The following is a 57,671-nucleotide window of genomic DNA, read 5'->3' as shown; positions in this document are numbered from 1 at the left end:
CACCACCAAAAGGCTTTTGCCTGTTTTTAAAGCGACGCAGTGTGCGGTCTATTGCATCCAAAATATCGGCTCTCACCATACTCACCTCATCAATCACCAACAGGTCGAGGCTTCGCATAATATTTATCTTTTCTTTGGTAAAACGCTGCTCGCTGCTGTGTTTACTCTCTTGCCCCACCTGCGGCGCAAACGACAATTGGAAAAATGAGTGAATAGTAACTCCTGCCGCATTTATAGCCGCCACACCCGTTGGCGCAACAACTACCATGCGTTTGGGCGAGCGTTCTTTCAGGCTTTTCAAAAAAGTGGTTTTTCCTGTTCCGGCCTTCCCGGTGAGAAAGATATTTTGCCCGGTGTATTGTACAAAATCAAAAGCTAATTGGAGTTGTTTGTTGGTCTTCATATAATTTGTTCAAAAGCTGAAAATCCGATTGGTTACTATTTTTATCAATAAATATAATGAGAATTTATTTATTTGGCTGCAGAACAAGTCCGTCATATTCCTCGGGGCTAACGACAGCCTCAATTACAAGCGGTCCATCGGAAGCAAAAGCTTTTTCCAACGCGCTTTTGTACTCATCGTTGTTTGTTGCACGAACTACCGGAACTCCAAAATAATGATTGGTCGGTTCTCCGTCCAAAACAAATAAATCAGTACCATAACCACTATCGAAATTCTTTTTAGCTTGCTTAATACTTATCAGCGACAAACTATCGTCGTAAATCACTACAAAGACGATGTTGAGATTAAGTCGTTTTGCTATTGCCAGTTCTCCGACCATCATCAGAAAACCGCCGTCGCCCATTAAGGCAACTACTGGCAAATCAGGATTACAAAGTTTAGCCGCCAAAGCTGCCGGAATGGCAAAACCCATACTCGACCAGCCGTTGGTCATCAATAATTTATCGGGATGTGGAGTGCACCACTGTTGCCCAATCAAATGTAAATGGGCCCCCACATCAACGGTTAAAATTCCCTCCTCCGGTAAAATCTTCCGCAATTCATCAACCACAGCTAACGGCCCAAAGCTTCCGGCTTCCGGAGTCAGCTTTTTGAAGATCTGCTCCTTATTAGTTTCTATAAACTGAAGATCCCAGGCCTTAGGATTTATATCAAGCATTAGCAATTCGTTCATGGCAACGTCAAGAGCTCCAACCACATTAAAAACTTCAGGAATTTGCCCGGTTGCCACATCGGCCTCTTGCCTGTCGACATGAATCAGCGGAACTTCAGGCATCCAGTCTTCGTAGTTAAACTCCACCGGATCGTAACCAATTCCAATTACCAGATCAGCTTTTGAGTATACTTTCGACACTTCATTAGACAAGGCATGAAAAAGAACACCTGCATAAAGTGGATGCTCCTCAGGAAACATCCCTTTTGCCATAGGAGTAAGCACTACCGGCACCTGAAATTTCTCGGCCAGCGCAATTAATTGCTCACGACCCGCTGCATGCACAGCCGACAATCCAACAGCCAAAACAGGCTTTTTACTTGTTTGGATAAGCTTTGTAACTTTGGCAAGCTGATCGGCAACCAGGGGCGACCAACGTTTCTTTTCCAATCGCAGGTAATCAACTTCCGCTTTCACTTTCTGCACCTGATTTCTGCCAATTCCGGCCGGAATACCTATATGCACAGCACCCGGAGAATCGTCAGTTGCTATTCCTGCTCCTTTTAAAATAATTTCTTCAACGTTATTATGATTAAGGCGTGTTGTCCATTTTGTGATGGGAAAGAAAAGTTGCTGATGATCGATATTCATCTGCACAGTGCGCTTTAACAATTCATCGGGCATTTCGTCGGTAAAAGCCAACAAAGGAAAACGGTCGAGTTGCGCGCCGCCAACACCTGTGCTTAAATTAGTTGCTCCCGGCCCAAAAGTTGCGAAACAGGCTCCCGGCACACCGGTTAGCCGACCACAAACACCGGCCATAAAAGCTGCAGTTGCTTCGTGCCCGACTAAAATAAAATCGATGCCTTTCTCTTTTCGCAAGGCTTCAACATAATCAATCAAGTTGCCGCTGGGTACTCCAAAAACATAGCGGACACCAATTTCTTTTAAAGTATGGGCAAAAATTTCTGCAACTGTTGACATGCTTCTTCTATTTTTCAAGTCAAATGTTAAAAGTAAAAAGGCAAAAGGACCTTCAGGCAACTTAAATCTAAGGACTAATATTTTCCTATAAATTGATATTTGACCAATTATCAGGCTAATTTAAAGCCAATTTAGCGAGAATGCAAGGCACAAAATATTTCTAAAAAGCCATTACGTTTCGAGCTAATCAGACAAAAAGAATCGATAGCTCTCCATCTTGCTTCTGAAATTGTCTTTCCAGACAGGAAATCCTTTTTCCTTTAGCTGAAAAAGGATTCAAAAAAGCCACCGCTGACGATAAAAAGCTAAAAATAAATTCCTTTCACTAAAATCAAGAAACTCCTCCTTTTAGCCCTTCGTCCCTCAGGACTAACGATCGTCAAACAGACTTGATTTCTTTACGTTCTCTCCATTAATTTTCTCCACGCTTTTTCTCGAAGGCGGACCTTGGGGCAAATTTTGTGCGGGCTCGTCAAAAATCCGTCAATCGGGCCAATTAGTTCCATTGAAAAAACGCAAAGGTTATTTTTTGATCCCGATTAATCGGGAGTTCCTTTTGATCGAATGCAAAAGGAACTGCCCGTCTGGCATAAAGACAAAAGCAACAATACCAAGGTAAGCGTAGAATAGTAAAATCATAACCCCAATAAACCAGCCTTCATGCTCTAATAAATTCGATATAAGTAGATGAAGAAACTATGGGAACTTGAACTACGAAATCATTTCCTGAAGCCGGTCCAGACTGAAATCGGGTTCGGTAATTTCAAATTGTGCCTGCGAATAAAATTGCTTGCGTTTTTTTAATGTTTCATCGATGAAAGCAACCAGTTCTTCACGCGATTTTCCTTTAATCAATGGTCGTTCGGTTTTCGAATTCATAAGACGGTCGGCAAGAATGGCCGGATCAATATTCAGAAATACGGTCTTCCCGGTTTTATTCATCAGGTCGATATTATCAAAGAAACAAGGTGCTCCTCCACCGGTAGCAATTATAATGTCGGTAAACTCGGCCAGTTCTTCCAAAGCTTTTCGCTCTCTTTCCCTGAATCCGTCTTCGCCGTGATCGGCAAAAATCTGCGGCACTGTTTTGCAGTTTCTTTCTTCAATGTAATCGTCCATGTCGACAAACTGCACGCCCATGTGTTCCGACAAAAGGCGTCCCAATCGCGACTTCCCGCATCCCATGTATCCAATCAAATATACTCGCATCGTTTTCTTCTGTTATTCGCTAAAACAAAGAGCCCTGCCCGTCATCTTCCTTTTTCGGCCGGTTTACTTCAAACGGAACATCATCAATATCCTCCTTTTTCTCCGGCTTGCTTTCCGGTTCAACTTCCAGCTGTTCCTCTTCTTCCTCTTCATGATGATCATAATCATCTTTTATTACCGGCTCAATTTCTTTTATATTATCCACCTCGTAATTACTCAAACGCTTACCTTTTGCTTTCCACGATTTTACGCCGATAAACTCAGCCACCTCAATGATCTCGTTTTCGCGTTCAGCATTCTTTCCTCCAAACGTAAGCTCCAAACGCGGATAATGCACCCAGGTTAAACTAATCAGTTTATTGTCGTTGTTATCGCCAATAAAACGTATCAGCTTTCCTTCCGGTTCATCAATTTCAAAACGTTTCACGTAGTAATATTTCTGGTCGGCATCGTAATAAACCGCCGACAAAATCTTACGTTGATCAAATTTCTCGATAACCAGAATATCTTGCTGGAAGTGGTTGCTCAAATCGTAATTATACAACTGGAACTCGCCGCTTTTGTAGATAACCAGAATTTTGTCTTCGCCCGAAAATTCACCTAAGAAAGTTCCGCGGCTATCGGCATTCAGACGCAGCACATCCGAATCGAACCAGATTTTACGACCTCCAAGAGTTGACACGCCTCTTTCTTTGAGCGTAATTTTATGAATGTCGTTTTTGCTGAGAATATTTCCCATCGACTGGCGGCCTTTAATAGCCAGCTCACTGAGGTCTTCTTCAAAAACAAGCTTTTTAAGTCGCGGTTTCGGTTTCAGAACTACGCGTAAAATTTCAGCTTCGCCATTCGGGTTAGCCGAGAAATAAACGATGCGCGAGCCCCTGGTTTCCTTTGTAAGGTTGTACTCTTTGTCGCGGGTTACGCCCGTAACAAAAAAGCGTTTCATATAGAAATTGCCCGATTCGCCATCTTTATACACCACGTTATAAATGGTGCGTTTATCATTTTTCTTAAAAACGGCCAGGTGCAAAATGTTTTTGCCGATAAAAGCTTTATCCGAAACTTTGGTGATAAAATACGATCCATCGCGTCGGAAAACAATTATGTCGTCGATATCCGAACAATCGCAAACAAATTCTTCTTTCCGAAGCGAGGTTCCCATAAAGCCTTCCTTACGGTCGACATACAGTTTTTCGTTTTTCACCACCACTTTCGAGGCCACAATATTTTCGAAACTGCGGATCTCCGTTTTGCGCTCCTTGCCTTTTCCGTATTTCTTTTTCAGGTGTTTAAACCACTCGATGGTGAAATCAACAATGTTTTCGATATTATGCTCCACCTCGGCAATTTCATCTTCAATCGATTTCAATAAATCGTTGGCTTTATCCTTGTTAAATTTCAGGATGCGGGCCATACGAATTTCCATCAGTTTCAGAATATCTTCGCGTGTAATTTCGCGTTTCAGTTGTGGTTTCCACGGATCGAGTCGCTTGTCGATGTGTGCCACCGCCTGATCCATGTTTTCCGAATCCTCGAATTTTTTATCCTTGTAAATGCGCTCTTCGATAAATATTTTCTCCAGCGAAGAAAAATGCCACTGTTCTTCCAGTTCCGATTTGCGAATTTCAAGCTCGAGTTTCAGCAAGGCTTTTGTTGAGTCGGCCGAACGTCTCAGAATTTCGGAAACGCCAATAAAATGCGGCTTATCATTTTCGATGATACAGGCATTTGGCGACAACGAAACTTCGCAATCGGTAAATGCATAAAGCGCATCGATGGTTTTATCCGACGAAACACCCGCTGCCAGATGAACCAGTATTTCAACATGCTCGGCCGTGTTATCGTCAATCTTTTTTACTTTGATTTTTCCTTTGTCGTTGGCCTTAATAATCGATTCAATCAGCGTTGTGGTTGTTTTGCCATAAGGCACCTCGTTTATCACCAAGGTTTTATTGTCGCGCTTTTCGATTTTTGCACGCACTTTTACCGAACCACCACGCAGCCCATCGTTGTATTTGCTAAAATCGGCCGAACCGCCCGTTGGAAAGTCGGGATATATTTCAAAATCTTTTCCACGGAGGTAATTTATTGAAGCATCGAGCAGCTCGTTAAAGTTGTGTGGAAACATTTTCGATGCCAGACCAACCGCAATTCCGTCAACTCCCTGTGCCAACAATAGCGGGAATTTTACCGGAAGTGTTATCGGCTCTTTTTTACGACCGTCGTAAGACAGTTTCCATTCGGTAGTTTTCGGATTGAAAAGTACTTCCAAAGCAAACTTAGTCAGGCGGGCTTCAATGTAACGAGGTGCTGCCGCTCCGTCGCCGGTAAGAATATTACCCCAGTTTCCCTGCGAATCGATCAGTAATTCTTTCTGCCCGATCTGCACAATGGCATCACCGATCGATGCATCTCCGTGCGGGTGATATTGCATGGTTTGCCCTATAATGTTCGCCACCTTGTTGTAGCGTCCATCATCCATTTCGCGCATGGCATGCATAATACGCCGCTGCACAGGTTTTAGTCCGTCGTTAATGTACGGAACCGCCCGCTCGAGTATTACATACGAGGCATAATCCAAAAACCAGTCGCGGTACATGCCCGAGAGGTAGATTACTTCCTCTTTTACACTATCGTCCTGAATTTCTTCCTGATTTAAATTCTCTTTTGACATTCTTCTCTCTGAAATTTATCGTACTTTATTTGAGGCTCTTATTCCACTTCGTCTTTTTCAACATACAGGTTTTCGATAATGAATTCCTGCCTGTCGGGGGTGTTTTTTCCCATGTAATAGGATAACATTTCGGCCACCGATTCGTGCTTTTTCATTTGCACCGGATCGAGTCGGATATCTTTACCGATGAAATGTTTGAATTCATCGGGCGATATTTCACCAAGTCCTTTAAATCGGGTTATTTCGGGTTTGCCACGCAGTTTATTAATGGCTTTCACTCTTTCTTCTTCCGAATAGCAGTAGAATGTTTTTTGCTTGTTACGCACCCTGAACAGCGGCGTTTGCAAAATATAAACATGTCCCTTCTTAATCAACTCAGGGAAAAACTGCAAAAAGAAAGTGATGAGCAGCAAACGAATGTGCATTCCGTCAACGTCGGCATCGGTAGCAATAATTACGTTGTTGTAACGCAGGTCTTCCATGCCTTCTTCAATATTCAGCGCCGCCTGCAAGAGGTTGAATTCCTCGTTTTCGTAAACCACTTTTTTGGTGAGGCCAAAGGTGTTCAGCGGTTTTCCTTTCAAACTAAAAACGGCCTGTGTATTTACATCGCGCGATTTTGTGATCGATCCACTTGCCGAATCTCCCTCGGTTATAAAAATGCTCGATTCTTCTTTTCGCTCATGTTTCTCATTAAAATGCACACGACAGTCGCGCAATTTTTTGTTATGCAGGTTGGCCTTTTTAGCGCGTTGACGGGCCAGTTTTTTAACGCCCGAAATTGCTTTTCTTTCGCGCTCCGATTCTACGATGCGTCTCAGCAGAACTTCGGCAACTTCGTGGTTTTTGTGCAGAAAGTTATCCAACTCGGTTTGCAGGAAATTACCAACGTGTGCACGTACCGACGGCCCATCGGGACCAATATCTTTCGATCCTAGTTTTGTTTTGGTTTGCGACTCAAATACAGGCTCTTCTACTTTAATGCTAACGGCCGCCACGATCGATGCCCGTATATCCGACGGGTCGAAATCCTTCTTGTAGAAATCCCTGATCGTTTTCACTAAAACTTCGCGAAAAGCCTGTAAGTGAGTCCCTCCCTGGGTGGTGTGCTGACCGTTAACAAACGAATAATAATCCTCCCCGTATTGATTACCATGTGTTATGGCAACTTCAATATCTTCGCCTCTGAGATGTATAATTGGGTAAATTGGGTCGTGATCCATGTTCTCTTCCAGCAAGTCGCGTAAACCGTTGCGCGAATAAAACCTTTCGCCATTAAATTCAACAGTTAACCCGGCATTCAGGAAGGTATAGTTTTTCATCATATTCACGATATAATCGCTCATATAACGATACTTTTTGAACACCTCAACATCGGGGACAAAACTCACCTCGGTTCCGTTTTCCTCGTCCAGATCTTTAAAATCTTTCTCGCCGGTTTTAACCCCCTGGCTAAAATACACTTCTTTAGCCACGCCTTCGCGAATTGCTTTTATAGTGAAATCGGTTGAAAGGGCATTTACGGCTTTAATACCAACACCGTTCAATCCCACCGATTTTTTAAAAACCTTGTTATCGTATTTTGCGCCGGTATTCATTTTGCTCACTACATCAACCAGTTTTCCCAGGGGAATTCCACGACCAAAATCGCGGATAGTTACCCTATCCTGATCGACATTGACAATGATCTTTTTACCATGCCCCATCATAAACTCATCGATGGAGTTATCCATTACCTCTTTCAGCAAAACATAAATACCATCGTCGGCAGAAGTTCCGTCACCGAGTTTACCAATGTACATACCCGGACGTCGCCGGATGTGCTCCTGCCAGTCTAACGTTTTAATTGCACCTTCGTCGTAGTTTGCGCTCATACTTCAATCTCCAGAATCAACTTTCGAAATTTTAATAAACTCTGTGTTTTCAACGGTTTTGCGCTTGCGGGGTTTGGTTTTCTATCTAAAAAACACAGAATTTACCCAATTGTCACAAATATAATCAAATCCTACACTTACCAAGGGGTTTCGCGCGTGCAATAACTAACAATCAACCGTTGAAAAAGTGTGGATAAAATTAGGAGTATGAGCGGGCGAAGACGACATCCTACATGAAAACCTTTGCAAGAATTCGCAAGGCTAAAACCGGAAGCTATTACGACAAAATATTGGCTTACAGATTTCAGTAAACCACAGGCCAGCCCGCTTTAAACAATTAAATAATTCCCATTTTTTTCATCAGGAAAGTGGCATTCATGGTTTGGGTAACGCCATCCGAGAGTTTGTAGTCGAAAATCAGCTCGTTGTTTTCAATGCGGATTTCGAAACACTTATTGAAGACTTGCTTCGGAAGCTCCTTTTCCATATCGCTCAACTTAAGGTCATGTGTGGCAATCATTGCTGCACACTGATGCTGAGCAAGTTTTCGTACCAGTTCTTTCGAGCCATTCAGTTTATCAACCGAATTGGTTCCTTTCAGCATTTCGTCCAGAATAACGAAGATCTGCTCGCCCGCGGCCAATCGATCAAGCACAGCTTTAATCCTTTTTAATTCGGCAAAGAAATACGACTCGTCTTTTAGCAGCGAGTCTGTGGTTCGCATGTTAGTATACAAATCAACCGGCCTTATTTTCATCGAGGTAGCACAAACAGGCGCACCAATTTCGGCCAGCAAAATGTTCGTTCCCACGGTGCGCAAAAAGGTACTTTTCCCGGCCATATTTGCACCGGTAACGATCATTATTTTCGACCAGCCCTCAATTTCAATATCATTGTTTACCCGCTTGTCTTTTTTCAGCAGCGGATGCCCCAATTCGGTGGCACAGAATAAAAAATCCAGGTCCGTAATTTCCGGAAAAACAAATTCGCTGTGGTTATTGGCATAATTCGCCAGGCTGATAAAAGCATCCATCTGTGCGATAATTTCGAGCCACTCTGCCAACCTGCTGTGATTCGTTTTGTGCCAATTCCAAAGTTTGTATACACAACGAATATCCCAGGTTAAAAGTCCGTTCAGTACCACGCCAACCAAAATGTTTTGGCGGTATTCAAATTCTTTCACCAAACTTTTTAGCTCGCCAAAAATTTTCCCGGCTGAAGGCTCGGTTACTTTTTTCTTTAATTCGCGCAAATACGGAGATTGGAATTCCTTCTCCTCGATCATCCTCAACAGTTGCATATATTTGGCCAGCAAGTCAGACTTGCGGCCAAAAAAAGCGAAGTAATAATTCACCCGTTTTGTCCAGGCAAACAAAAGAAGGAACTGCACAAAAACCATCGCCACCAGATAAAAATTACTCAATCCCAGTATTGCAGGAATTGCAGCCAACATAGTTATTGCCGGAACGATACAAATCAACCATTTCAACAGGTTCGACCGATCCAAACCGAGCTCCATTTTCGACCAGTTTCGAATTTCATTATACTGCGCTTCCGATTCCTGAAACAGATTTCCTTCGGTTAAAAAATCGATTCGCCACAAAGGCATCTCTGCCAATTCCTTAATAGCTTCCTGACGCTGCTCGATTTCCACTTTTTCCTGTAGCGGCTTTTGCAACCAACCTGCCAAACACTGACGACCTTCAACAGTCGCCGTTCGGCTTAAATACTGAAACAACGATCCTTCACCAAACAAATCAAGATCGTAAGCAAACGGATGTTCTGCATTTAGAAACTGCTCACCATTTTCAAAATGCAGGAACGAATGATCCAAAGCTTTCAATTCATCCTCCAGCAACCTTGTTTTAACAACAAGCGTTTGCTTTATTTTATCGAGTTGAAGATTTCTTTTAATGAGGTAAAAGAACAGCACAATAAGCGGAAGCGTGGAATACAGGGTAGCGATTTGCCAACCAAGAATAATAAGCGGGAGAAATATTGCAACAAAAGCGACAAAACGATACCAGGCAAAACGTTTTACTTTTGCCGATACACGCTGCAATTCGTCGGTGTAAAACAAAAGTTTTTCGTAATAAAGCCGGGCCGGTTCGCTCATTTATAACTTATTGTAGTGACGGAGAATTAGAACAGCAACCAACACAGTACACAACAGTACCGAATAGATTAAAATCATGGTTCTGGCAGCTTTTGCCGAAAGTGCCGTTTTTTCAATTTTCGGGGAACGCCCAAAAAAGAAATGGTTTTCTACAAACATCATCAGCCGGTACAAACCCCAACCAATCAGCCAACCCACAAGTCCACCGCAAATAAGATCGAGCGGATAATGCACGCCTACATAAATGCGTGAATAACAAAACACAAGCACCCACGACAGCATTAAAAAATAAAACGTGCGGTTTTTGAATGTGCGGGATATAAGCACCAACATGGCCACCGAGTTGGCAGCATGCGCCGAGACAAAACCATAAGGGCCGCCTTTACCCATTACCTCATGCACCAAATGTGAAATAAACGGATCGTGTACCGGACGAAAACGCTCAAACGTATCTTTTATTAATCCTGAAAACTGATCGGTTACCGCTATGAGGACGCCCAAAGTAATAAGGATTAAAATGGTTTTGCTTCGATAATTTTTTACGATATAAAATAAAATGCTGGCAAAGAACGGGATCCAGATTTCCTGTCGTGTAATCATCACCATAACAGGATCCCAAAAACCATTATGTAAGCCATTCAGAAATAAAAACAGATCTTTATCCAGTTCCAGTATTCGTTGCAATAATTCCATTAACTATTTAAAATTTCCCAGATTCGGTCTTTTAATTGTTGAATATTAAACCCTGAAACGGCAGAAAAAAACAAGTGCGGAATATCACCCAATTCGCTGCTGATTTCCGTCATCAGCTCCTCGTCCAGCATGTCGGCTTTACTGATGGTTAAAAAGCGCTGTTTGTCTAGTAATTCAGGATTGTATTTTTCGAGCTCGTTGAGCAATATTTTGTATTCTTTTAGGTGGTCTTTACTATCGGCCGGAACCATAAACAAAAGCATCGAGTTTCGTTCGATGTGCCGTAAAAAGCGCAGTCCCAAACCACGTCCTTCGTGCGCTCCTTCAATAATTCCTGGAATATCGGCCATTACAAACGAACGTTGTTCGCGATGCCCCACAATTCCTAAATTTGGCACAAGCGTGGTAAACGGATAATCGGCAATTTTAGGTTTTGCCGCCGAAACCACCGACAACAGTGTTGATTTTCCGGCACTTGGAAAGCCAACCAAACCAACGTCGGCCAGTACTTTTAGCTCCAGTATTTTCCAGCCCTCTACACCTTCTTCGCCGGGTTGTGCAAAACGAGGTGTTTGGTGGGTAGACGTTTTAAAATGATCGTTTCCCAAACCTCCACGGCCACCTTTCATCAGAATTTGTTCTTCGCCGTGTTTTGTAATTTCAAACAGGAATTCACCGGTTTCCACATCGCGGGCCACAGTTCCCAGCGGCACTTCCAGGTAAATATCTTCACCATCGGCACCGGTACTACGCTGCTTCCCGCCCGGTTCGCCGTGTCCGGCCTTAATGTGTTTCCGGAATTTCAGATGCAGCAATGTCCACATCTGCTCATTACCTACAAGGATAATATGGCCACCACGACCACCATCGCCACCATCGGGGCCACCTTTGGCCACAAATTTTTCCCTGCGCAGGTGCGCCGAGCCGGAACCTCCGTTCCCCGACTGACAATGAATTCTTACGTAATCAACAAAATTGGTCTCTGCCATCTGATTTTTCCTGTTCGTTAACTTTACAAATATAAAAAAGGTGAGACACCTGTCCTACAACAAGCTTCTCACCCATGTAAATCGATGTTATAATTTTTCTACAACTTCCTGTAATCTACCAGCAATTTCCTCAATAGTACCCATTCCGTTTACATCGAAATGTTTACCCTGCGGTTTGTAGTATTCAATTAAAGGAAGTGTTTTTTCGGTGTAAACCGTAATGCGGTTTTCAATAATCGACTGGTTTTGATCATCAGAACGGCCCGAAACTTTTCCGCGGCTCAACAAACGATCGATCAACTCCTGTTTTTCAACCTGCAGACAAAGCATGCCTGAGATTGGTGTACCATTTTCGTTCAACAAAACATCCAATGCTTTTGCCTGATCAACGGTACGAGGAAATCCGTCGAAAATAAAACCTTTCGCGTCTTTGTTCGCGTCCAGTTTACTTTTAATCATTCCGATCACCACTTCATCAGGAACCAACTCTCCTTTATCCATGAAGTTTTTGGCTTCTTTTCCAAGTGCTGTTCCTTCGGCAATTTCGCTACGTAGCAAATCGCCGGTCGACAAGTGGATCAACCCAAATGATTTAATAAGAAATTCAGCCTGGGTTCCTTTTCCTGCCCCCGGTGGGCCAAACAATACGAGATTCAACATAATTTTTGGTTATTTTTTTTATTTTACTACCGTGTAAATATCGATCAGATTTCTACCGTAGCCGTCGTAGTCAAGTCCGTAACCTACGATAAAATCATTCGGGATCTCTATTCCCACATATTTAAGATCTACTTCTTTCTGAAGTGCATCAGGTTTTAACAACAAAGTTGCTACCTGCACTTCTTTTGGTTTCATTTGCTCCAGTTGCTCTAAAATATTGTTGATGGTGATACCTGTATCAACAATATCTTCCAGAATAACTACGGTTCGTCCTTCAATTTTTTCATTCAAACCTATCAGTTGTTTCACTTTTCCGGTTGTTGAATCGCCTTGATACGAAGCCAGTTTTACAAACGAAATCTCCGACTCAACAAAGTCAATTCGCTTATAAATTTCGGCGGCAAACATAAACGAACCGTTTAAGATGCACAGGAAAAGCGGGTCTTTGTCGGCCAACTCCTTATTCATTGTTTCAGCCATTTGTTCAACAACTGAACGAATCTTCTCATATGGAATAAATAACTCAAATTCCTTGTCCAGAATTTTAACCTTCTTCATATGTGGATTTGATTTTTATTAATTGCTAATTTGCTGTATTTTCGTGCTGAAAATAAAAAGATACAAAGTAACAAATAAATTATAAAACATGACTCCAAAAGTTAGCATTATTATGGGTAGCACATCGGATTTAACAGTGATGGAAAAAGCTGCCAAATTGTTTGATGAGTTTGAAATTCCTTTCGAGATCAATGCTTTGTCGGCACATCGCACTCCGGAAGAAGTAGAAAGCTTTGCCAAAGGAGCCAAAGACCGTGGTATTAAAGTTATTATTGCGGGTGCCGGAATGGCGGCTCACCTGCCGGGTGTAATCGCTGCAATGACTCCGATTCCTGTAATCGGTGTTCCGATTAACGCCAGCTTATCAGGGTTTGATTCTATTCTTGCCATTCTTCAAATGCCTCCGGGGATTCCGGTAGCAACAGTTGCTGTTAACGGTGCTATGAATGCTGCTATTTTAGCAACACAAATGATGGCCACCGGCGACGAAGAACTGATGAACAAACTGGTTGCGTACAAAGAGAACCTGAAAGAGAAAATTGTTAAAGCCAACAAGGAACTTTCAGAGGTAAAGTACAGATTTAAAACAAATTAATTGTAAGTAAAAATATTTTACTTAATTTTAAAGAGGTATTAATTAATACCTCTTTTTTTATGCAAAAACCCTTTTACATACTGCTGGTATGCCTTACCATAATTGCTTCTGAAGCCTCCCCGCAAAACTACACCGGAGGTGCACGTTCGGCTGCGCTCTCAAATGCTTTCGTCTCTATTTCCGACACCTGGAGCACTTTCCACAACCAGGCCACTTTAGCACAACTAAATACTTTTTCTGCCGGTGTTTATTACGAATCGAAATACGGAATTGATGACTTTGCGTTGGCAGCCTCAAGTGTTGTTTTACCCACAGGTGCTGGAACTTTTGGTTTGAGTTTTTACCAGTTTGGAAAGGAAACATTTAAAGAACACAAAATCGGTTTTGCCTACGCCAAACAACTATCGGAACGTTTTAACGCTGCCATCCAGTTCGATTACCTGTCGCAGCGAATGCCTGAAAATGCGGATGCTTTTTCATTCGTTACTTTTGAGGTAGGCGCAACTTATCAGCTGAATGAACAAATTACACTGGGTGCCCACTCGTACAATCCGGTAAAAAATGGCTTCAATTATCCCAAGGAAAAAATAAAACTCCCTGCAGTTTACCGTCTGGGTGCTCATTATGCATTCGATGAACATGTTTTGGTGAGCCTTGAAACGCAAAAAGAATCAGACCGCGATGCAGTCGTTCGAAGTGGATTGGAATTTATGCCGCTCGAAAATCTGGCACTTCGTTTTGGAATTTCCGGCCGACCGGTTCAGTATACTGCAGGCCTGGGCTACAGTCTCAAAAACATCAGTACCGATATTGCCTTTAGCTACCATGGTAATTTAGGATTTACACCATCAGTTTCCGTTCAATACCAACTAAAATGAGAAAACTGATTCGGCATATTATTTTCATCCTGCTCCAACTATTCGTTTTGGCGGCAGCTGCACAAAACGATTCGCCGGATCAATTAATCGAATCGATACTGGAATCGCATCTCGACAAAATTGAAGAAGGTACCGATGTGGCATTAATTATTGAAGACCTTGAATATTTTTTAGAACACCCTGTTAATATTAACGCAACAAGTGCTACAGAACTGGCACGGCTCTATTTACTGAATGAAATTCAAATTCAAAAATTGCTGGAGTACATCGTAGCCTACGGCCCGGTTTATTCCATTTTCGAACTAAAAACCATTGATGGATTTACGCCTAACCTGCTGCAAAAGCTGAATTATTTTATTGAGTTTGGCCCCGAAGAGCAAGAACAACAAACATTACAAAAGCAACTAAAATATGCCGATAATCAGTTGCTACTGCGTACGCTTGGCTATTTGCAAACAGCGCGTGGCTACAAAGAAAAAGACGATGGTACAATTCCGTACGAAGGCAACCGCTTTCGTTATTACACGCGATATAATTTCAGGGCAGGCGACAAACTTTCTGCCGGCTTTACCGCCGAAAAAGATCCGGGCGAAGCCTTTTTTACAGGCTCTAACAAAAGTGGTTTCGATTATTACTCGGGACACATTAGTTTTAAACTGAACGAAACTTTTGAGAACATTTCTTTGGGCGATTACCTTGTTCGATCCGGCCAGGGTCTGGTCTTGTGGCAAGGTTACACCACCGGAAAATCAGAGAATGTTTTGGGAATAAGCAAAACCGGTCAGGGCGTTCGGGCTTACACGTCGGTGGATGAAAACTTTTATTTCAGAGGAGCTGCGGGAACGGTAAAATTGGGCAACTCGCGTTTCAGTTTATTCTACTCGCACAAAAATGCCGATGGCAATTTGGAATACAACGATTCTGTTGTCACTCATTTTACCAGTCTGCAAACCTCAGGCTACCATCGCACAAAAAGCGAAATTGCCGATGAAAAAACCGTGAAATTCACTAACGCCGGTGGTGTCTTTACTCACAATTTTAACCACCTAAAACTGGGAGCGACTGTTGTTTATCAGCATTTCAACAAATCATTTATTCGCAGTGACCAGCTTTACAATCAATTTCGCTTTAGCGGCACAGACAATTACACTGCCGGTGCCGATTATCTTTTTAGCAAAAACAACTACACGCTGTTTGGCGAGGCGGCCATCTCAAAATCAAAAGGCAAAGCGGTTACTCAGGGAGCGATTGTACATGTAAACGACCAACTGGGATTTTCAGCGCTGTTTCGTCATTTTGATAAAGACTACAATGCTTTTTGGGCCAATACCATGGCAGAAGGCAGTAACATCAGCAACGAGTCGGGGCTTTATTTTGGAGTACGATTTCTACCGGCCAGATTTGTAACGCTATCCGCTTATTCCGATGTTTACCAATCGGAGTGGTTCAACTACTCCACTGCCGGCCCTGCACGTTCGTGGGATATTTTTACACAGGCTGATTTTCAGATCAGTGAAAAAATAAGCGCCTACCTGCGTTTTAAAAACGAGGAGAAAGATCAAAAATTCAAAAACGAAAATCGTTATATTAATCTACCCGAGCGTGTTCAGAAATTACGTTTTCATATTCAGTTTCAGGTTTCGGAAACAGTCTTGCTAAAAACACGCGCTGAACATGTTTATTACAAGGGCGAAGAGAGCGAAAATGGATTTTTACTTTTTCAGGATATTCAATTTAAACCCAACGAATTTCCGCTGAATCTTGCTGCACGGTTGGCCTGGTTTCATACCGAAAGTTATAACAGCCGCATTTACGCTTACGAAAATGATATTCTTTATGCTTTCTCAATTCCGGCGTATTACGGCGAAGGATTCAGAACTTATCTCAACCTAAAGTACCAGCCGGCTAAAAAAATCGAGTGCTGGTTAAAGCTGGCAAATACGTGGTGGACCGACCGTGAAACCATCAGTTCGGGCTACAACGAAATTGCCGGGCACCACAAAACAGAGCTAAAATTCCAGTTAAGGTTGAAATTTTGATTTTGAATAACTTACTTTGTCAGGTTAAAATTTAAATAATGCGAGACATTAATTTTGATGATATTCGCCCCTACACCGACAAAGAAGTTAAAGCTAAGATAAAGCAACTCGTTAAGGATAAAACCTTTGACGATGTGCTGCATCACCTGTTTAAAAACCGGCCAAAGGTTGAAATGGTTAAATTTCAGTTGCGCCGGGTAAGCAGTATCAAGCAGCTGCAAGGCGTATTTATTTACGATCTTTTGCACTGGCTGGTTGATAAAACTTCCGACGGGCTAAAAGTTACCGGAATTGACAAACTGGATAAAACCAAACCATACCTGTTTATTTCGAACCACCGCGATATTATTCTGGATGCCGCTTTATTGAATTTTCTGATTTTCGAGCACGGCATGAACACCACCCAGATTGCCATTGGCGACAACCTGTTGCAATACGAGTGGATAGAACATACCGTTAAGCTGAACCGCTCGTTTGTAATTAAGCGAAATTTGCCACCACGCGAACTGATGATGGCGTCGAAAAAGGTTTCGCATTTTATTCGCAAATCAATTACTGAAGACCATCTGTCGGTGTGGATTGCACAACGCGAAGGCCGCACAAAAGACGGCAACGACAAAACGCAGGAGAGTGTTTTAAAGATGCTGAACATGAGCAACACCGGCGGAATTTCAGACGGTTTTAACGAACTGAATATTGTTCCGGTTTCCATCTCGTATGAGATTGAACCTTGCGGATTGCCAAAACTTCGCGAGCTGATAAAAAAAGAACATTACGGTCGTGCCAAACAAAGCAAGGACGATTTAAAAGCGATGTCGATGGGAATGTTTGCGCCAAAAGGAAGAATGCGTTTTGCTTTTGGAACGCCCATTGAAACTCATTTTGAACTGGCCAAAAACAACGAAGAGCGAAACGCTTATATTCACCGTTTGGCAGAAATGATCGACGACCAGATTTACAAAAACTACAAGCTGTGGCCAAGCAATTTTGCGGCTTACGATATGCTGATGCAGGAGCACCGTTTTAAAGACCGCTACACCGCCGAAGAACAAAAGAAATTCGAGATTATGGTGGAACAGGCAATGGTGCACATCGACTTCCCGATAACCGATATCCAGGAGCGTTTTCTGAAATTGTATGCGTACCCGGTAATTAATAAATTCGACAGACCGAAAAAGTAATGCAAACAATTATCTGGGACTGGAACGGCACGCTGTTAAACGATCTTGACTTTTGCATTTCAACCATAAATGTGTTGCTGAAAAAGCGGCAGCTCAATCTGCTTGATCATTATTCGTACAAAGAGATATTCTCGTTTCCGGTAAAAAATTGCTACGAATCCATTGGTTTTGATTTTTCAAAAGAGGATTTCTCCGTTGCGGCGCAGGAATACATGGATATTTACAATGCGGGAGTTACCCATTGCAAATTACATTCCGGCGTTATCGACGCACTGGAGCACTTTAAAAATATGGGATTCAGGCAGTTTGTGCTTTCGGCAATGCAACAGGATATGCTGGAGTACACTTTAAAACACCAGAACATTTTTGATTATTTTGAAGGCATAGCCGGATTGAACGATCATTATGCGGCGTCGAAAGTTGAACGAGGGAAACAGTTTATCAGCGAATTGAACATCGACAGAGCACAGGCAACTATTATTGGCGATACGAACCACGATTTTGAGGTAGCACAACAACTGGAAGTTGATTGTATTTTGGTAGCCGACGGACACCAGTCGAAAGAGCGTTTAGAAGCAACCGGCGCCAAAGTAATTGACGAATTGCAGCAGCTGAAAACATTTCCGCTTTAATCCAGAAACTCACATTTTTTTTGAATTAACCACGCGGGGTGATTAACTTTCGTTATTTCTTTTGTAGCCTATTTGCCTTCTAATCACTGGCTCTTCCTGTTTCTCAATCAATTCGTCCAGATATTGAAAAACCAATTCTATGTTTTTGTCTTGGTTGGCAAGCTTCTTTTTGATTTCCTCAATGTCAAGTTTCATGCTCAGGTTATCTGTCAATGCTTCACGAACTTTTGTGAATATCCGCATAATTTGGATGTTCACTTTAATTGCTTTTTCACTGTTCAAAACACTCGACAACATTAAAACACCATGTTCGGTAAAAACATTGGGCAATTTGCGACGGCCTCCCCAACTTGATGTCGCAAATTGCGACTTCAAGTTTTCAAATTCAAATTCTGACAACTGAAACATAAAATCTTCCGGAAACCTGGAAATATTTCTTTTTACTTGCTCATTTAATCGTCGTGTTTCCACTCCATACAATTCTGCAAGATCACTATCAAGCATTACTTTTTGCTCCCTGATAAAATAAATCTTATTCATTATAATTTCATCGGGAAGCATTGAACTCTCTTGTTTATTTTCGGACATTTGATTGTTATTTAAAGGATTATAAAAATAATATTTAAAACCTTAAATCACTAATTATACTTTCGAGTCCAATTTCCGAATATGGAATGCGAACTATAATTCGCTTAGAATGTGTTTTGTTTTTAAAAAAGGTAATAATAATCGATAATACAAACCACGATTTTGAGGTAGCACAACAACTGGAAGTTGATTGTATTTTGGTTGCCGACGGTCATCAGTCGAAAGAACGCTTAGAAGCAACCGGCGCCAAAGTAATTGACGAATTGCAGCAGCTAAAAACACTTCCGCTTTAATCTAGAAACTCACGTTTTTTGATATCGCGAACAAACAATTGAAGATTGGTTTTTCCGCGATATTCGTTTTCGTTAATCGAATAACAAACATCGAAAGGCGAACCTGAAGTAATCACATCGTAAGCATCCGATTGATTAAATGCGATTCCCGGAAAAATTCCTGAATTAACATCTGGCTCAACCAAATCAAGCTTAAGGTGCTCCTGATTCTTTCCAACCAAGCGGCTGGTACCGGCATCAAAAACATCTTCGGTAACAAAAACCGGCGTCATATTATGCGGGCCAAACGGAGCAAATTGTTTCAGGATGCGGTAAAAACGCGGCGTAATTTCGCTAAGCGCAATTTTAGCATCCACCTCAATGGTTTGAATTTGCTGTTTATCCGTAATTTGTTTGGTCACAATCTCTTCAAATCGTTGTCTGAACTCCGGAATATTTTCAATACGCATCGTCAATCCCGCAGCGTACATGTGTCCGCCATACGATTCCAGCAAATCGCTGCACTGGCCGATGGCTTCGTACAAATCAAAATCGCGCACCGAACGTGCCGAGCCTGTTGCCAGACCATTCGATTCGGTTAAAATTACCGTTGGCCGGTAATACTGTTCAGTAACCCGCGACGCCACAATTCCAACAACGCCTTTATGCCAGTCGCGATTGTATAAAACGGTGCTGTTCTTGCCTTTAAACTCCGGACTGTTTTCAATGGTATCCAGGGCATCCTGGGTAATATCGCGGTCAAGCGTTTTTCGTATTTCGTTAAACGAGTCGATCTCTTCGCCCAGCAGATCCGATTTATCTTCATCGGTTGAAACCAATATCTGCACCGACTTCTTACCATGCTCAATCCGGCCCGATGCATTTAATCGGGGACCAATTTTAAATACAATATCGCTAATGGTAATTTCGGTTCCTGAGATTCCGGCAAAATTGATAATGGTTTGCAAACCAATTCCCGGATTCGAGTTCAGTTTTTTGAGGCCATAATAAGCCAGCACCCGGTTCTCGCCGGTTATCGGAACAATATCAGCAGCAATACTCACAGCTACCAAATCGAGCAGATCGTAAATTTCTTCGTAATCAATTTCGTGTCTTTTGCAGTAAGCCTGCAATAATTTGAATCCAACGCCGCAGCCCGAAAGTTCTTTGTACGGGTATTGACAATCCGATTGTTTGGCATCTAACACAGCAACAGCCGGCGGTACCTCATCATCCGGATTATGGTGGTCGCAAATAATAAAATCGATACCACGTTCTTTGGCCCCTGCAATCTTTTCAACAGCTTTAATTCCGCAGTCGAGTGCAACAATCAAGGTCACCCCTTTTTCAACGGCATAATCAATACTTTTTGGTGAAATTCCATATCCTTCGCTGTAACGATCGGGAATGTAATATTCAATATCTTTAATGCGCTGTTTTAAAAACGAATATACCAGTGCCACCGAAGTAGTTCCGTCAACATCGTAATCGCCGTAAACAATTACTTTCTCGTTATTTTCAATTGCTTGATCTAATCGGGCAACTGCTTTATCCATGTCTTTCATCAGAAAAGGATCGTGCAGATCGCTGAGTCGGGGGCGGAAAAATGCTTTGGCTTCAGCGTAGGTTTTTATTCCCCGCTGTACCAGCAAGCGCGCTATCACCATGTTCACATTTAACGCCGCTGAAAGGTGTTTTACCTCGTTTTGGTCGCCTTGTTTTTTTAAGTTCCAAATTCTATCCATGCTGCGTTATCGTGTTTCTCAAGATGTGAATGCGCAAAGATACAAAATGCAACCGCATATGGAAATAAAACATTCACCCTCAACATTATTTTTTAATTGTTTCCTGTAAGTAACAATATTTTCTCCCAATCAGTTTTACTATCTTTGCCCAAATTTTTTTAACAGGATTCGGCAAACGTTTCCATGACATTAGAATTGTCATTTAAACAAAAGTGTGACAGCAAAATAAAAGTGAAGAAGAAATGAGTCATCAGGAATTAAGCGAACAAGAGATCATCAGACGAAATTCGTTGCAAAAAATGCGCGAGTTGGGTGTTGAACCCTACCCGGCGGCACAGTACCATGTAAATACCAACACCAAAGATATAAAACAGAACTTCAAGGAAGATGAGAAGAATTTTCAGGATGTAGTGATTGCCGGCCGTTTGATGAGCCGCCGAATTATGGGGAAAGCTGCGTTTGCTGAGATCCAGGACCACGAAGGACGTATTCAGATTTACGTTAACCGCGACGAGATTTGCACGGGCGACGATAAAATGATGTACAACGAGGTATTCAAGAAATTGCTCGACATTGGCGACATCATTGGCGTAAAAGGACATGCTTTTATTACGCAAATGGGCGAATTAACCATTCATGTTACTGAATTTACAGTGCTGAATAAATCGTTGCGTCCACTGCCAATCGTTAAAGAAAAAGACGGAAAAACTTTCGATGCTTTCACCGATCCGGAACAGCGTTATCGTCAGCGTTACATCGATTTGATCGTAAATCCTGAAGTGAAAGAGACGTTCAAAAAACGGACAATCATATACAACACCATGCGCCAAATGTTTAACGAGTATGGTTATCACGAGGTGGAAACACCAATTCTGCAGCCAATTCCGGGAGGAGCTGCTGCGCGTCCGTTTATTACGCACCACAATGCGCTGAACATGCCTTTGTACATGCGTATCGCCAACGAGCTTTACCTGAAACGACTTATCGTTGGTGGTTTTGAAGGTGTTTACGAGTTCGCCAAAGATTTCCGTAACGAAGGAATGGACCGCACCCACAACCCGGAATTTACCGTGATGGAAATTTATGTGGCCTACAAAGACTACAAATGGATGATGAGCTTTACTGAAGAAATTTGTGAGCGAGTGGCAATGGCATTGCACGGCACAACAAAAGTTCAGTTGGGCGACAACATTATCGATTATAAAGCACCTTACCCACGTGTAACCATGGCCGAAGCCATTTTGGAGCACACCGGTTACGATATTAATGGTAAGTCGGAGGACGAGCTGCGCGATATCTGCAAAAAGCTTGATATTGAGATCGACGAAACCATGGGTAAAGGAAAACTGATTGACGAAATATTTGGCGAAAAATGTGAGGGCAACTACATTCAGCCAACGTTTATTACCGATTACCCGAAAGAAATGTCGCCGCTTACAAAAATGCACCGCGACAATCCGGAGCTTACAGAGCGTTTCGAGTTGATGGTTAACGGTAAAGAGCTGGCAAACGCCTACTCTGAGCTGAACGACCCGATTGACCAGCGCGAGCGTTTTGAAGATCAGCTGAAACTGTCGGAAAAAGGTGATGATGAAGCGATGTTTATCGACCAGGATTTCCTGCGTGCACTGGAATACGGAATGCCACCTACATCGGGAATGGGAATTGGAATGGACCGCTTAACCATGTTTATGACCAACAGCCCGTCGATTCAGGATGTATTGTTCTTCCCGCAAATGAAACCGGAGAAAAAAGCAGTGGAAATGACCGACGACGAAAAAGCAGTTTTCGAACTGTTGAAAGCAGAATCGCCAATCGAATTACCTGCACTAAAAGATAAAGCCGGACTGAGCAACAAAAAATGGGATAAAGCCATTAAAGGCCTCACCAAAAAGAATGTGGCTAAAGTTGAAAATACGGATGCCGGTTTGATGGTGACGGCTTTGTAGGAGCCAAGGCAAAAGTATAAAGGCAAAAGGCAAAAGGCAAAATTAAGATAGTAGAGCCTCTTCGATTTTCGGAGGGGCTTTTTTAATTGTTGGATTTTAAATTTTTGATACTTAAGGTGAGTTTCGAATTTGTCACATTATCAGAAAGATATATGTTCGAATTTGGACTTTATTTTGTAATTTTAATAGATAATTCTTGGCCGGAGCACATATGTTAAACAACCCAATACCAAGACATTATGAGGTCAATCAAAAATATTCATTACATCTTTCTTCTCATGCTTTTCCTTTCAGCGTGTTCAAAAGAAACAATTAGCCCAGAGTCAGAGCAAAAAGGAATTTATGGTGAATTAAAATCGGGAATCAACCAAGAACCTATTCAAGGAACAAGAATTTACCTCATAAACAGGAACGTATCTTTTGATCCTCATGGTCCTAATGGAACAACTATTCCAGATATAAAGTATGAAAGCCTGGACTCTACTGACACCGATATAAACGGAAAATTTAGTTTCGAGAAAGCGCCATTTGGAAAAATTGGGATATATATTTCGGATCGCCAAAATATATATAGTTTAGCAGATAGTACTGATCATATTTTAGTTGATATGGACGCAACTACTTATGAATTTATTGAATTGGAGGCAGAACCAACGCCTATCAGAGACAGTTTTGAAATTGAACTGGAAATATACAATGTAATTAACAAATACTACTTTGGCCTTGACCTAATTGAAGAAGATTATTTCCTTACTCATCCCATAAAGATAAGTTCATTTAGAACTGAAACTCAAGAAGGAATACTTGAAAGAAGAATTCCATTGGAAACCAAATCAATAACTAGCGATTCAAGTGGAGTAATAAACTTAAAATTTAAATTTATAAAAGGGTATTCAGACATTTTCTATAGTTTAAACAATGAAATTAAATTCATAGCTCATGAAATGGACGATATAAATGATATACCACAAAATCGCGGAGGTATTCGTGTTTCCTTTCCTCTGTTTGACACCTTAAGTTACCGCAAGTACACTGTTGACTACTATGATATTGATGAATATTATGGTGGAGTAAGTTTTGATGAATAAACAAACAATAGCTATGTTACTAAAACCTACCCTTATTATACCTCTTCTCCTTCTATCATCAATGATATACGGTCAATTATTAATAATGATACCTGAAAAAGAAAATCTAAAAGGGAAGGTTAAATCCTACACAGAATTATCCTTTGAAGCCATCGAACACCTTGGCAATATTGAAAAAGGGAAAAAGATTGTAAATAGCTGGAAGTATGATGTTGAAAGGAAATATGATAAGTATGGGAAACAAATAGAATGGTACGGTTATAAATCAGATGGGAGTTTGTATATAAAATACACCTATAAATACGATGAACATGGAAATTCGATTGAAGAAAACTGGTCCAACTCAGATGGTACATTAAAGATGTCGCATACATACGAATATAAATATGATATAAACGGGAATATGGTTGAAAAGATGCAGTACGATTCGGATGGTAGTTTATTCCATACGAATACTTATCAATATGATAGTAACGGAAATCAAATCGAGGTGAATCAGTTCGACTCGTATGGTAATTTAGACGAAATTCACTTTTACAATTACGATGAACATGGAAATAGAATCGAAGAAAAATTGCTCAATTCAGCTGGCATTGTATACATGAGGCACATCTACAAATATGATGATAGTGGAAACAAAATTGAATGGAACAGTTACACCGATGATATTCTAAATGGAAAGTCCACTTATAGTTATGATGAAAATGGAAATAAAATTATAGAAAAGCGGTACGGTCCCAATGGCGAATTAAGAAGTAAAAAAACTTATAGATATGATTACGACGAAAGAGGCAATTGGATTAAAAAGACCATAATCGAAGATGACACTGCTAAAACAATCCTGGAGCGTAAATATGAATATTATAAATAGGAACGATATTGCTTAAGTCGGTCGATAAGCGTCGGTTTTGTAGCGGAAGTTCGAAGACCGAAATTCAAAGACTTTAAAATATAAATTAAGCTTGCTGCTTTTGCAGGGGCTATTTTGTTGGAAGACCGGGATAATTCACATAAAACATGCTTTACACCATATCCATTTCCTTTGCCAAATGCCACATTTCCCGTATTTTAAACACACTAAAAATCTTTTTCAGTTTTACGTTGTTATATGAGTATGAAAAGTCAGGAATTCAATAAAGATTTTCATTTGAAATTAAGTGCTGAATTTAAGCGCATCGATCAGTTTTTGGAAAAATTTCAACGCCATTTTATTCGCGAACAATTGCTTATTGCAAATGAGCATCCTGACTTAAACGTGCCAAAAGATGAACTAAACAAACAGCTAATGCAATATGCCAGCCACATGTTTAATTGCGCCGACTCGGTAGCTGATAAAGATGAAAATTATAATGAAATAAGATTAACGCTCGAGCTGGAAGCCATAATCCGTGCGACAGATAAATATCCTGCACGATTCCGGGAATCGGAATTTGCCCAACAAACACATCAAAAAGCTAAAGCACTTTTAATTCAGTTTTTCCCGGATTTGATGGAACTCTCGGCCAACGGATTTCGCTTGTTAGAGAAGTATTGTTTGTTCTACAACCTCGAATTCAATTCGAGTCTCGAAGAAAACAAAACAGCTTTAGATTAACAGAAACACTTTCCCAAACAATTAATTCCCTCCATTTTCTTTTGCTGCATTATCATTTGGCATATTTAATATCACGAAAAATAGTTACTATTGTACCAATCAGGCCTCTTTAGCTCAGCTGGTAGAGCAGCTCATTCGTAATGAGCAGGTCGCGGGTTCGAATCCCGTGAGAGGCTCGTTACTCTTATTTTCTCCTACTCTAAAAACAGGTTAAGCTGCAAATTCCAATTAACAAGTAACGTAAAACAGCAAATAAAAACACCGACCAAAATTATGGCCGGTGCTCTTAATTTTTTAACTGTTATTTCTATCGCATAAACGGATGATTTTCAAGCTCGAAGGTAATTGGAATTACTGCCAACGAAGCTACTTCAACACCTTCAACTTCGGCAGGTTCCCATTCACCCGAGGTTTCGTGTACGGCAGCAATTGCCTGTTCCTCAAGGTCGTCAAGATAACTTTCAACCGATGTTTCAATGTTCGTACTTGTAGTTACAAATGGTATCGTACCATCATCATCCACAACTACTTTCACATAAATGGTTCCTTCAACGCCCCAGTTTTTAGCATCTTTCGGATATTCAAGGTTACTTAATATTTCCTGCTCTAATGCTTGTTCACCACCTTCATACATCGCATGTTTATCAATATCGTAAAAAACTCCAACGCGTTCGTCGGTTTTCGTTACCATATTCCGATGATGGTTTAAGTTGAACAAAACTACTTCCATACGTTTTCTGTCGATCTCATCATCAATTCCGGTTACCACTACATCTTGTACTTTACCATTTTTAAGGCCGTACTTAAATGTAAAAGCCGGATATTTTTCAATGATCTCTTTCAACTGGTCGGCATATTCCATATCCTGGTTATGCATGTCTTTTGTATTGAAAGCCGTATTTACCTTTTTTTCCTGAGCCTGCAGTGGCAATACCGCCACGGAAACTAAGAATCCAAGTGCGAATAAAAGTGTCTTAAAATTAAATTGTTTTCTAAATTGTTTCATAACTAAATTTTCTCCTTTTCTTTTCTGTGTTTTAGAAAGTTGACTGAAACAAGCCTGCCTTTCCGAACTATTAAAATTGCTGTTCGTAGCTCAACTGCCTGTTTCAGGTTTTATTATTAATAGTTAAAATACCGTGCCACAATCCGAATCTTAGCCCTAATTACCAGAATTTATGACGTTTTTTGAGGAAGGACAATTGTGCTGAAATTCTGCAGTAACTAGACATTTTATCGGCACACCAATCTCTCTATACTACTAATCATAAGCTATTTAGAATCGATCCAGATTGACAAACAAATGGAGAAAAATCCAATACGCTATTTCTTGAATGCATACCCCTTCTAAGAAAATAAAGTTGAAACCTTTGCTTCATCAATAATAACAAGGCAAACGTGAAAATATTCTACAGTAATTCACTGATTTTCCACACATTGCAATTATTACAGCAATAAAAAAAAACCGAAGACTTCTGCCTTCGGCTTTTTAATATTCTACTTCAATTCGTTCTATTTCCTTTTACCGTGATAATCGTAAAGAACTTCTTCCAACTCGGCATTTACTGCATCATCCGGATTATATTCCGGCGAGTCTTTAATGGCTTCTTTTGTCATATCAACACGGGCTTCGCGGTCTGCAAAACTGATCTTGTCAATCACCTCGATCGGAAGAATCACTTTCTTACTCCATGGGAACAAATTATTTGTGTCTACCACAAAGTACAGAATCTGCCAATCGGTGTCATCAATAATCATATCGGAAATATGTCCGAATTTGTCGTCAGTGGCGTTAATTCCATATCCCTTAATCTCGTTAAAACTACGCAAACTTGTATCAATATCTTCTTCCTTAATTACCTTACGCGGCGCTCTGAATGCTACTCCCGGATAAAATACAACTTCATTTCCGGCAAATGCTGCAGAATCGACCATCCAGTAAGGATATTTAATCCCGTAGTAGTCGGCCAGCTTTCGTTCGTAAATACGCGAAACCGGCATGTCAAAACTCAAATTAGGCGACCGTTTAATATTGTCGACACTCAAGTTAATCTTGAAAGTCTTGTCTTCCCAATCCGGTTCACCTAGGAAATTATAGGGCACTAACACCCTGTTCTGATTAAAGAAGCTTCCCAAATCCACTTCCACGTAACGTATTATCCAACTCTTTTCGTCGAACAAAAAGTTATTTACCTTACCTTCTTCTCCGTTTTTCGCTTGAACGGAATATCCTATTAATTCTTTTAAACTACGTTTCATAATACCTGATTTTATATTTTTCTGTGCACTATTGCACGCTACTTTCTCCACCTGTTTATATTGTGTTTCTTCCTGGTTGTCAAATCAATTTTTAACTGCTGAGTTCACGCAACTTTATTGATTCATTAGTAATATCAACTCCAAACATGTGCCACGGTAGCCCAAACAATTAATACCAATTGGTTTTCACACTGTTTTTCAGCACCTTAATAAATCTAAAGGATTTTATAGAGTTCGAGGAAAAGTGAAATTGTTGTGGAAAAAAAGTCACATTAAGTGTGGAGAAGTGTTACAGGTTGAAATCAATATTAAGGGGAAAAACGAAAAGTGCCCAGTAACTTAAGTTGTAAAATGTGGAAGGAAATTTTAATGAAGTAATTTTTGAAAAGGGGGCAGAAATCCATATTACAGATTTTCGCAAATCCGTTTTGGAGCCAAGGAAGAATTTCAACGATTGACGACTAAACAGAAATTAATGATTCTGTTTCACATCAAGGTAACTTCTGTACATCATTACTGAAATCGCCATCAGAAATAATACACCATAAATTAGAACTGCCATAATTGTTGTTTTTAAAGTACAGTTGAAGTTACGGCTTAAAACAGCAGTTGTTTCGCTTTAAATGAGGGAGTTATCAAAATCCAATTGTTAATATCTAGCAGAATATCAGTGTTTAAGAGGTAAGTACAAACAGAAAAATGTGAGTATTTAGGTTTTAAGGAAAGTGGTTAAATAAGTACAAACTACGCCTGTTATGGCATTTACTCCATTCAATCAGTGGTATTTCATGGGTGCAGCCCCATACCAAAATACTTTTAGCTATGTTTTACATCCCGATAGCATAAAATCAATACTGCAACGATTATAGCTATCACGACGCTTCCATATACAAAAATTGCCATAATAACTGGTTTTTAACTTATTAACTATTTCACTTGTTTGCCAAAGCTCTGCATTTTGCCCAGCAAACAAGTCTTCCTTCAACATTACTTTCATAATATTTCGTTTATGTCAAGCCAATTATTTATACGCAAAAAGCGTGCAAAAAGATTACCTTTTCGTCTTTTTTGGAATATTTATATAGGACGTAAACAAAACATATTTTAGTCAACACAAAAAACTCAACTGCCCGGAGAAATGCGGCCCTTTGTTTTTGCCTCAGTTATCCGTAACTTGATTTAATTATTCCCTGACCTACAATATGCGATAATGAAGTTGGCAAAATTTAAAATTCTGCTTATGAAGAAATTTTACACAAACTCGAAATTATTGCTGTTACTAACCGCTTTGCTCACGACCTTTGCCGCAACAGGCCAGGAGTCGCTTGAAATCTTTGGCGGAGACCTAACACTAAACCCCGACACCATGTACGAAGTTTCGGCTGTTTATACCGACACTTCCGGCACTGCAGTAGATGATGCTAAAATTAAATGGAATACCGAACCCGGCTACCTGGGAAAAGTAAACCAAGATGGATTTTTAATCACCAACCATCCCGGCGAAGGTTATTTGATTGCCAAATACAAAGACCTGCGCGATTCGGTAATGCTGAAAGTAAACGGCCCCGTTAAAGACGATGATGACGAGGACGAAGATGATGAGTATAAAATGGAGGACGAGTATCCGAAGATTAAAATTGTTCCCGACCATATAAAAGTGGAAGTGAGCGATTCGGTGGAACTTCGTGCTTTTTATATCGATTCAACAGGAACAAAAGTTGATACTTCGTTTGTTTGGTCGGCTGAACCGGCTGAATTGGGAATGTTCCCCGATCCGGAAGTAAACATGTTCTATTCGACAGAAAATACCGGGCACGGAACTATAATTGCTACGCTGGGTGATTTGGCCGACACGGCAAAAGTTACCGTTTACGAAAGCAAAGCCAAAAAGGAGAAAAAAGAAAAACAGGAACAAGCTGAAAATAACCGTGGCAACCAGCTTACCATTGAGCCTGGCGATATGATGGTTTATACCGGACATGAGCCTATTCTGTACGAAGCTGATTACAAAACAAACGGTAACAAACACCAGGATGCTGAATTTTTATGGAGCGTTTCGGACACCAGTGTTGCTACAATTTCGGAAGAAGGTTTAGTTACGCTAAGCGGCGAAACAGGAATGACATTGGTACATGCCGAATACAGCAATTTTAAAGCTTCGGTTGAACTGCTGGTTGTTGACTCAACAGTTGATATGGAAGTGAATACCATTTCAATCAGAAGAGTACTACCCGACGGACAGGAACTAAAAGCAAAAACTTTTAAAGAAGGTGAAAGCTATAAAATTGGTGGTCTTCCCTACCCGTTAAACATTTTGAATGCGGGAATGCTGCATTTTCCTTATGGATGTATCGATGAAGACATTGAGATTTTCATGTTTATTCCTGAAGAATATGCCGAAGTTAGCGATAGCAGCAACGAAGTTACATTTACCGACGAGGTAATAACCGGCGTAAAATTCAGTGTTAAACCGGTTGGGTCGGATACCATTGTTGAGCCGTATTATTTTAACGTACCTGTTAATTTAAGTTTGGTATTTAAGCACGATCTGCTAGACTCATTGGGAGTAACACCCGAAGAACTGGATGTATTTTTTGCCGAAAATACCGGCTTCGAAGAGATTGACGAGCATGTAGCGGTTGACACCGTAAGAAATAAAATTTATGCCAACATTATTCACTTCAGCACCATTGTTGTAAAACAAGGTGATGCCACAACATCGGTTGAAAATATAGTGCCGATTCCGGAGACTGATTTCGCTGTGTACCCGAATCCGTTTAGCTCAACAGCTACTATTCAGTTTATGATCAGCGACGCTTCGGATATTCAGATTGAAATTTACAACCTGTTCGGACAGCGTGTTCAACAAATTACCGAACGCCGTTACAACGAAGGCATACACCGCCTGCAATGGAAAGGCGACGACATGAATGGCGCACCTGCCACTTCCGGAGTTTACCTGTGCCGCTTTATTAAAGACGGCCAAATTAGCCAGGTGAAAAAATTAGTATTGAAACGATAAGATTACCTCAACATAGAAACTGAGCCTTTTGCAGACAGTAATTCTGGAAAGGCTCTTTTTTTTGCATAAAACATTCATGATTTATGGAATCACCAACAGGGATGAAAGGATATCAATATTGTTTCACGCAAAGAAAAGAAGAAGCGCAAAATTCGCAAAGGTAAAGAGTCTGGTTTGCGTGCTTTGCGAAAACTTAGAGATCTCTGCGTGAACATTTTTGTTTGTATCAAATTGACTTGCATAAAAAACATTCATGATTCCCAGAAATCACCAACAGTGATGAAAGTGAGGCCTAACGACAGAATTTCATAAAAAAATCAGATTACGAGGCGCATACAGCAGTTGTGCGTTGAATAACTGATTATTTGCGCCTTTGATTTACTTTCTCATCAACCCCGGGTTTCACCCGAGGTTAAGCATGTTTTATCCCTTCGGGATATTGAATTGGATGACAACGTTAAAACGACTTTATTGACTAGCTACTATGTCGGAATTGCAAATTTTTCATGACGCTGGAAGTGTCTAATGTGAATAACCCGGTGCGTAGCGCCGTGATGAAATGACCAAAGCGAAATCGTCCGGCGAAGAAAGCAGATCGAAGCCAGATGGTTCTTCCGGACGAAACACAAAAGGCAGTACACCTAAAAAGATGGGGACTTGCATAAAAAAAGCCACCCGAAAATCGGATGGCTTTCAATATATGCTTTTGCTTGTATTAAGCGTTCAAAGTAAAGCGATCGAAAGCTGTTACTGTTAAGTCTGCATCAGCTTGCTTTAAGTAATCTTTTACCGGCATTTTTCCGTCTTTAACGAAAGCCTGGTTTAAAAGAGTTACATCTTTATACCACTTGTTCAATGAACCTTGAGCAATTTTTTCAAGCATTGCTTCCGGTTTACCTTCTTTGCGGTATTTTTCTTTAGCGAACTCTAATTCCTTATCAATTTCAGCTTGTGGAATTGAATCTTCGTTTACAGCAACAGGAGCCATAGCAGCTACCTGCATTGCAATGTCTTTTCCGACCTGATTATCAACAGCTTTGTTGAAAGCAACAAGAGTTGACAATTTGTTTCCAGGGTGGATGTAAGGAACTACAGCCTCGTCGGCTAAACATTTGTAGTATGAAAGGTCAAGTTTCTCACCAGTAACACCAGTTTGCTCAGTAACCAATGATTCAATGCTGGTACCATCAATTTCAAGGGCTTTTAATGCTTCCAAACTTTCTGGTTTAGCTTCCAATGCTTTTGCCAAAATTTTCTCAGCAAATGCTACAAAGCTTTCGTTTTTAGCAACGAAGTCAGTTTCGCAATTCAATACAACGATTGCACCGAATTTACCGTCTTCAGTTGATTTTGCAATAGCTACACCTTCAGCGGCGTCTCTGTCTGCACGTTTGTTAGCAATTAATTTTCCTTTTTCGCGGATGATTTCCAGTGCTTTATCAAAGTCACCTTCGGCGTCTTTCAGGGCATTTTTGCAATCCATCATCCCTGCGCCCGATACTTTACGCAATTTTACTACGTCTGCTGTTGTAAAAGACATAATTAAAATTTCTTTTAAATGGTTTATAGTTTACTTAACCTTTACTTACTCTTCAGAAGTTTCTTCTGCTTTAGCTGCCTTCTTTTTAGGAGCCTCTTCAGTTGCGTCTTCTTTATCTTTCTCAATTTTGCGCTCGCTCAAACCAGCTTTAACAGCGTCGCACATCTCACCAACAATAATGCGGATTGACTGAGAAGCGTCGTCGTTAGCAGGAATTACAAAGTCGATATCCTCAGGATTTGAGTTAGTATCAACAATTGCAAATACTGGAATACCCAGTTTTTTTGCTTCGCGAACAGCAATTTTTTCTTTCAATACGTCAACAACAAATAATGCAGCTGGCAAACGGGTAAGGTCTGAGATTGAACCCAATACTTTATCCAGTTTCGCACGCTGACGAGTGATTTGTAGTTTTTCGCGTTTTGAAAGGTTATCCCAACTTGTGTCCTTCATCATTTTATCGATGGAGATCATTTTTTTAACCGCTTTACGGATTGTTGGGAAGTTGGTAAGCATACCTCCTGGCCAGCGCTCAGTTACGTAAGGCATTCCTACCTCTTTAACTTGCTCTGCAACCAATTCTTTGGCTTGCTTTTTAGTTGCTACGAATAAAATTTTACGACCTGATTTTGCAATTTGTTTGATGGCTGCAGCAGCTTCATCAATTTTTACAACTGTTTTTTGCAGATCGATAATGTGGATACCGTTTTTCTCCATGAAGATATAAGGCTCCATGTTTGGATTCCACTTTCTTTTCAGGTGACCAAAATGAGCACCTGCTTCCAATAATTCTTGAAAATTTGTTTTTGGCATCTTTTTACTTTTTCTATGCTCTAAAAGCAACCACTGAGTAGTCCGTCTGATGACGAAATCACAGCCGTTTTAGATCCATATAATTTGATAAATAATAATCTTAACGTTTTGAGAATTGGAAACGTTTTCTTGCTTTTGGTTGTCCCGGCTTTTTACGTTCCACCTCGCGTGGGTCTCTGGTAACAAAACCTGCAGCTTTCAACTGTGGTCTTGACTCAGGATCGATTTCCATTAATGCACGGGTAACTGCCAAACGGAAGGCTTCTGCCTGACCTTTTGGGCCACCGCCATCAAGGTTTGCTTTGATATCGTATTTCTCTGCAACCTCAAGAAGGTTTAATGGTTGCAATGCAATGTATTGCAATGTTTCTGCAGGAAAGTACTCTTTAAGTTCCCTTTTATTGATGGTAATATTTCCTTTACCTTCGCTTACGTAAATACGAGCAACAGCTGATTTTCTACGTCCGATTGTGTTTATTACTTCCATTATTTAATCGTATTTAAATCAACAACTTTTGGTTTTTGAGCCTCATATTTGTGCTCAGCACCAATTACAACATGCAAATTTCTGAATAAGTCGCTACCTAATTTGTTTTTAGGAAGCATACCTTTTACAGCTTTCTCAACCAAACGCTCAGGATATTTAGCTAAAATATCTTGTGGAGTTTGAGTACGCTGTCCACCAGGGTAACCACTGTGACGAACATAAATTTTGTCCGACATTTTTTTACCGGTTAAGGCAACTTTTTCAGCGTTGATAACGATTACGTTATCACCACAATCTACGTGAGGTGTGAAATTTGGCTTGTATTTACCTCTTAACATTTTGGCAACTACACTTGCCAAACGTCCCAATACCATATTTTCAGCATCAACAACTACCCACTCTTTGTTAACGGTAGCTTTGTTTGCCGAAACAGTTTTATAACTAAGTGTGTCCACTTTTCTAATTTTTTATTGTTTAAAACACTTCTGATTTTACTTTTCGTCGCATTTTTTGTCTCAACGGAATTTTTCGACAAACTGCTTACTCCAAGAAAATCAACTATTTACACTCCTTATTTCTAAGGATAATAATCGGGACTGCAAAAGTATTCTCTTTTTTTGGATTTCCAAAGAAATAACAGTCAAAAATTCAATTAGTTAAATGATTTTCTGACCGATATGGATTCCTTTTCTGAAAACAGCTCAAATCTACCATTCTCCGCAGGATTCGCAACAATAACCTCAGATGAATTTAATGTTAACACACCATTGTAAAAAAGAAGGTAAAGCGAAATTATTGTCGCTCACAAAATTATATACATTTGTAAGAAGTAGATATTTGAAGCAGCATGAGCAAAAAACCGAAAAAGTTTAAAAAGCGTTTTTTCAATTCCTGGATTACTTCGTTAACCAGTATTACGCTTGTGCTTATTTTGCTGGGAATGCTGAGTTTTATTCTTATCAACAGCAAAAAGCTATCGGATTATGTGCGCGAAAAAATCGGGTTCACACTGGTGCTTGCCGACGATTTGCGTGAATCGGAAATCATTAGGCTGCAGAAAATTTTAAGTGCCGGCGAATTTGTAAAATCGGTCAACTATATCGACAAAGAATCGGCCGCCAACGAATTAACAAAAGAGCTTGGCGAAGATTTCCAGGGATTTCTGGGCTACAACCCGTTGTTTGCATCGCTCGATATTAAACTAAACGCCGCCTACACTCACACCGACAGTCTTCAGGTTTTGGAACAGAAGTTTTTGGAATACCCTCAGGTTACCGAAGTTTATTACCAGAAAAACCTGGTTACGCTAATCAATGAAAACGTTAGAAAGATAAGTCTGGCACTTCTTATTTTAAGCGGACTGCTTACATTCATATTCTTTGGTTTGATTAACAACACCATTCGGCTGCTGATTTATTCGCAACGGTTTACCATAAATACCATGCAAATGGTGGGAGCCAGCAAAGGTTTTATTCGTAAACCATTTTTAATAAAAAGTTTATTTCTCGGTGCGCTTGGCGGAATCTTGGCCAACACCATTCTAATTGGCAGTATTTATATATATAAACAAGAACTCTACGGATTGATAAATTTTGCCGATCTGCAAACGATCATGCTCATTGGCGGCATTGTGTTTTTGCTGGGCTTTAGCATCTCATTTTTATCAACGTGGCTGGCGCTGGGTAAATTCCTTCGTATGAAATTTGATGAATTATTTTATTAATTATCTTTACACCACAATTTCAGAAAATAATGGCTAAAAAAAATAAAGAAGTAAAGGAAACAGCAGGTTTTGCATTGGGCAAAGAAAACTATAAACTAATGGCAATTGGCTTTGCCGTAATCGTTGTTGGATTTATATTAATGGCCGGCGGCGGAAGCGACGATCCCAATGTTTTTAGCGAAGAAATTTTTAGTTTTCGCCGAATTACACTGGCTCCAATCCTGTTGCTTTTGGGTTTTGGGTTCGAGATTTACGCCATTATGAAAAAACCAAAAGACGACTAACCCCAACTTTCTATGACCGAACTCCAGGCATTACTTCTCGGTATTATCCAGGGACTTACCGAATTCCTTCCCGTTAGTTCAAGCGGACATCTTGAGATTGGCCACGCGCTTTTAGGTATAAAAGATGAAAACAGTTTACTTTTTGTGCTAACCGTTCATGTGGCTACGGTATTAAGTACTATTCTGGTCTTCCGAAAAGATATTATGGTTTTGTGCAAAGATCTTTTTGCATTTCAATGGAATGAGTCAACCGAATACATCAGTAAACTTCTGTTTTCTTCTATTCCAATTGTAATTGTCGGATTTCTGTTCCGCGACAAGTTGGAAGCTCTATTTACCGGCAACTTGTTTTTTGTGGGCTGCATGCTGCTTTTTACGGCTTGCTTACTCACACTTACTCAATTTGTTAAAAAAAGCGATGGCAAGATCACTTTTGGCAAGGCATTACTAATTGGCATTGCACAAACGCTGGCCGTTTTGCCGGGAATATCGCGAAGCGGATCGACCATTGCAACAGGTCTACTTTTGAAAGGCAAAAAAGAAGATGTTGCCCGTTTTTCGTTCCTGATGGTTTTAATACCAATTCTCGGAGCGGCTTTTGTCGACATCATAACTGGCGAGCTAAATTCGGCCAAAGTAGAATTAATGCCTTTGTTAATAGGTTTTGTAAGTGCTTTTATTTCAGGATGGCTGGCTTGCTCGTGGATGATCAAAATCGTAAAACGCGGTAAATTAATTTATTTTGCAATTTATTGCGCTCTTATTGGGCTAATTGCTATCTTTGCAGCCTGATTTTTCAAAACAGGCTTAATACACTGGAATATAGATTCTTAATGCCCGATTTCAAAAAAACATACGATTTCCCTGGCGGGGAAATTTTGCTTTTCGATAAAGAATTGGAATGGACATCGTTTGATGTGGTTAACAAGATTAGGTATAACCTTTGCCAAATGATGGGAATAAAAAAGTTGAAAGTTGGCCACGCCGGAACGCTTGATCCGCTGGCAACCGGACTGGTACTTTTGTGCACGGGCAAATCCACAAAAAAAATTGAGGAGCTGCAACTGGGCGAAAAAGAGTACATTGCAACGTTAAAGATCGGAGCAACAACTCCATCGTTCGATTTGGAAACCGAAGAAGACAGCCAGGCCGATTTTTCACATGTTACACGCGAAAGTTTTGAAAATATTTTACCGCAGTTTATCGGAGAGATCGACCAGGTACCACCGGTATTTTCGGCGGTAAAAGTGAAAGGGAAACGCGCATTCGATTATGCCCGAAATGGCGAAGATGTAAAACTTAAAGCAAAAAGAATTGTTATAAGAAGCATTGAAATTGAATCGTTTAATCTTCCGGAGATAAAAATAAAGGTAATTTGTGGCAAAGGAACTTACATCCGATCGTTGGCCCGCGATATTGGCGAGGCATTAAATTGCGGCGCTTACTTAACCGGATTAATAAGAACAAGAATTGGCGATTATAAATTAGAAGATGCGTTTAAAGTGGATTTTTTTCTGGAAAACTTAAATTTAAATGAAACCATTTGAAAATTTCACCGTAAAACGTGGTCCTGAATTAAAAAACCAACTGACTGTATTATCTTTGCAGATCGCATAAAAATGACTATTAATAAATAAATTACAATATGAAGTTATCAAAATTCAAGTACAATTTAGAACAGGAAAAGATTGCTTTGCACCCTGCCGATAACCGTGATGAATCGAAACTGATGGTGCTAAACAGAGCAACACGAACAATTGAACACAAATTGTTTAAAGACCTGCTTGATTATTTTGATGATAAAGATGTGATGGTTTTTAACGATACCAAAGTGTTTCCAGCACGTTTGTATGGTAACAAAGAAAAAACCGGAGCTGAAATCGAAGTTTTTCTTCTTCGCGAATTAAACCGCGAGCAACGTTTGTGGGATGTTTTGGTTGATCCGGCACGTAAAATACGTATTGGTAACAAACTGTATTTTGGCGACGACGATTTGTTGGTTGCCGAGGTTATCGACAACACTACATCGCGCGGTCGTACTTTGCGCTTTTTGTTCGATGGTCCTTACGACGAATTCAAACAAACACTTTACAGCCTGGGAGAAACACCACTTCCCCGAACTATCAACCGCCCGGTACAACCAGAAGATACCGATCGTTACCAAACTATTTTTGCCAAACACGAAGGCGCAGTTGCTGCACCAACAGCAGGATTGCACTTTAGCCGCGAGTTGTTAAAACGTTTGGAGATTAGAGGTGTTGATTTCTCTTACGTTACTTTGCACGTTGGTTTAGGAAACTTCCGCAGTGTTGATGTAGAAGACCTTACCAAGCACAAAATGGACTCGGAGCAAATTTGGATTAACAATGAAGCTTGCGAGATGGTTAATACAGCAAAACAAGAGAAACGTAATGTTTGTGCCGTTGGAACAACGGTAATGCGTACTCTCGAAAGCTCGGTATCAACACAAGGATTTTTGAAACCATTTGAAGGATGGACAAACAAATTTATTTTCCCTCCTTACGAGTTTAGCGTTGCAAACAGCATGATTACAAACTTCCACCTGCCTTACTCAACATTGTTGATGATGGTTGCCGCTTTTGGCGGATACGATTTTGTAATGGAAGCTTACGATGTTGCCTTGAAAAACGATTACCGTTTTGGAACTTATGGCGATGCCATGCTGATTATTTGATCAATAACTTAACAACGATACAGAAAACCACGGAATTTATTTCGTGGTTTTTTTATTCCATTTCTGCAGCTATTCCAATTCGTAGCACAACAAGTTACCGTCTTCGTCGCCTACGACCAGACTCAGCGGACCGCCATTTTGCAACTTCCCAATTGCAAATTCGCTGTTACCGCTTAATGGAAATCCATCGTATTGTTTTCCTTTAGCATCAAATAAGTAAATCTCGTTTTCATCGGAATCGGTTACACCAATCATTTTTTGGGTGGCTGAAAAAGCATACAGATTTACCGCGAGCAAGTCATTATCGAACTCTTCTTCAAATAGCTTATCGCCATCCTCGTCGAATACAAACAACCCGTCTTCGTCAATAAATACAAACTCAGGCTTACCGTCGCCGTTAATATCATCCACTTCAAATTGGTGGCCCGATGAAAACTTACCGGTTTTCTTTTGGGCAAATTTGCCATCGAAGAACAGGTAGAAAACATCTCCATCTTTGCTGGTAGTAACCATTTTCGGAACACCTTGTGTATTCAAGGCTATTTCATTTGCCGATGGGGCAAATTTTGCAGATGAATTAACTCGCGTTTCTCCCCTTCTGTTCTGAATATAAACCTGGTTTTCGTCGCTAAAAACAATGTAATCTTTATTGCTCACCCTGAAAAACTGTATCGGGTTGGTTACCGTTCCGCTGGTTTTATCGAATGTCCAACCACTGATTATTTTCCCGTCGTGGCTGTAAGCATAAACCTTTCTATCCTGGCAAGCCACAAAATAACGATATTGATTATTGTTGTTGTAATCGAACACATTTACACCGTTGGTAGCCGGCGATTTTAAAACAATCGGGAAGTTGGCCACGCTGGTTCCGTTTCGGTCGATCAGGTAGATCTTTTCGCTGGTATTAAACAGGTATTGCAATTTGCCATTGTTGTAATAATCTACCTGGTGAATCTGCCCCAGAATCTTTCCGCTTATCGGTGCGCTCCAGATAATTTTACCGTCGGCATCAATTAAATGTAGCTGGTTATTGACATCCTGAATTATGATTTCCTTCTTCGCTTTATTGGTATGATTGATCACCAGTTGCGGTTTTAGCGCCACTTCGGCTCCCAACCTACATTGCCATTTTGCACGAACATCTTTTTTCGGTTTCTGCTGATAACCCAAATTCACCGAATTAAAATAAATGTTGTTCTCGCACACCACCTGCCAGCTAAAGGCATTAAACTTTCTGAAGATCTCTTCATTCTTCTCCAGCCCTTTGTTTATTTCAGAATTAAACAAATCGTGGCGAAGTGCATAAAGGTTATTTACATTGCCATAAACATTCAGGTTAGCTTTGCCCTCGGCGGCTCTGCTTATCGTTTCATAGTCGGCATCATTTCGTAACGTTTCGCCCGAATCCATATCATCTAGATATTTTTCCAAACCCTTTTTCGTATTCGCAAAAATCAGTTGATCATCGCGAAAGGCGGCAAAGCGGGCACGTACAAAATCAAAAGTTCCACCCAGCCAGATTCCCGGCAAGGTTGGGTAGGGAAACTGGTAAATTCGGTAGTTCTGTTCGTCTGACGATTTAAATGTGCTCACCAAACTCTCAAACTCAATATCTTTTCTTTTGGCATAGTTTGTTAGGATTCCTTCAAAAAGCTCCTGGCTCTCTTTCTTCGACTGGCCATTTAAAATAAAAAGCGAGCCCATTTCTGCTTCGGTCGGAACGGAAGTGATGGCTGCCAGCACCCTGTCTTTCACCAGGCTTCTTAATTTCTCGCGACTGTCGGTGCGAAAATTCTGCTCAATCATTTTTATTTTCTCTTCCCTGTCGTAATAGGCTTCGGAATGCACAAAATAGTCTTCCAGATTTTTGAAAAACAAGTCTCTGTCAGAGAACGAGAATCCAACATAAAACGATGTTGATTTGGGCAACAAACGATCGGCATTACAACTCACCGCTTCCTGGCCTTGCAAAACCGAAAGAAAGTGATTCAACGAATCATCGGCGGCAGTAATTCCATTCAGCGTTAAGCGGTTGTCGTGAAAACTTAAATCGAGCTCACTCCAACTGGCATAATCCTTTATTTTTAAAACATCGCGTTTTAAATTGATTCGATCGGTTTCGCCAAATTCATTCTCTTGCTTTTTGGTTGTAGAATTCAAGAAATTAGCCCAAAGCTCCGGGAAACGCCTGTGGTTAATATACCACGCCACTTCCGACTGATTAGCCACCGTACGGTTTACCAAATTAAAATATTGATTGTCGGTAATTCCGGGCGCATTTAACTGCCTGATACATTTTTCCACCAGAATAACTTCGGGGCTGATAATTACCAGGTTTCCGGCAACACTATAACTCAATTCATTATTGCCATCCGAATCAAAAACATCAACAATAGCATAACCATTATAGTTTCGTTTTTGGAATGAAGTACGTGAAATCCCGGTCAGTTTTTCAATTAAGAGTTCAAGTCCCTCACGTTCTTTTGCACTTTTCAGGTTACTTATAATTACCGGATACAATACGTTTTTTCCAACAAAATCGAGTGCAAGTACAACCGGGCGTTTTCCAAGCTGCTTCTGAATTTCGGGTTCGCTATCAATAACATTTTGTATTTCTGATACCTGGTTCAACAGGTTATTGAACTCAGGAATTCCGGCTAATTCCATCACCACAGGATTGTCGGTAGGAATTGCTCTTAGCCCGTCGGCCTCAAGAAACACTGGTGCCGACAAAGGCACAGCTTTATATAACGGCGACTCTTTGGTGAAAGCCACCTCGTCCTTTGCAAAATATAGAAATCCGGCCACTGCAGCGACCAAAACAAGAAGTATGATTATGAGGTACCGCTTCATTTTTCAATCTTTTTGTCAAAAGTAGTAATAAGCTAACGCACGCAACTACCTTTTTCGTTTATGAAATTAAACATTGATTGTTAATAATTTAAGGGTAACAAAAAAGGCCGGGATAACCCGGCCTTCGTTTCTTGCTATATAATGTATCCTATAACGTCTTCGCAACTTCAACTTCCTGGTAAGCTTCCACATGGTCGCCAACCTTAATATCGTTGAATTTCTCGATATTTAAACCACACTCGTAGCCGTTTTTCACCTCTTTTACGTCTTCTTTAAAACGTTTCAGTGAACCTAATATTCCGTCGTAGATTACAATACCATCGCGAATTACACGAGCTTTCGAGTTACGTGCTATTTTTCCATCGCGAACGATACAACCTGCAACAGTTCCCACTTTCGTGATTTTAAATACCTCCAGTACCTCAACAGTTCCGGTAATTTCTTCCTTAATTTCAGGAGAAAGCATACCTTCCATTGCGGCTTTAATCTCGTTAATGGCATCGTAAATAATCGAGTACAAACGAATATCGATTTGTTCTCTTTCGGCCATTTTACGTGCATTTAACGACGGACGTACCTGGAATCCAACCACGATCGCTTCTGATGCGGCAGCCAGCGAAATATCAGATTCAGAGATCTGACCAACTGCTTTGTGGATAATATTGATCTGAATTTCTTCGGTTGATAACTTGATCAATGAATCAGACAGTGCTTCGATAGATCCGTCAACGTCACCTTTAACAATCAGGTTCAACTCCTGGAAGTTACCAATTGCAATACGACGTCCGATCTCGTCAAGTGTAATGTGTTTCTGCGTACGCAAACCTTGCTCGCGGGCCAACTGCTCGCGTTTATTAGTAATGCTACGTGCTTCGCGCTCGCTTTCCATTACATTGAACTTGTCACCCGCTTGTGGCGCTCCGTTCAATCCAAGAATAATTGCAGGCTGCGCAGGACCAACATCCGTAATGTTTTGGTTACGCTCGTTGAACATTGCTTTTACGTGACCGTAGTACTGACCGGCAATAATAATATCGCCAACGTGCAGTGTTCCGCTTTCAACCAATAATGTTGAAACGTAACCTCTACCGCGGTCAAGCTCCGATTCAATAATTGTTCCTTGTGCCTTTTTGTTGGCATTCGCTTTCAGCTCGAGCATTTCGGCTTCAAGCAGTACTTTTTCAAGAAGATCTTCAATACCAATTCCGTTTTTGGCAGAAATATCGTGCGACTGGTATTTACCACCCCACTCTTCAACCAGGTAATTCATATTGGCCAGTTCTTCTTTTATCTTTTCAGGATTTGCTCCCGGTTTATCGATCTTGTTAATTGCAAAAACAATTGGTACTCCCGCTGCTGATGCGTGGTTGATCGCCTCAATGGTTTGAGGCATCACGTTATCGTCGGCAGCTACAATAATAATTGCAATATCGGTTACCTGTGCACCACGCGCACGCATTGCGGTAAACGCCTCGTGACCCGGAGTATCAAGGAAAGTAATATCTCTGCCATCCTCTAAACTTACGTGGTATGCACCAATGTGCTGGGTAATACCACCGGCCTCACCGGCAATTACGTTTGTGCTTCGGATGTGGTCGAGCAGCGATGTTTTACCGTGGTCAACGTGACCCATAACCGTTACAATTGGCGGACGAGGTTTCAAATCTTTCGGATCGTCTTCTTCTTCCTCAATCGCTTCAGCAATTTCAACACTAACAAACTCTACTTTGTAATCAAATTCTTCGGCTACAACGGCAAGCGTTTCAGCATCGAGACGCTGGTTGATCGATACAAACATACCCAACGACATACATGACGAAATAATTTCGTTTACACCAACATCCATCATGGTTGCCAGTTCGGCAACAGTAACAAATTCTGTAACTTTCAGGATATTTTGATCCAGCATTTGCTGTTCCATATCTGCCTGCATTTTTTCGCTGGCAGCGGCACGTTTATCTCGACGGTGTTTTGCACCTTTTTTGGTTTTACCCTTTGTTGTTAAACGGGCAAGAGTATCTTTAATTTGCTTTTGTACGTCCTCTTCGTTAACCTCTTTTTTAAGTGGTCGTTTTTTCTTTCCTGCACCTTGTTTGTTTGCCTGGAATTTTCCTCTCGGACGATCGCCTGGCTTTTGTTGTTGTTGTCTGTCAACACTAACTTTTCCGGAATCCTTAGTAATACGCTTTCTGCGTTTTTTCCGGTTACCCTGGTCGCCATCGTTTTGTTTCTTTTCAGGAAGATCGATTTTTCCAAGAACAGTTGGGCCATTCAGCTTATTAACTTTAGCCTTAATAACGGTTGGACCTTCGCCTTTACCTTTATCTTGCCCCTGGCGCTCGGCAACTCGTTGCTTCTTGCGCTCCTGGCGTTCTTTTTCTCGCTCTTCTTTTGATTTTTTGGCCGGGCGGGTTTTCTGATTCATATTGCTCAGATCGATCTTGCCCACCACTTTTATCTTATCATCCGATTTTGGAGCTGTTGTTTCAATAATGTCTTCCTCTTTTTTCTTCGGAGTACTTTCGGCTTTTGGTCCAGCTTCCTCTTTTTCTGCTTTCGGAGCAGTTTCTTCTTTTTTTGTTTCGGCTGCTGGTGCCTCTTTTACTTCTTCTTTTGCAGGAACCTCTTTTTCAGGTTTCTTCTCTTCTGCTTTCACTTCGGCAGGTTTCTCTTCAACGGGTTTTTCCACCTTCTTTTTCGGTTTATTAACCTCGTCCAGATCAATTTTGTCGAGCACCTTAACTTTTACCTCAGGTTTTTCAACAACTTCTTCTACCGGTTTTGGTTTTTCTTCAACCTTTTTCTCAGCAGCAGGCTCTTCACTTTTTGGTTCTTCTTTCTCCTGACCTTCAGCCTCGGGTTCCATAGAAATAACTTCTTTCTTTGGACGCTGACTCTTCAGGTTCATTTTCTCCGACTCTTTCTTGATGGTAATATCTACTTTATATTCCTTTTCAAGAAGTTGGACGGCGTCTTCTGCAACTTTAGTATTAGGGTTTGAATCGATTTCATACCCCTTTTTATGCAGGAACTCAACAATGGTGTGAATACCCACGTTGAACTGCCTTGCAAGTTTACTAAGTCTTGTTGTTTTGCCTGCTACCATATACTTCTTTAATTTACTTTTCTAATTTGTATGAATAAAACCAATCTGCAACGCTGGTTACTATTCAAATTCTGAACTAAGAATTTTCAGAACCTCATCGATAGTCTCGTCTTCGAGGTCGGTTCTTTTAATCAATTCAGCACGCGGAATATTTAATACGTTCTTTGCGGTATCGCAACCAATTCCTTTTAACGCATCAATTACCCAGCTTTCAATTTCATCTGCAAACTCATCCAGGTTCACATCTTCATCGTCTTCTTCCATCTCACGATAAACATCGATCTCGTATCCGGTTAACTGGCTAGCCAAACGAATGTTCAACCCGCCTTTACCAATTGCCAGCGAAACTTCTTCCGGTTTCAGATATACTTCTGCTTTTTTATCGTCTTCCAGAATTTTTATCGAATTAATTTTCGCCGGATTCAGTGATCGTTTAATGAACAACTGAAGGTTTGACGAATAATTGATAACATCGATGTTTTCGTTACGCAACTCGCGAACGATTCCGTGGATTCTCGATCCTTTCATACCCACACATGCTCCAACGGGGTCGATACGTTCGTCGTACGACTCAACCGCAACTTTAGCACGCTCACCCGGTACACGAACAATTTTCTTGATGGTAATTAGACCGTCGAAAATTTCCGGAATTTCCAACTCGAACAAACGCTCTAGGAAAGCCGGTGCTGTACGCGACAAAATAATTAACGGGTTGTTATTTCGTAATTCTACTTTATATACAATGGCGCGAACATTATCTCCTTTACGGAAATAATCGGATGGAATTTGTTCCGATTTTGGAAGAATCAATTCGTTTCCTTCGTCATCAAGAATCAGAATTTCTTTTTTCCAAACCTGATAAACTTCACCTGTAACGATGTCGCCAATTTTGTTTTTATATTTTCCGTAGATATGGTCTTTCTCCAGCTCCAGAATTTTACTGGCCAGGTTCTGACGCAAATTCAAAATGGCACGGCGACCAAAATCGGCTAACTTAACCTCGTCGGTAACATCTTCGCCTACTTCGTAATCGTCGTCAATTTTCAGCGCATCGCTCAAAGTTATTTGCAGGTTCGGATCTTCGATCTCGTCGTCTGCAACAACTTCGCGGTTTCGCCAAATCTCAAAGTCGCCCTTATCAATGTTGATAATCACATCGAAGTTCTCGTCAGTACCATACTGACGGATAAGCACACTGCGGAAAACTTCTTCCAGCACGCTCATCATTGTAACCCTGTCAATGTTTTTTAGCTCCTTAAATTCGGCAAAAGTATCTATCAGGTTAATATTTTCCATCTTTCATCGCTTTATTTAAATGAAATAACCGCTTTCGCACTTTTTATTTCGTCGTATTTTAAAATATGTTTTTTTACTACCAATTGCTTTTTCTTGTGACCCTCTACTTTTTCTCGTTTCGAAGTCTCAAGCACTATGCCATCTTCACTATTTTCCAAAAGCAGCCCTTTCAATTTCTCATTGTCGGCTGTTAAAACCTCAATTTCTTTGCCGGTGTATTTTTCGTATTGTTGCTTAACTTTAAAGCTTTCGGTTAGGCCCGGAGACGAAACCTGCAACGAAAAATCCTCTTCTTCCCGGTCGAGATTATGCTCTACATTACGACTGACAGCAATACATTGTTCGATAGTGATGCCGTTAAATCCATCAACGTACACATTAATGTCGTTGGCCGAACTTATCGTCACATCAACAATAAACATCTGATCATCAAGACGTTCAGTTACCAAATCTATTACTTTTTGCTTTGCTATCATTTCTCTATATGTAACAAAATAGGGAACCAACGGTCCCCTAAAAATTTCGCTTTTTAGAAAATTCTCGGCAAAAATAGTAATATTATCCAACATTAACAAATATGCGCAGCTACATAAAATGCTGATTTTAAACTAAAAAATCATTAACCGCATTCTGTGCATAACAAATTCATTTTTACCTGCCTTTGCGTTTTATTTCCTAAAAAAAACATTGTCATTTGTATTATATAACAAAACAACATGGTTTATTCTGTTATAAATATGGTATTACCGAAAGTTTTGTAGTTTTAAACCAATCGAAAAACAGCTTTGTGCAACAAGTCCAGCTCAATAAAAAGAAAATAATAAACGATCCCGTTTTCGGGTTCATCAATCTGCAATCTGAGATTATATTCGATCTGTTGGAACATCCAATATTTCAGCGGCTTCGTCATATTAAACAATTAGGATTGTCGTACCTGGTATTTCCGGGCGCCAATCACACGCGTTTCGAGCACGCCATCGGCACTGTGCATTTAATGCGCCAGGCCATTTCGGTGCTAAAAATTAAAGGGCACGAAATTACCGATGAAGAGGCAGAAGCTGTTACGATTGCCATACTGCTGCACGATATTGGACACGCTCCTTTTTCGCATGTATTGGAAAATACGCTGGTAAATATTTCGCACGAAGAGATTTCGCTGATGCTGATGCAGGAGCTGAACCAACAGTTTAACGGCAAATTGGATTTAGCAATCAAAGTCTTCACCAACAATTACAAAAAGCAGTTTTTGCACCAACTCGTAGCCAGCCAACTGGATATGGACCGGCTGGACTACCTGAGCCGCGACAGCTTTTTTACCGGAGTGGTAGAAGGCACCATCGGCATCGACCGCATTATTAAAATGCTAAACATACACAACGACCAGCTGGTGGTTGATGTAAAAGGAATTTATTCGATCGAAAAATTCCTGATATCGCGACGGCTGATGTACTGGCAGGTGTACCTGCATAAAACTGTTGTTGCCGCCGAGTTCTTATTAATAAATGTATTAAAACGTGCCCGCGAGATTATTACAAACGGAGGTGAACTGTTTGTAACACCTACCCTAAAAGTTTTCTTAACCAACAATTTCACCCCCGAAGATTTTCACTCAAACATAAAAGTACAGGAGAAAAATGTTTTGCAGTGGTACACGCTGCTCGACGACAACGACATTTTAATCTCTATTAAAGAATGGCAAAATCATCCTGATCCGGTTTTATCGGAAATGGCAAAAAGTATAACAAACCGAAAATTGCCGCGAACAAAATTTAGCGACAAACCTATTTCGCCCACAAAAGAGCAGAAGTATTTAAAGCAAATCGAAAAGCAGATGATTTCCGATCCCGATTTGGCGAAATACTTCCTGATGACGGGCGTTATAACCAACAACGCGTACAACAAACACTACGAAAATATCTCGGTTTTGTACAAGGATGGAACAGTGAAAGAAATCAACGATGCATCGGATATAAACCTCTCTGCGCTGTCGAAAACAGTGAAGAAGTATTTTGTGTGTTATCCTAAAGAATTGGACATTTACTAGTTAAAACCTATATTTGCATCGCCAAAAAAACAGATAATGGATTTTAAAGCTACGGATATCGCCTCTTTTTTGAATGGAGAAATTGTTGGTGATGGTGATGCAAAAGTATCAAATGTTTCAAAGATAGAGGACGGAAAACCAGGCACTTTGGCTTTCCTTGCCAATCCGAAATACGAGCACTACATTTATGAAACCAAAGCCTCGGTGGTATTGGTTAATAAAAGTTTTTCTCCGAAAGAAGATATTTCAGCGACTCTTATAAAGGTTGACGATGCCTATCAGGCATTTGCGTCGTTACTCGAGTTATATGTACAGGCGAAAGCCAGCATGAAACAAGGAATTGAGCAACCTTGCTACATTGCAGAGAGTGCAACACGTGGCGAAGACGGTTACGTTGGAGCCTTTGCATACATTGGCAACAATGCTAAAATCGGTAATAACGTAAAAATATACCCGCAGGTACATGTTGGCGACAATGTTACAATTGGCGACGACTGTATTCTATATCCGGGAGCAAAAATTTACGACGACTGTGTTATCGGAAACCGTTGTATCATTCACTCAGGAGCAGTAATCGGGGCCGATGGTTTTGGTTTTGCACCGCAGGAAGACGGTACTTATAAAAAGATACACCAAATTGGTAACGCCGTTTTGGAAGACGATGTTGAAATTGGTGCCAACACCACTATCGATTGTGGCACAATGGAATCTACCATTATTAGAAAAGGCGTAAAACTCGACAACCTAATTCAAATTGCGCATAACGTTGAAGTTGGCGACAACACGGTTATGGCAGCTCAAACCGGAGTTTCGGGCTCGGCCAAAGTAGGTAAAAACTGTATGTTTGGCGGTCAGGTTGGTTTAGGCGGCCACATTACTATTGGCGACAATGTTACGCTTGGTGCTCAATCGGGCGTTGTTTCAAACCTAAAAAGCAACCAAACTCTTCTTGGCTCACCGGCCATCGAAATAAAAACAGCCATGCGCGCTTATGTTCTTCTGAAAGACCTTCCGGAAATTCGCCGCGATGTGCTTCAGTTGAAGAAAACAATCAATACAGACAAAAAAAATTAAGAAATATTTTACTTTCCAATGGTTGTAAAACAAAAGACATTAGAAAACTCATTTAAGATTGAGGGGAAAGGATTGCACACCGGTGTTAATGTAACAATGAATTTTTTGCCGGCACCGGAGAACCATGGTTTTAAATTTAAACGTGTTGACCTGGAACACCAGCCAATTATTGATGCTGACGTGGACCTGGTAATCGACACATCGCGCGGGACGCTGCTTGAAAAAGACGGTGCGCGCATTGGAACAATCGAGCATGCACTTGCCGCATTGGTGGGCATGGACCTCGACAACATTCTTATTGAAGTAAATAACGAAGAAGCTCCGATTATCGACGGAAGCTCGAAATATTTTGTTGAAGCCATTGAGAAAGCTGGCGTTGTTGAACAGGAAGCTGAACGCGATTATTTCGAGATCAGTGAAAAAATTGAAATGTTCGACGAAAAGTCAGGCTCGCACATTATTGCGCTACCCGACAACGATTACAGTTTAAATGTAATGATCTCGTTTCCGTCGGCAGTTCTGAACAATCAATATGCAACTCTTGAGTCAATCAAGGATTTCAAAACTGAGATTGCCGAGTGCAGAACATTTGTTTTCCTTCGCGAAATTGAATTTTTGCTGAGCCACAACCTTATTAAAGGTGGCGACCTGAATAATGCAATTGTAATTATCGATAAAGAGATCAGCCAGGAGGAACTTGATCGTTTGGCCGATCTTACCAATCATCCACGTGTTGAAGTGAAAGCACAGGGTATTCTAAACAACCTCGATTTGCATTTCGACAACGAATGTGCACGCCACAAATTACTCGACGTAATTGGCGACCTGGCTTTGCTGGGCAAGCGCATTAAAGGAAGGATTATTGCATCGAAACCGGGACACGGGCCAAACACCATGTTTGCCAGCACCCTGAAAAAACAATTGCGTAAAGAAGCTGATGCAGCTCCAAAATGTAATCCGAACGACGAGCCATTAATGGACGTTAACCGAATAAGAGAACTACTTCCTCATCGTTACCCGTTTTTACTGGTTGATAAAGTAGTTTGCATTCACGACGACGAAATTATTGGTGTGAAGAACGTTACAGTAAACGAACCGTTCTTCCAGGGACACTTCCCCGACGAGCCTGTAATGCCGGGAGTTTTACTGGTTGAAGCTATGGCGCAATGCGGTGGATTGCTGGTACTCAACAAACAAGAAGGGCAATTTTCAACGTACTTCATTCGTATTGACAATGTTAAGTTCAGAAAAAAAGTTGTTCCGGGCGACACGCTGATTTTCAAATTAAAATTAACTTCGCCGATTAGAAGAGGAATTGCCAACATGAAAGGAACTACCTATGTTGGTGATAAAATTGTTGCCGAAGGTGAATTTATGGCACAGATTGTAAAAAAGTAGATTAATAAAGACAGTTAAAAAGTATAAAATGAAACAACCATTAGCTTACGTCCATCCCGATGCAAAAGTTGCTGATAACGTGGTTATCGAGCCTTTTGTTTCAATCGATCATGACGTTGTAATCGGCGAAGGGACGAGAATTGGTTCAAGCGTAACTATTTTACCCGGAACACGCATTGGAAAGAATTGCAAGATTTTTCCGGGTGCTGTAATTGGTGCTGCACCGCAAGATTTGAAATTCAAAGGCGAATATTCAACCGTTGAAATTGGCGACAACAACACCATTCGCGAATTTGTGACCATCAACAGAGGTACTTCGGCAAAAGGTAAAACTGTTATTGGCGACAACAACCTTTTAATGGCATACGTACACGTTGCTCACGATTGTAAAGTTGGGAACAACATTATTTTAGTGAACAATGTACAGTTGGCCGGCGAGGTTCAGGTTGACGATTGGGCGATCCTTGGTGGAATGACTGCCGTTCACCAGTTTGTAAGAATCGGCTCGCACGTAATGATTTCGGGTGGATCGTTGGTTCGTAAAGACGTTCCTCCTTTTATTAAAGCAGGTCGCGAACCACTTTCGTACGTTGGTATTAACTCAATTGGTTTACGTCGCCGTCAGTACAACAACGACAAAATTCGTGAAGTACAGGACATCTTCCGTTACATTTACCAGAAAGGGTTGAACACTGCACAGGCTGTTGAAATTATTGAAGCAGAAATGCCTGCAACTCCTGAGCGCGACGAAGTTTTACTTTTTGTAAAAGACTCGAAACGTGGTATTATCCGTGGTTATTTCCCGGATTAATTACCATTAAAAAATAGCAGATACAAAAAATGCCATCCGTCAGCTGACGGATGGCATTTTTTGTATCTGCTAATTTCAGGTTACTTACCGTGATTCCAGCCCTGTGCTTCAAGCGGGATTGACGAACCGCCTGTTGTTTGCAGGTTGATGCCTTCTCCCGCTTCAGTCATATGTCCGATAACGGTAAAGTCAGGATCATTTTTAATTTTCTCGTAATCGTCCAACGGTAGCGTGAATAACAACTCGTAGTCTTCGCCACCGTTCAAGGCGGCCACAATTGGATTAATGCTTAACTCTTCAGCCATTTGTTTGGTCTGGTAATCCATCGGAACTTTATCCTCGAACAAACTACAACCAACACCCGAATTCTTGCACAAATGCATTATCTCCGATGACAAACCATCCGAAATATCGATCATCGAAGTAGGTTTTATTCCGATTCGTTTAAATGCTGCAATAATATCTACTCGTGCCTCAGGTTTTAACTGACGCTCCAGAATATAATCGTAACCATCCAGCTTTGGCTGCATGTTCTCGTTCACCTTAAAAACTTCATTTTCGCGCTCCAACAACTGAAGCCCCATGTAAGCGCCACCCAAATCTCCCGACACACATAAAATGTCGTTTGGTTTTGCACCGCTACGCATTACAATTTCGTCCTTTTCTGCTTCGCCGATGGCTGTAATACTCAGTGTTAATCCGGTTAACGAACTGGTTGTGTCGCCACCCACCAAATCAACATTGTACTGCTCGCAAGCCAGGTGAATTCCTTCGTATAAATCCTCCAAAGCTTCTACCGAAAACTTTCCCGAAACCCCGATATTTACAATGATCTGTTTTGGGGTGGCGTTCATGGCAAAAATGTCCGACAAATTCACCACTACAGCCTTGTAACCAAGGTGTTTCAGCGGAACGTACATCAGGTTGAAATGTATTCCTTCGGTTAACAGATCGGAAGATACAACCACTTGTTTTTCCTTAAAATCAAGAATCGCTGCATCGTCGCCAACTCCTTTAACCGTGCTCTCGTTTTTTATATTTATCGCCTTCGTTAATCGGTCGATTAAACCAAACTCTCCCAGCTCTGAAATATTCGTTTGTTTTCTTTCTTTATTCATTGTTAATAAAAGACAAATAGGTATGTTTTTATATGCTTTTCACCTGCAAAAGTACCTATAGTTTTATATCTTTGCAATTTATACGTGAACAGGAACAAAAAAGCGTTGTTATTTAATCGAAATTGCTGTTATTTATGGTATTAAGCTTCGGAAATTGATTGGGCAGAAATGTCAGCAAAAAGATTCCGGCACCAAAAATGAGATGAATAACAAGCTTTAAAAGAGACGCAAATTTTTTAATCATTCAAGAGAGAGAAAGAGAGTCAGAAAATGGAAGAACAAGATAAAATATTGAATGACGTAACGCAAGGCGAATACAAATACGGTTTTGTTACCGATATTGAAACTGACATTATCGACAAAGGCCTTAACGAAGACGTAATTCGTTTGATATCTGCCAAAAAGGAAGAACCGGAATTCATGTTGAATTTCAGGTTGGAAGCTTACCGAAAATGGCTGAAAATGAAAATGCCGAACTGGGCTTATTTAAAAGTTCCGCCCATCGATTTTCAGGCAATAAGTTATTACGCGGCCCCAAAAAAAGGCCCTAAATATGAAAGTCTTGACGAGGTAGATCCGGAATTGCTGGACACTTTCAATAAACTGGGTATTCCGCTTGAAGAGCAGAAACATCTGGCAGGAGTTGCCGTTGATGCAGTAATCGACTCGGTTTCGGTAAAAACAACTTTTAAAGATACTTTAGCCGAAAAAGGAATCATATTCTGTTCGTTTTCGGAAGCAGTAAAAGACCACCCTGATTTAGTAAAAAAATACCTGGGACAGGCTGTTCCGGTAGCCGACAACTATTTTGCAGCACTTAACTCAGCCGTGTTTAGCGACGGATCGTTCTGTTACATTCCAAAAGGTGTTCGTTGCCCAATGGAATTATCCACTTATTTCAGGATTAACGCAGCCAACACCGGACAGTTTGAGCGTACACTTATTGTGGCCGACGACGACAGTTACGTAAGTTACCTTGAAGGTTGTACCGCTCCGATGCGCGACGAAAATCAGTTGCACGCTGCAGTTGTTGAAATTATCGCACTCGACCGTGCCGAGGTTAAATATTCAACTGTACAAAACTGGTATCCGGGAGATAAAAACGGAAAAGGTGGTATTTACAACTTCGTTACAAAACGTGGTGTTTGCCGCGGTGTTTCGTCAAAAATTAGCTGGACACAGGTTGAAACCGGTTCGGCAATTACCTGGAAATACCCAAGTTGTATTCTGATGGGTGACAATTCTATTGGTGAATTCAACTCGGTCGCAGTTACCAACAATCATCAGCAGGCCGATACCGGATCGAAAATGATCCACATCGGACGCAACACCAAATCAACAATTGTGTCGAAAGGTATTTCGGCCGGTAAAAGTGAGAACTCGTACCGTGGTTTGGTAAAAGTAATGCCAAAGGCTACTAACTCGCGAAACTTCTCGCAGTGTGATTCATTGCTGTTAAACGATACTTGTGGAGCGCACACTTTCCCGTATATCGAAGTTGGAAATAAATCGTCGGTTGTTGAACACGAGGCAACAACGTCGAAAATTGGTGAAGACCAGATTTTCTATTGTAACCAACGTGGAATCGACACAGAAACTGCAATTGGAATGATTGTAAACGGTTACGCCAAAGAAGTGCTGAATAAACTTCCGATGGAGTTTGCCGTTGAAGCCCAAAAGCTTCTGCAAATCAGTCTTGAAGGTAGTGTAGGATAAACAAATTTTAAATAACTCAGGGCAAGAGTTCAAGCTCTTTCCCGCAACAGTATAGTAGTAAAGATGTTAAAAATTAAAGACTTATATGCTTCCGTTGAAGGGATGGAAATCCTGAAGGGAATCAATCTTGAAGTTAAACCCGGCGAAGTTCACGCTATTATGGGACCTAACGGTTCAGGAAAAAGTACACTTGCAAACGTACTTGCCGGAAAAGAGGATTACGAAATTACCAATGGCGAAGTTGTTTTTGAAGGAGAAGACTTATTGGAAAAGTCACCTGAAGAACGCGCCAAAGAAGGTATCTTTTTAAGTTTCCAGTACCCGGTTGAAATTCCCGGCGTACCAATGGTAAACTTCCTGAAAACTTCAGTTAACGAACACCGGAAGCACAAAGGATTAAAAGAACTTACTGCAGGCGAATTCCTGAAATTAATGCGTGAGAAAATGGATTTGGTTGACATGCATACTAAATTAACCAACCGCATGGTAAACGAAGGATTCTCGGGTGGTGAGAAAAAGAAAAACGAGATTTTCCAGATGGCACTGCTTGAGCCGAAATTAGCAATTCTTGACGAAACCGATTCAGGACTTGATATTGACGCATTAAAAACAGTAGCCAACGGAGTAAACGCGCTAAAATCGCCTGAAAGGTCGACAATTGTGGTAACCCACTACCAGCGCCTGCTCGATTATATTGTACCCGATTTTGTACATATTCTTTACCAGGGAAAAATTGTTAAAACAGCCGGAAAAGAACTGGCTTTCCAACTGGAAGAAAAAGGGTACGACTGGATTAAATCAGAAAACGGAAATTAACATGAGCGTTTTAGTTGACAAAGCAGATTTATCGCTAAAATATACCGCGCATTACAACGAAGTAAAAGACGAGCTTTTCGCAAACTCGTCCGATATTTTGAACGCTCAACGAAAAAAGGCGTTTCAGAACTTTGTTTTGCAGGGTATACCAACGCGAAAAAATGAAAATTATAAATACACCAACCTAAATCCGGCATTTGTGCCCGATTTTAAATTCATCCACACAAGGGAGGAAAAGAAAGCCGATATGGGCGAGGTTTTTCGTTGCGATGTTCCGCAACTGAATACCAACCTGGCACTGGTTTTTAATGGTTGGTTCTACAAAAACGAAACAGAAAAAGGAGATCTTCCGGAAGGAGTTATTCTCGACAGCCTCGACAGTATTTCGAAAGAAAGACCTGAGTTACTGGAAAAATATGCCAGCCTGGCAAATGTTGAAGAAGACCCAATGGTGGCGCTGAACACAGCTTTTGCCAAAGATGGTTTTTTCCTTTATGTTCCGAAAAATGTAGTAGTTGAAAGTCCGATCCAGATCATCAATCTGTTGCAAGACGAAAAAGATACATTCTCTACTCAACGGAATTTTATTCTTGTTGAAGATGGTGCTAAAGTTCAGGTGTTGTTATGCGATCACACACTGAACCTGAACCAATACCTGAATAACTCGGTAACCGAAATTTTTGCCGGCAACAATGCTGAGGTGGAGTTTTACACGCTACAAAACCAGCATAACAAAGCCACAAATATCAATTCGGTATTTATCGATCAGCAGCGCGATTCGCGTGTTACAACACACACTGCATCGTTACACGGCGGTTTGATTCGTAACAACCTGCAATTTGCGTTAAACGGCGAAAATGCCGAGGCGCACATGTTTGGAATGTCTTTTATGGACAAGAAACAACATGTCGACAATTTTACTCAGGTTATTCACGCGGCGCCACATTGCGAAAGTAATCAGATTTATAAAAACGTGCTCGACGAGAAATCAACTGGTGCGTTTGCCGGAAGAATTCACGTTGTTCGCGATGCACAAAAAACAAATGCTTTCCAGCGTAACAACAACTTGTTGTTGACCGACGAGGCTACCATGCAAACAAAACCTCAGCTGATTATTGATGCTGACGATGTAAAATGTAGTCACGGTGCAACAGTTGGTCAGATTGACGAGGAAGCATTGTTTTACCTGCGTGCACGTGGAATTCAAGAAGATAAGGCACGCCTGATGATGATGAACGCTTTTGCCCACGAGGTGGTAAAAGAAATCAAACTGGAGCCATTACGCGACCGTATCGACGAACTGGTTGACAAACGCCTGAAAGGCGAAGTTGCCCGTTGTCACGATTGTGCTTACCAGTGCGATTGTTAAGATATAGAACAACTGAGCAGGTGACTTGAAGTCACCTGCTCAGTTAATCCTTCAACAATCCAAACTCCCGCGCCAACTCTCTATTTATCAGGTCACCATCTCTTTTCCCTGAATAATCCAATAACGACGAAAATTCCCAATCATCCAAATGTGATACAAGCTTTTCACGTAATGGATTTTCGTGCATATAATTAAAGAGAACCTGCGGATTCTCTTTTTCAGGAAGAAGAGATAATTCTTACGTTGAAAGAAAATACGTTGCGAATTATTACCTCTGTTATAAATGTGAAATATGTGATCGGGCGCAAAGTTCATAAGCAAATTAAGAATCAGATAAATAGGTATGATATAAATGTGTATTCCCTTAAAATTACAAAATCTTTTGCACCTTTGCATTACATCGACTGAGCGGGTGACGCAGAGTCACCCGCTCAGTAAACAATGAGTCTATGAATTACGATATCGAAAAAATCAGATCATATTTCCCCATTCTTCAGCAAAAGGTATACAATAAACCATTAGTTTATCTCGACACGGCTGCTTCGGCTCAAAAACCGGTTCAGGTGCTATTAAAGCTTGAGCAGTTGCACAACGATTACTATGGTAACATTCACCGTGGTGCACACTACATGGCCGATAAAGCGACGGTTGAATACGAAGAGGTTCGAGACAAAGTACAGGCTTTTGTTAATGCTGCTTCGCGTAAAGAGATAATTTTTACGAAGGGAACCACTGAAAGTGTTAACCTGGTAGCAAGCAGTTTTTGCGAAAAATATGTTTCGGACGGCGATGAGATCATCGTTTCAGAAATGGAGCACCACTCTAACATTGTTCCGTGGCAAATTGCAGCCGGAAGACGAAATGCAAAAATCGTAAAACTTCCGTTTAACGACACCGGTTTGCTCGAGATAGAAAAGCTGCCGGAACTGATCACTCCGAAAACAAAGTTGATTGCGGTTAATCACGTTTCGAATGTTCTCGGAACCATAAACCCGATTGCAGAAATCATTAAAATAGCACACAAAAACAACGTTGCTGTTCTGGTTGATGGAGCACAAGCATCAGCACACATAAAGATTGATGTACAAAAACTCGATGTTGACTTTTATGCTTTTTCAGCACACAAAGTTTACGGGCCAAACGGTGTTGGTGTTTTATACGGAAAAGAAAAGTGGCTGGAAGAAATGCCTCCTTATCAGGGCGGCGGACAAATGATATCGGAAGTGTCGTTCGACGGAACAACCTTCAACGAGATCCCCTATAAATTTGAAGCAGGAACTCCTAACATTTCTGGATTAGCGGCTTTTGGAGCAGCGATTGATCTGGTAAACGAAATTGGCGTTGAAAACATGGGTCGCCACGAACACGAGTTGCTGGAATATGCCACCGAAAAACTAAAAGCCATCGATGGTTTAAAGATTTATGGCGAGGCACCTCACAAATCGGGAGTAATCTGTTTTAACATCGATGGAATTCATTCGTACGATTTGGGAATGTTACTCGATAAAATGGGTATTGCCATTCGCACCGGCCATCATTGTGCCGATCCGATTATGCAGCATTTTGGAATGTCGGCCTGTGCACGCATTTCATTTGGAATGTACAACACAAAAGAAGAGATCGACATCTTTATGGAAGCTTTGAATAAAGCGATAATGATGTTCTAGTTCATCTTGGCAATAATTATCAATTCCTTTCAAATACAAATCAAACTCACCCTCATTCCCTCTCTTTGCAAACCTTAGATTTGCGAAGATATTTTTTGATGGAATGGAAAGGATTAATTTTGAGTATAAACCAAGATATTAAAAAGA

General features: G+C 40.8%; 49 protein-coding genes and 1 tRNA gene (1 of these 50 running past the window's edge). 25 read left to right on the top strand and 25 right to left on the bottom strand.

The window, feature by feature from the left end:
• The 10 genes from QZ576_RS17150 to hpt all read right to left on the bottom strand — a co-directional run.
• A protein-coding gene (locus tag QZ576_RS17150) for a helix-turn-helix domain-containing protein (protein WP_297099256.1) crosses the window boundary here: on the bottom strand, window positions 1-403 show its start. The gene continues 2,051 nt to the left of window position 1, outside the view; the window shows 403 of its 2,454 coding nt (coding positions 1-403); it begins with the start codon at window positions 401-403; its stop codon lies off the left edge, out of view.
• Between the two features lie 64 nt (window positions 404-467).
• Window positions 468-2,099, bottom strand: a complete 1,632-nt coding sequence (locus QZ576_RS17145; RefSeq protein WP_297099254.1) for a thiamine pyrophosphate-binding protein — start codon at window positions 2,097-2,099, stop codon at window positions 468-470.
• Window positions 2,100-2,810: 711 nt separating this feature from the next.
• Window positions 2,811-3,308: a shikimate kinase gene (locus QZ576_RS17140; protein WP_297099252.1), complete on the bottom strand. Its 498-nt coding sequence runs from the start codon at window positions 3,306-3,308 to the stop codon at window positions 2,811-2,813.
• A gap of 19 nt (window positions 3,309-3,327) precedes the next feature.
• Window positions 3,328-5,982, bottom strand: a complete 2,655-nt coding sequence (locus QZ576_RS17135) for a DNA gyrase/topoisomerase IV subunit A (RefSeq protein ID WP_297099250.1) — start codon at window positions 5,980-5,982, stop codon at window positions 3,328-3,330.
• 38 nt (window positions 5,983-6,020) lie between these two features.
• Window positions 6,021-7,856: a DNA topoisomerase IV subunit B gene (locus QZ576_RS17130; RefSeq protein WP_297099249.1), complete on the bottom strand. Its 1,836-nt coding sequence runs from the start codon at window positions 7,854-7,856 to the stop codon at window positions 6,021-6,023.
• A gap of 337 nt (window positions 7,857-8,193) precedes the next feature.
• Window positions 8,194-9,972, bottom strand: a complete 1,779-nt coding sequence (locus QZ576_RS17125) for a hypothetical protein (protein ID WP_297099247.1) — start codon at window positions 9,970-9,972, stop codon at window positions 8,194-8,196.
• On the bottom strand, window positions 9,973-10,665 hold the full coding sequence (locus QZ576_RS17120; RefSeq protein WP_297099245.1) for a phosphatase PAP2 family protein: 693 nt from the start codon (window positions 10,663-10,665) through the stop codon (window positions 9,973-9,975). It abuts the gene before it with no gap.
• Window positions 10,665-11,654 (bottom strand): GTPase ObgE, encoded by a 990-nt coding sequence (gene obgE / locus QZ576_RS17115; protein ID WP_297099243.1) that lies wholly within the window; start codon window positions 11,652-11,654, stop codon window positions 10,665-10,667. The genes QZ576_RS17120 and obgE overlap by 1 nt, the downstream gene beginning before the upstream one ends.
• An 87-nt stretch (window positions 11,655-11,741) precedes the next feature.
• On the bottom strand, window positions 11,742-12,314 hold the full coding sequence (locus tag QZ576_RS17110; RefSeq protein WP_297099241.1) for an adenylate kinase: 573 nt from the start codon (window positions 12,312-12,314) through the stop codon (window positions 11,742-11,744).
• Between the two features lie 18 nt (window positions 12,315-12,332).
• On the bottom strand, window positions 12,333-12,872 hold the full coding sequence (gene hpt, locus QZ576_RS17105; protein WP_297099239.1) for a hypoxanthine phosphoribosyltransferase: 540 nt from the start codon (window positions 12,870-12,872) through the stop codon (window positions 12,333-12,335).
• An 88-nt stretch (window positions 12,873-12,960) separates the two neighbouring features.
• Here hpt and purE point away from each other — a divergent pair, with 88 nt between their 5' ends.
• From purE to QZ576_RS17080, 5 genes are read left to right on the top strand one after another with little or no spacing between them, the layout of a single operon-like run.
• Window positions 12,961-13,467 carry a 5-(carboxyamino)imidazole ribonucleotide mutase gene (gene purE / locus QZ576_RS17100; RefSeq protein WP_297099237.1) on the top strand — a complete coding sequence of 169 codons (507 nt, stop codon included), beginning with the start codon at window positions 12,961-12,963 and terminating at the stop codon, window positions 13,465-13,467.
• A 59-nt stretch (window positions 13,468-13,526) separates the two neighbouring features.
• Entirely contained in the window at window positions 13,527-14,345 is an 819-nt protein-coding gene (locus QZ576_RS17095) for a hypothetical protein (protein ID WP_297099235.1), read from the top strand.
• Window positions 14,342-16,384 carry a helix-hairpin-helix domain-containing protein gene (locus QZ576_RS17090; protein ID WP_297099231.1) on the top strand — a complete coding sequence of 681 codons (2,043 nt, stop codon included), beginning with the start codon at window positions 14,342-14,344 and terminating at the stop codon, window positions 16,382-16,384. Before QZ576_RS17095 ends, QZ576_RS17090 begins: the two co-directional genes overlap by 4 nt.
• Window positions 16,385-16,422: 38 nt before the next feature.
• Window positions 16,423-17,565 carry a 1-acyl-sn-glycerol-3-phosphate acyltransferase gene (locus tag QZ576_RS17085; RefSeq protein ID WP_297099229.1) on the top strand — a complete coding sequence of 381 codons (1,143 nt, stop codon included), beginning with the start codon at window positions 16,423-16,425 and terminating at the stop codon, window positions 17,563-17,565.
• Window positions 17,565-18,197 carry an HAD family hydrolase gene (locus tag QZ576_RS17080; RefSeq protein ID WP_297099227.1) on the top strand — a complete coding sequence of 211 codons (633 nt, stop codon included), beginning with the start codon at window positions 17,565-17,567 and terminating at the stop codon, window positions 18,195-18,197. Before QZ576_RS17085 ends, QZ576_RS17080 begins: the two co-directional genes overlap by 1 nt.
• Before the next feature lie 42 nt (window positions 18,198-18,239).
• Here QZ576_RS17080 and QZ576_RS17075 read toward each other — a convergent pair whose 3' ends face one another.
• Window positions 18,240-18,785: an ORF6N domain-containing protein gene (locus tag QZ576_RS17075; protein ID WP_297099225.1), complete on the bottom strand. Its 546-nt coding sequence runs from the start codon at window positions 18,783-18,785 to the stop codon at window positions 18,240-18,242.
• Between the two features lie 86 nt (window positions 18,786-18,871).
• On the opposite strand from QZ576_RS17075, the gene QZ576_RS17070 reads away from it, so the two are divergent.
• On the top strand, window positions 18,872-19,078 hold the full coding sequence (locus tag QZ576_RS17070; RefSeq protein ID WP_297099223.1) for an HAD hydrolase-like protein: 207 nt from the start codon (window positions 18,872-18,874) through the stop codon (window positions 19,076-19,078).
• On the opposite strand, the gene recJ is transcribed toward QZ576_RS17070, so the two are convergent.
• Window positions 19,075-20,802: a single-stranded-DNA-specific exonuclease RecJ gene (gene recJ / locus QZ576_RS17065; RefSeq protein WP_297099221.1), complete on the bottom strand. Its 1,728-nt coding sequence runs from the start codon at window positions 20,800-20,802 to the stop codon at window positions 19,075-19,077. The two genes, QZ576_RS17070 and recJ, sit on opposite strands and share 4 nt — an antisense overlap.
• Window positions 20,803-21,044: 242 nt before the next feature.
• On the opposite strand from recJ, the gene lysS reads away from it, so the two are divergent.
• The 5 genes from lysS (at window position 21,045) to QZ576_RS17040 (ending at window position 25,609) form a co-directional block, all read left to right on the top strand.
• Window positions 21,045-22,751 carry a lysine--tRNA ligase gene (gene lysS, locus QZ576_RS17060; RefSeq protein WP_297099219.1) on the top strand — a complete coding sequence of 569 codons (1,707 nt, stop codon included), beginning with the start codon at window positions 21,045-21,047 and terminating at the stop codon, window positions 22,749-22,751.
• Window positions 22,752-22,990: 239 nt separating this feature from the next.
• Window positions 22,991-23,839, top strand: coding sequence for a hypothetical protein (locus tag QZ576_RS17055; RefSeq protein WP_297099217.1), 849 nt, complete (start codon window positions 22,991-22,993; stop codon window positions 23,837-23,839).
• A complete protein-coding gene (locus QZ576_RS17050) occupies window positions 23,832-24,710 on the top strand; it encodes a hypothetical protein (protein ID WP_297099215.1) in 879 nt (292 codons plus the stop codon). Before QZ576_RS17055 ends, QZ576_RS17050 begins: the two co-directional genes overlap by 8 nt.
• A gap of 237 nt (window positions 24,711-24,947) precedes the next feature.
• The gene (locus QZ576_RS17045) at window positions 24,948-25,433 is read left to right on the top strand and encodes a hypothetical protein (protein WP_297099213.1); all 486 of its coding nucleotides are present in this window, start codon (window positions 24,948-24,950) and stop codon (window positions 25,431-25,433) included.
• Between the two features lie 103 nt (window positions 25,434-25,536).
• Window positions 25,537-25,609, top strand: a tRNA-Thr gene (locus QZ576_RS17040).
• A 131-nt stretch (window positions 25,610-25,740) separates the two neighbouring features.
• On the opposite strand, the gene QZ576_RS17035 is transcribed toward QZ576_RS17040, so the two are convergent.
• The 3 genes from QZ576_RS17035 to QZ576_RS17025 all read right to left on the bottom strand — a co-directional run bounded on the left by QZ576_RS17035 (window position 25,741) and on the right by QZ576_RS17025 (window position 28,689).
• Window positions 25,741-26,439 (bottom strand): energy transducer TonB, encoded by a 699-nt coding sequence (locus QZ576_RS17035; protein WP_297099211.1) that lies wholly within the window; start codon window positions 26,437-26,439, stop codon window positions 25,741-25,743.
• A gap of 506 nt (window positions 26,440-26,945) precedes the next feature.
• Window positions 26,946-27,692, bottom strand: coding sequence for a PRC-barrel domain-containing protein (locus QZ576_RS17030; RefSeq protein WP_297099209.1), 747 nt, complete (start codon window positions 27,690-27,692; stop codon window positions 26,946-26,948).
• 820 nt (window positions 27,693-28,512) lie between these two features.
• Window positions 28,513-28,689 (bottom strand): hypothetical protein, encoded by a 177-nt coding sequence (locus tag QZ576_RS17025; protein ID WP_297099207.1) that lies wholly within the window; start codon window positions 28,687-28,689, stop codon window positions 28,513-28,515.
• 243 nt (window positions 28,690-28,932) lie between these two features.
• Here QZ576_RS17025 and QZ576_RS17020 point away from each other — a divergent pair, with 243 nt between their 5' ends.
• Window positions 28,933-30,714 (top strand): T9SS type A sorting domain-containing protein, encoded by a 1,782-nt coding sequence (locus QZ576_RS17020; RefSeq protein WP_297099204.1) that lies wholly within the window; start codon window positions 28,933-28,935, stop codon window positions 30,712-30,714.
• A 715-nt stretch (window positions 30,715-31,429) separates the two neighbouring features.
• Here QZ576_RS17020 and tsf read toward each other — a convergent pair.
• The 4 genes from tsf to rplM all read right to left on the bottom strand — a co-directional run bounded on the left by tsf (window position 31,430) and on the right by rplM (window position 34,009).
• A complete protein-coding gene (gene tsf / locus QZ576_RS17015; RefSeq protein ID WP_297099202.1) occupies window positions 31,430-32,254 on the bottom strand; it encodes a translation elongation factor Ts in 825 nt (274 codons plus the stop codon).
• Between the two features lie 45 nt (window positions 32,255-32,299).
• Window positions 32,300-33,067, bottom strand: coding sequence for a 30S ribosomal protein S2 (rpsB, locus tag QZ576_RS17010; RefSeq protein WP_297099200.1), 768 nt, complete (start codon window positions 33,065-33,067; stop codon window positions 32,300-32,302).
• Window positions 33,068-33,167: 100 nt separating this feature from the next.
• Window positions 33,168-33,554: a 30S ribosomal protein S9 gene (gene rpsI / locus QZ576_RS17005; RefSeq protein WP_297099198.1), complete on the bottom strand. Its 387-nt coding sequence runs from the start codon at window positions 33,552-33,554 to the stop codon at window positions 33,168-33,170.
• A complete protein-coding gene (rplM, locus tag QZ576_RS17000; protein ID WP_297099196.1) occupies window positions 33,554-34,009 on the bottom strand; it encodes a 50S ribosomal protein L13 in 456 nt (151 codons plus the stop codon). The genes rpsI and rplM overlap by 1 nt, the downstream gene beginning before the upstream one ends.
• A gap of 392 nt (window positions 34,010-34,401) precedes the next feature.
• Between rplM and QZ576_RS16995 the strand changes: the two genes are divergently transcribed.
• The 5 genes from QZ576_RS16995 (at window position 34,402) to queA (ending at window position 38,256) form a co-directional block, all read left to right on the top strand.
• Window positions 34,402-35,277: an ABC transporter permease gene (locus QZ576_RS16995; RefSeq protein ID WP_297099193.1), complete on the top strand. Its 876-nt coding sequence runs from the start codon at window positions 34,402-34,404 to the stop codon at window positions 35,275-35,277.
• 29 nt (window positions 35,278-35,306) lie between these two features.
• Entirely contained in the window at window positions 35,307-35,561 is a 255-nt protein-coding gene (locus QZ576_RS16990) for a DUF3098 domain-containing protein (protein ID WP_297099190.1), read from the top strand.
• A 12-nt stretch (window positions 35,562-35,573) separates the two neighbouring features.
• The gene (locus QZ576_RS16985; RefSeq protein ID WP_297099187.1) at window positions 35,574-36,353 is read left to right on the top strand and encodes an undecaprenyl-diphosphate phosphatase; all 780 of its coding nucleotides are present in this window, start codon (window positions 35,574-35,576) and stop codon (window positions 36,351-36,353) included.
• Window positions 36,354-36,394: 41 nt separating this feature from the next.
• A complete protein-coding gene (gene truB, locus QZ576_RS16980; protein ID WP_297099185.1) occupies window positions 36,395-37,108 on the top strand; it encodes a tRNA pseudouridine(55) synthase TruB in 714 nt (237 codons plus the stop codon).
• A gap of 98 nt (window positions 37,109-37,206) precedes the next feature.
• Window positions 37,207-38,256 (top strand): tRNA preQ1(34) S-adenosylmethionine ribosyltransferase-isomerase QueA, encoded by a 1,050-nt coding sequence (gene queA, locus QZ576_RS16975; protein ID WP_297099183.1) that lies wholly within the window; start codon window positions 37,207-37,209, stop codon window positions 38,254-38,256.
• Window positions 38,257-38,325: 69 nt separating this feature from the next.
• On the opposite strand, the gene QZ576_RS16970 is transcribed toward queA, so the two are convergent.
• From QZ576_RS16970 to rimP, 4 genes are all read right to left on the bottom strand, one after another.
• Window positions 38,326-41,109, bottom strand: coding sequence for a hypothetical protein (locus tag QZ576_RS16970; RefSeq protein WP_297099181.1), 2,784 nt, complete (start codon window positions 41,107-41,109; stop codon window positions 38,326-38,328).
• Between the two features lie 148 nt (window positions 41,110-41,257).
• Entirely contained in the window at window positions 41,258-44,215 is a 2,958-nt protein-coding gene (gene infB, locus QZ576_RS16965; RefSeq protein ID WP_297099178.1) for a translation initiation factor IF-2, read from the bottom strand.
• A 60-nt stretch (window positions 44,216-44,275) separates the two neighbouring features.
• Window positions 44,276-45,511 (bottom strand): transcription termination factor NusA, encoded by a 1,236-nt coding sequence (nusA, locus tag QZ576_RS16960; RefSeq protein WP_297099176.1) that lies wholly within the window; start codon window positions 45,509-45,511, stop codon window positions 44,276-44,278.
• 11 nt (window positions 45,512-45,522) lie between these two features.
• Window positions 45,523-45,987, bottom strand: coding sequence for a ribosome assembly cofactor RimP (rimP, locus tag QZ576_RS16955; protein ID WP_297099174.1), 465 nt, complete (start codon window positions 45,985-45,987; stop codon window positions 45,523-45,525).
• A gap of 218 nt (window positions 45,988-46,205) precedes the next feature.
• On the opposite strand from rimP, the gene QZ576_RS16950 reads away from it, so the two are divergent.
• Genes QZ576_RS16950 through lpxA form a run of 4 tightly spaced genes read left to right on the top strand, consistent with a single transcriptional unit; the run spans window position 46,206 to window position 50,838 of the window.
• The gene (locus tag QZ576_RS16950) at window positions 46,206-47,555 is read left to right on the top strand and encodes an HD domain-containing protein (protein ID WP_297099172.1); all 1,350 of its coding nucleotides are present in this window, start codon (window positions 46,206-46,208) and stop codon (window positions 47,553-47,555) included.
• 36 nt (window positions 47,556-47,591) lie between these two features.
• The gene (gene lpxD, locus QZ576_RS16945) at window positions 47,592-48,629 is read left to right on the top strand and encodes a UDP-3-O-(3-hydroxymyristoyl)glucosamine N-acyltransferase (protein ID WP_297099169.1); all 1,038 of its coding nucleotides are present in this window, start codon (window positions 47,592-47,594) and stop codon (window positions 48,627-48,629) included.
• An 18-nt stretch (window positions 48,630-48,647) separates the two neighbouring features.
• The gene (locus QZ576_RS16940) at window positions 48,648-50,027 is read left to right on the top strand and encodes a bifunctional UDP-3-O-[3-hydroxymyristoyl] N-acetylglucosamine deacetylase/3-hydroxyacyl-ACP dehydratase (RefSeq protein WP_297099167.1); all 1,380 of its coding nucleotides are present in this window, start codon (window positions 48,648-48,650) and stop codon (window positions 50,025-50,027) included.
• A 28-nt stretch (window positions 50,028-50,055) separates the two neighbouring features.
• Window positions 50,056-50,838, top strand: coding sequence for an acyl-ACP--UDP-N-acetylglucosamine O-acyltransferase (gene lpxA / locus QZ576_RS16935; protein WP_297099165.1), 783 nt, complete (start codon window positions 50,056-50,058; stop codon window positions 50,836-50,838).
• Between the two features lie 80 nt (window positions 50,839-50,918).
• Here lpxA and thiL read toward each other — a convergent pair whose 3' ends face one another.
• A complete protein-coding gene (thiL, locus tag QZ576_RS16930) occupies window positions 50,919-51,956 on the bottom strand; it encodes a thiamine-phosphate kinase (RefSeq protein WP_297099163.1) in 1,038 nt (345 codons plus the stop codon).
• A gap of 270 nt (window positions 51,957-52,226) precedes the next feature.
• Here thiL and sufB point away from each other — a divergent pair, with 270 nt between their 5' ends.
• The 3 genes from sufB to sufD all read left to right on the top strand — a co-directional run bounded on the left by sufB (window position 52,227) and on the right by sufD (window position 55,857).
• Entirely contained in the window at window positions 52,227-53,672 is a 1,446-nt protein-coding gene (gene sufB / locus QZ576_RS16925) for a Fe-S cluster assembly protein SufB (protein ID WP_297099161.1), read from the top strand.
• A 63-nt stretch (window positions 53,673-53,735) separates the two neighbouring features.
• Window positions 53,736-54,488 (top strand): Fe-S cluster assembly ATPase SufC, encoded by a 753-nt coding sequence (gene sufC, locus QZ576_RS16920; RefSeq protein ID WP_297099159.1) that lies wholly within the window; start codon window positions 53,736-53,738, stop codon window positions 54,486-54,488.
• A 1-nt stretch (window position 54,489) separates the two neighbouring features.
• Entirely contained in the window at window positions 54,490-55,857 is a 1,368-nt protein-coding gene (sufD, locus tag QZ576_RS16915; RefSeq protein WP_297099157.1) for a Fe-S cluster assembly protein SufD, read from the top strand.
• Between the two features lie 43 nt (window positions 55,858-55,900).
• Here the strand turns inward: sufD and QZ576_RS16910 are convergent, their stop codons facing one another.
• Window positions 55,901-56,044 carry a hypothetical protein gene (locus QZ576_RS16910; RefSeq protein ID WP_297099155.1) on the bottom strand — a complete coding sequence of 48 codons (144 nt, stop codon included), beginning with the start codon at window positions 56,042-56,044 and terminating at the stop codon, window positions 55,901-55,903.
• A gap of 262 nt (window positions 56,045-56,306) precedes the next feature.
• On the opposite strand from QZ576_RS16910, the gene QZ576_RS16905 reads away from it, so the two are divergent.
• Complete coding sequence (locus QZ576_RS16905; protein WP_297099152.1) at window positions 56,307-57,524, top strand: aminotransferase class V-fold PLP-dependent enzyme; 1,218 nt, start codon at window positions 56,307-56,309, stop codon at window positions 57,522-57,524.
• Window positions 57,525-57,671 lie beyond the last annotated feature (147 nt).

The sequence above is a fragment of the uncultured Draconibacterium sp. genome (genome assembly GCF_913060805.1).
Classification (GTDB): Bacteria; Bacteroidota; Bacteroidia; order Bacteroidales; family Prolixibacteraceae; genus Draconibacterium.
Note: the sequence above shows the minus strand (reverse complement) of the source record. Positions and strands in the feature narration are given on the sequence as shown.

Coding starts and splice junctions, on each gene's coding strand:
- QZ576_RS17145 (WP_297099254.1), bottom strand. CDS start 2,099: ATGTCAACAGTTGCAGAAATTTTTGCCCATACTTTAAAAGAAATTGGT.
- QZ576_RS17140 (WP_297099252.1), bottom strand. CDS start 3,308: ATGCGAGTATATTTGATTGGATACATGGGATGCGGGAAGTCGCGATTG.
- QZ576_RS17135 (WP_297099250.1), bottom strand. CDS start 5,982: ATGTCAAAAGAGAATTTAAATCAGGAAGAAATTCAGGACGATAGTGTA.
- QZ576_RS17130 (WP_297099249.1), bottom strand. CDS start 7,856: ATGAGCGCAAACTACGACGAAGGTGCAATTAAAACGTTAGACTGGCAG.
- QZ576_RS17125 (WP_297099247.1), bottom strand. CDS start 9,972: ATGAGCGAACCGGCCCGGCTTTATTACGAAAAACTTTTGTTTTACACC.
- QZ576_RS17120 (WP_297099245.1), bottom strand. CDS start 10,665: ATGGAATTATTGCAACGAATACTGGAACTGGATAAAGATCTGTTTTTA.
- obgE (WP_297099243.1), bottom strand. CDS start 11,654: ATGGCAGAGACCAATTTTGTTGATTACGTAAGAATTCATTGTCAGTCG.
- QZ576_RS17110 (WP_297099241.1), bottom strand. CDS start 12,314: ATGTTGAATCTCGTATTGTTTGGCCCACCGGGGGCAGGAAAAGGAACC.
- hpt (WP_297099239.1), bottom strand. CDS start 12,872: ATGAAGAAGGTTAAAATTCTGGACAAGGAATTTGAGTTATTTATTCCA.
- purE (WP_297099237.1), top strand. CDS start 12,961: ATGACTCCAAAAGTTAGCATTATTATGGGTAGCACATCGGATTTAACA.
- QZ576_RS17095 (WP_297099235.1), top strand. CDS start 13,527: ATGCAAAAACCCTTTTACATACTGCTGGTATGCCTTACCATAATTGCT.
- QZ576_RS17090 (WP_297099231.1), top strand. CDS start 14,342: ATGAGAAAACTGATTCGGCATATTATTTTCATCCTGCTCCAACTATTC.
- QZ576_RS17085 (WP_297099229.1), top strand. CDS start 16,423: ATGCGAGACATTAATTTTGATGATATTCGCCCCTACACCGACAAAGAA.
- QZ576_RS17080 (WP_297099227.1), top strand. CDS start 17,565: ATGCAAACAATTATCTGGGACTGGAACGGCACGCTGTTAAACGATCTT.
- QZ576_RS17075 (WP_297099225.1), bottom strand. CDS start 18,785: ATGTCCGAAAATAAACAAGAGAGTTCAATGCTTCCCGATGAAATTATA.
- QZ576_RS17070 (WP_297099223.1), top strand. CDS start 18,872: ATGCGAACTATAATTCGCTTAGAATGTGTTTTGTTTTTAAAAAAGGTA.
- recJ (WP_297099221.1), bottom strand. CDS start 20,802: ATGGATAGAATTTGGAACTTAAAAAAACAAGGCGACCAAAACGAGGTA.
- lysS (WP_297099219.1), top strand. CDS start 21,045: ATGAGTCATCAGGAATTAAGCGAACAAGAGATCATCAGACGAAATTCG.
- QZ576_RS17055 (WP_297099217.1), top strand. CDS start 22,991: ATGAGGTCAATCAAAAATATTCATTACATCTTTCTTCTCATGCTTTTC.
- QZ576_RS17050 (WP_297099215.1), top strand. CDS start 23,832: ATGAATAAACAAACAATAGCTATGTTACTAAAACCTACCCTTATTATA.
- QZ576_RS17045 (WP_297099213.1), top strand. CDS start 24,948: ATGAGTATGAAAAGTCAGGAATTCAATAAAGATTTTCATTTGAAATTA.
- QZ576_RS17035 (WP_297099211.1), bottom strand. CDS start 26,439: ATGAAACAATTTAGAAAACAATTTAATTTTAAGACACTTTTATTCGCA.
- QZ576_RS17030 (WP_297099209.1), bottom strand. CDS start 27,692: ATGAAACGTAGTTTAAAAGAATTAATAGGATATTCCGTTCAAGCGAAA.
- QZ576_RS17025 (WP_297099207.1), bottom strand. CDS start 28,689: ATGAAAGTAATGTTGAAGGAAGACTTGTTTGCTGGGCAAAATGCAGAG.
- QZ576_RS17020 (WP_297099204.1), top strand. CDS start 28,933: ATGAAGAAATTTTACACAAACTCGAAATTATTGCTGTTACTAACCGCT.
- tsf (WP_297099202.1), bottom strand. CDS start 32,254: ATGTCTTTTACAACAGCAGACGTAGTAAAATTGCGTAAAGTATCGGGC.
- rpsB (WP_297099200.1), bottom strand. CDS start 33,067: ATGCCAAAAACAAATTTTCAAGAATTATTGGAAGCAGGTGCTCATTTT.
- rpsI (WP_297099198.1), bottom strand. CDS start 33,554: ATGGAAGTAATAAACACAATCGGACGTAGAAAATCAGCTGTTGCTCGT.
- QZ576_RS16995 (WP_297099193.1), top strand. CDS start 34,402: ATGAGCAAAAAACCGAAAAAGTTTAAAAAGCGTTTTTTCAATTCCTGG.
- QZ576_RS16990 (WP_297099190.1), top strand. CDS start 35,307: ATGGCTAAAAAAAATAAAGAAGTAAAGGAAACAGCAGGTTTTGCATTG.
- QZ576_RS16985 (WP_297099187.1), top strand. CDS start 35,574: ATGACCGAACTCCAGGCATTACTTCTCGGTATTATCCAGGGACTTACC.
- truB (WP_297099185.1), top strand. CDS start 36,395: ATGCCCGATTTCAAAAAAACATACGATTTCCCTGGCGGGGAAATTTTG.
- queA (WP_297099183.1), top strand. CDS start 37,207: ATGAAGTTATCAAAATTCAAGTACAATTTAGAACAGGAAAAGATTGCT.
- QZ576_RS16970 (WP_297099181.1), bottom strand. CDS start 41,109: ATGAAGCGGTACCTCATAATCATACTTCTTGTTTTGGTCGCTGCAGTG.
- infB (WP_297099178.1), bottom strand. CDS start 44,215: ATGGTAGCAGGCAAAACAACAAGACTTAGTAAACTTGCAAGGCAGTTC.
- nusA (WP_297099176.1), bottom strand. CDS start 45,511: ATGGAAAATATTAACCTGATAGATACTTTTGCCGAATTTAAGGAGCTA.
- rimP (WP_297099174.1), bottom strand. CDS start 45,987: ATGATAGCAAAGCAAAAAGTAATAGATTTGGTAACTGAACGTCTTGAT.
- lpxD (WP_297099169.1), top strand. CDS start 47,592: ATGGATTTTAAAGCTACGGATATCGCCTCTTTTTTGAATGGAGAAATT.
- QZ576_RS16940 (WP_297099167.1), top strand. CDS start 48,648: ATGGTTGTAAAACAAAAGACATTAGAAAACTCATTTAAGATTGAGGGG.
- lpxA (WP_297099165.1), top strand. CDS start 50,056: ATGAAACAACCATTAGCTTACGTCCATCCCGATGCAAAAGTTGCTGAT.
- thiL (WP_297099163.1), bottom strand. CDS start 51,956: ATGAATAAAGAAAGAAAACAAACGAATATTTCAGAGCTGGGAGAGTTT.
- sufB (WP_297099161.1), top strand. CDS start 52,227: ATGGAAGAACAAGATAAAATATTGAATGACGTAACGCAAGGCGAATAC.
- sufC (WP_297099159.1), top strand. CDS start 53,736: ATGTTAAAAATTAAAGACTTATATGCTTCCGTTGAAGGGATGGAAATC.
- sufD (WP_297099157.1), top strand. CDS start 54,490: ATGAGCGTTTTAGTTGACAAAGCAGATTTATCGCTAAAATATACCGCG.
- QZ576_RS16910 (WP_297099155.1), bottom strand. CDS start 56,044: ATGCACGAAAATCCATTACGTGAAAAGCTTGTATCACATTTGGATGAT.
- QZ576_RS16905 (WP_297099152.1), top strand. CDS start 56,307: ATGAATTACGATATCGAAAAAATCAGATCATATTTCCCCATTCTTCAG.